This is a genomic window from Gammaproteobacteria bacterium (assembly GCA_013214945.1).
GTDB lineage: Bacteria > Pseudomonadota > Gammaproteobacteria > Enterobacterales > Psychrobiaceae > Psychrobium.
In genome coordinates this window covers 1-57671 of sequence record JABSRT010000013.1, presented here as the reverse complement: position 1 = coordinate 57671, position 57671 = coordinate 1, and the positions used below count along the sequence as shown (strand labels likewise).

The window sequence follows — 57671 nt, the reverse complement described above, 5'->3', positions numbered from 1 at the left end:
TTAATTTTATTGCGTTGCCCTTGTTGCAACGAGTTTACGCCAGTCGCGGCATTAGCGGGGCTAAAGATTTAGAGTACCAATTAAAAAACTTACTCAACCCGGCGACTCTAAAAGACAGTGGCAAAGCCGCTGATTTATTGTTTGAGGCGATCACTAATCAGCAAAAGATTATTATCGTTGGCGATTTTGATGCCGACGGTGCAACCTCAACCGCATTATCGTTATTAACCTTACGTCGTTTTGGCGCCGCTGATGTCGATTTTATTGTGCCAAATCGCTTTGACTTTGGTTATGGCTTGTCGGTGCCGATTGTTGATATTGCCCATCAGCAGGGCGCAAAACTTATTATGACGGTTGATAATGGCATTTCATCAATCGACGGAGTGGCGCGTGCTAAAGAACTTGGCATGACCGTGGTTGTTACCGACCATCACCTTGCTGGCTCGCAGCTACCGATTGCTGATGCGATTGTTAACCCGAACCAACCAGACTGTACCTTTGCCAGCAAGAACTTGGCCGGAGTTGGCGTGGCGTTTTATGTGATGCTGGCATTGCGCGCTAAAATGCGTCAGCAAAACTATTTTGAGCAAACAGGTTTGGCCGAGCCAAACATGGCCGAATATCTCGATATTGTGGCGCTTGGCACCGTGGCCGACGTTGTGCCGCTTGATAACAACAACCGTATTTTGGTTGACCAAGGTATTGCGCGCATTAAAGCCGGCCGTTGTCGTCCGGGCATTAAAGCGCTACTTGAAATTGCTAACCGTAATATCTCACGCTGTGTGGCCAGTGACATGGGCTTTGCAATTGGTCCTCGCTTAAACGCCGCTGGTCGGCTTGACGATATGTCGTTAGGCATTTTATGTTTAACCACCGACGACTTTGCTCAGGCCAAGCAGATAGCGATCGAGCTAGACGACTTTAATAAAGATCGCCGTGAAATTGAGGCGGGCATGCAGCAAGAAGCGTTAGACATTATCGCTAAACTGCCGTTTAGCGAAGCTGAGGGCGAAGTTCCTTTTGCGTTCGCGCTGTTTCATCCTGACTGGCACCAAGGGGTCAGTGGCATCGTAGCCTCACGCATTAAAGACAAATTCCACCGCCCAGTTATTGTGTTTGCTGACGCCGGTGATGGCGAGCTAAAAGGATCTGGTCGCTCAATTGAAGGGCTGCATTTACGCGATTTACTTGAGCGAGTTAATACGCTGGCACCTGGGCTTATCCTGAAATTTGGTGGCCACGCAATGGCTGCTGGCTTGTCGATTAAACAAGATGATTATAAGAAGTTTGCCGAATTATTTGAGCAATTGGCACAAGAAATACTGACCCCAGAGCAGCTCAGTGGCAAAATTCATTCTGATGGCGAACTTATTGCGAGCGAATTTAATCTTGAGGTTGCGCAGCAATTACGATCTGCGGGTCCGTGGGGCCAGGGGTTCCCTGAGCCGTGTTTCGATGGTAAGTTCCGCGTTATACAGCAACGCATCGTCGGCCAAAAGCACCTTAAATTAGTGCTCGAACCTGAAGGCTCAAAGGTTGTTATCGACGCCATTGCCTTTAATATTGACCCAATGGTATGGCCAAACCCGAATATTGAATGGGTTGAGGTCGCTTACCGACTTGATATTAATGAATTTCGTAACAAACAGTCGTTGCAGTTAATGGTTGAACATTTAATCCCGCTTTAGCGATAAAGTTGGATATGCCGCAGTAATAGCCTAATGCTGTGGTACACCACCATCATGTTGTGTGCATCCGCTTCATTTATCGATTGAACTTGGCCAGTAATAGCTGGCTTAATTTTCGAATAATTTCTGTATCGACCGCTATAAATCAGTGCGTTTTTTAGGTAGAATAGACGGCTTTTTATATTCCAACTGATGGTGTATTTTCAAATGTTCGAAGTTAATCCAGTTAAATACAAAGTCGACGATTTACGTCAACGTTCCGACGTGCTTCGGGGGTATCTTGACTACGACCAAAATAACGAAAGGTTAATCGAGGTTACTAAAGAACTTGAAGACTCAGCGGTATGGAACGAGCCGGAACGAGCGCAAGCCTTAGGTAAAGAGCGCGCTAATCTTGAAGCGATAGTTAATACCATCGACCGGATGGAAACTGGGCTTGAAGATGTCGAAGGTTTGGTTGAGCTGGCGGTTGAAGCCGACGATCAGGAAACGTTCGACGAAGCCGTCGTAGAGCTTGCAAGCTTAGAGCAACAGTTGGAAAAACTCGAATTTCGTCGTATGTTTAGTGGTGCTAATGATGTTAATAACTGCTACATGGATATTCAGTCTGGCTCTGGCGGTACCGAAGCGCAAGATTGGGCTAATATGGTCTTGCGGATGTATTTACGCTGGGGTGAAGCCAAAGGTTTCAAGGTCGAATTAATGGAAGTGTCTGCCGGTGAAGTTGCTGGCATTAAAGGCGCAACAATTAAGTTTAGTGGTGAATATGCCCACGGCTGGTTGCGTACTGAAAGTGGCGTTCACCGTTTGGTGCGAAAATCGCCGTTTGACTCAGGCTCGCGTCGTCACACCTCGTTTTGTTCAGCGTTTGTTTATCCTGAAATTGACGACGATATTGAAATAGAGATTAATCCGGCTGATTTACGAATTGATACCTACCGCGCGTCAGGCGCTGGTGGTCAGCACGTTAACAAGACCGATTCGGCGATCCGAATTACTCACTTGCCGACTAATACCGTGGTGCAGTGTCAGAGCGATCGCTCACAACACAAAAACCGCGCAGCAGCAATGAAGCAGTTAAAAGGCAAGTTATACGAGCTGGAAATTGATAAGCAAAATGAAGACAAACAACAGCTTGAAGACGGCAAAGCAGACATAGGTTGGGGCAGTCAAATTCGCTCTTACGTGCTTGACGCTTCAAGAATAAAAGATTTACGTACTGGAATAGAAAGTTCCAATACCGGTGCCGTATTAGACGGTGATTTAGACAAATTTATTGAAGCCAGCTTAAAAAGCGGCTTGTAAACAACGATCAACAGTGGAATAAACATGAGCGAACAAAATAGCCCAGCAAATGAAGAAGTGGTAGACGTAAACGAATTGGTTGCCCAGCGTCGTGCCAAATTAGACGCAATGCGTGAGAAAGGTCAGGCATTCCCTAACGATTTCCGTCGTAAAGACATTTCTGACGATCTGCACCTTGCCTATGGCGACAAAGACAAAGAAGAGCTCGAAGCGCTTAATGTTGAAGTTGCTATCGCAGGTCGCATGATGACGCGCCGTATTATGGGTAAAGCAGCGTTTGCGACTATTCAAGACATGGGTACGCGAATTCAGGTTTATGTTGCTCGTGACTTATTAGCTGAAGGCTTTTATAACACCGAATTTAAAAAGTGGGATTTGGGCGATATTATTGCTGCAACGGGTACCTTGTTTAAAACCAAAACAGGTGAATTATCGGTTCGTTGTAACGAAGTACGTTTGCTGACTAAAGCATTACGTCCGTTACCAGATAAATTCCACGGTTTGTCAGATCAAGAGACTTGTTATCGTCAGCGTTATTTAGATTTGATCGCCAACGAAAAATCACGTGAAGTATTTAAAATTCGCTCTAAAGTAGTTGCATTCATCCGTAACTATCTAACGCAAAAGAACTTCATGGAAGTTGAAACGCCAATGATGCAAGTGATCCCTGGTGGCGCAACGGCTCGTCCATTTAAGACGTTCCACAACGCATTAGACATGGACATGTACCTGCGTATCGCCCCAGAGCTTAACCTTAAGCGCTTGGTTGTTGGTGGTTTTGAAAACGTGTTTGAAATTAACCGTAGTTTCCGTAACGAAGGTCTTTCAACGCGTCATAACCCTGAATTCACTATGCTTGAGTTCTACTGGGGTTATGCTGATTTCAACATGTTGATGGATTTGACCGAAGACATGTTACGTGAACTTGCGCTTAGCGTTAAAGGCACCACAGAAATTACTTATCAAGGCAACTCGTTTGACTTTGGCAAGGCATTTGATCGTTTAACAGTGGTTGAGGCAATCTTAAAATATACGCCTGGTACTACGGTTGAGCAAGTGAATGACATGGAACAAGCAACTGCTATCGCTAAAGGCCTTGGCATTGATGTTAAAGACAACTGGGGCTTAGGAAAAATTCAAATCGAAATATTTGAAGAAACCGGCGAGCACCAGTTAATGCAGCCAACATTCATTACTGAATACCCAGCAGAAGTTTCACCGCTGGCGCGTCGTAATGATAACAACCCATTTATCACTGACCGTTTCGAGTTCTTCGTTGGTGGTCGTGAAATTGCTAACGGTTTCTCTGAATTAAACGATTCTGAAGATCAAGACCAGCGTTTCCTTGAGCAAGTTGCTCAAAAAGATGCAGGCGATGACGAAGCAATGTTCTACGACGCTGACTACATTACAGCGCTAGAATACGGCCTACCACCAACCGCTGGTGAAGGCATTGGTATTGACCGTTTAGTGATGTTATACACTGACTCTCCGTCAATCCGTGACGTATTATTGTTCCCACACATGCGTCCTGTTGCTGAATAATTTCAGCATGTATTTCAGGGTCAGTTGACCGGTTCAAAGCCTCGCATTCGCGGGGCTTTGTTGTTTCTGGGAGATGTAATTAATGGGGTTAGTATAAGTTCTTATATAATAATGAACATTATGCAGCATTCTGGTATGCGCTTAATTTATGGGCCAAACGTTGCATTTGCAACCACTCGCTTTTGGTAAAGCTATCACAAGAGACAACATGCGGAATATCACTGGCATCGATGACTTCTTGTTGAATATTAAATTGCTGTTGTTCGTCAGCCAGCTTAGTGCCTTCAAGCAACATCAACGGAAATGCTTTTATGATGGCGACATTTCGAGTTTGTAGGTAATCAATACTGGCACTGAAGCTGTCGAGCGTTTGTCCCGGTAAGCCGTAAATAAGGCTTACCTCAAATGGTTGCTGCCACTGCTGCAAAAGCTTGATAGCTTTGCCGACTTTGTTCATATTGTTCGCCCGTTCGATCGTTTTCGCTACATCTTTATCTATTGTCTGTAAGCCAAATTCTAAATGGACATTAAGCTTGGAACACAAGCGTAGAAACTCATCATTAATCTTTTCAAAACGGACTTGAAAAGACAGCAATGCCTGTAAATTAATTGAAATTGCATATTCTAAAATCTCGATATGATTGGGTTCGAGATTAAAGATAGGATCAAGTACATTAATTTTTTTGACGTTTTTACTTTTAAACAAATCCAGCTCTTGCTTGATTTTATCCATCGCTAACAAATGAACTTTTTTATGGGTTAAATCACGATGGGCGCAAAAATTACACTTAAAAACACAACCACGGCGCGTTTCCCAGTGGATCATCTCTTGATCTTGGCTCAGGCTAATTGTGTGATCCAAATAGGGTGAGGGCAGTGTCGCCATGTCGATGTCTTTTTTTATAAACCGGCTGGTAATTGCCAAATCATCTAAAATAGCTTCAGGCAATGCTGCTTCGGCATAGCCAGCGATATAGAAATCAGCGCTCGGATAAAGCTTGCGGCAACTGTCTTCATGAATTTGATAACCTCCCAAAATCACTTTGCCGCGAAAGCCCATTTGCTTGCACTTTTTGATCAACGGCTCAATTAAGCGCGAGCTCCAGACATAACAGGCCAACGCTAAGCGGTCGATATTGGCCAAGGGCAGTTTATCGTTAATCATCTTGGCGACGTCATCAACCTTAGGTTGTGATTGCGTGGCGAATTGCATTGAAATAGGCAAATGTTCAATGACAAATTCAGTGTTGTATTGTGGGTGATGGCGACAAGCAGAAATGAGACTTCCCGCGGCAAGGCCTGTCCCAGTTTTTCCACGCTGGGTAAAATCAAAAGTAACTAATAACGATTTTCTTATTTTTTTCATCGTAATAAATCCATTTAAAAACGACAACAAAATGATATGCAGGGTTAATCAATACGCTCAACGCTTTTTAACTGATAATTAGCGCAGATGAATTAATTCTTTAGAATCGAGCGGTCTAAGTTGCCTTTATTCGTTATTTTAATCAAGCACCCTTTCAAGCAATTTGGTTAAAAGTTAACTAAATAAAAACCAAATAAAGGGCAGGCATAACTAAATCGTTGATAAAAATAATTTCGAGAGGCTACCAAGCTGTTAAAAGTAGCTCGAATCAAATTCGCCCTAACGGATTTATCTTTAAGTTTTCGGCTTGAGTGGATTGATCGGAGTTTGGTTGGAATTTGGAAGTGCTGGTACCTGAAATATTATCATATGGGTGTTAAGCCCGAATCGACGATATCAAATGATACCGTCATTTTGAGAAGGGCTCAGCTTAGAATTGATAATCCATTGCGATGTGCATTGCACGGCCTTTAGCGCTAATGCGCTCGCCAACGGTAAGCTCACTACCTCCTGCGCGATTTAATCCGGCCAGGTGTGGCTGGTATTGCTTGTCTAATAAATTGGTCACACCAAAGGTAAGCGATAAGTCAGTATTGACATCATAACTAGCCTGCCAGTCAACAACGGCATAACCAGCACTGGTTTTTTCGTTATTTAATGATGACACCTTGTTTTGCTTATCAAAAGCATGGAGCGATAATTTACTTTGCCATTGTTCCGCTGAGTAGTTTAACGAAATTTGGCTGTTCAATGGGCTAATGCGATATAAATTATCGTTACTATCATCGTGCTTACCGCGAACGTAGTTAACCAAGCCACTTAATGAAAATGCCTCGTTGATTGGCGCGCGCCAGTTGACATCTAAGCCATAAATCGTAGCGTCTATATTGCTAAATTGTAACGGCGACGTATCGCCCATCATACTAGCAACCATTATCACTTTAGGGTTTTGTGCAGCGTCGACAGTCATGCCTTGGATGTAATCTTTAATCTTCTGGTAATAGATGTGGGGTTCAAAGCTAATACCGTTTGCCTGATAATGCGTACCAATATCAATTTGATAAGCCGTTTCTGGGTCTAGGTTAACATCACCAATGTAGGTCTTACCATCAGCTAAGCCACCTGTTGCTTGCATTGGCAGCCATAAATAGCGCTCTTGATAACTTGGAGCGCGTTGCTTAACGCCGACACCGGTAATTAAGGTCCAGTCTTGATTAATAATGTATTGGTTGTTGGCCACCAAATCAAAGGTGGTATCAGATACACTTTTATCTTGTTGATTAAAGGCAGTTTGCAATGCTAGCACTGGTGTACCCGGCATCGCCATTGAGCTAAACACATTAGCTGCATCGGCGTGATTAAACTTAATACGAGCGCCGAGGGTGTAAGTAACCGTTTCTGACTCTTGGCTATATTGGGTAAAGACAGAGTGGCGTGAATCTTTAACGTTATTGAAGTTAGTGATCTTAAACATAGGGTTATTCGGGTTGGTAATATCAGCATTGTGTTTAGCACTGACACCATCGATCCCAAATAACCATTGCTGATAGGCCACAGTAAGCTGGTAATCGAAAGTTTTGGCTTGTGCTGTGGTATAGCGGTGCATTGCCGACATTGGGTTAGTGCGTTGCTGGAAGTTATCCATGCCATGGCTGGCATCTTGATAGCCCATGGTCCAAGTTAGGAGGTAATCATCAGCTGTATACTCGCCGTCAATATTAATGCGGTCTGAGTCAATGTAATCAATGTCCATTGGCAACGCTGGGGTGCCGGTTTGATCTGTTTTAGCATAATGCCAAGACGTGGCCAGGGTTAAATTATCTTTGCCATAGCGTAGATCGATGCCTGCTTGAGTTTTGTCATATTGGGTTGATTTTACGGTACGGCTGTCCGCGTCTTGATAATCGTCTGCTTGTTGCTGATTGACATAAATTAGCGCTGCAAAGTTATTGCCGCTGGCCTCGATATTGCCACTTAGCGTTGTTGCATCGTTGTGCTCGTTGTAATTAGCGTGAGCCATACCGTGTATGGCTTGCTCTTCGCTAGGCTGCGCACGTTTTAGCTGCACATCGACCGCGCCACCAATGGTGTCTATGCCACTTGCAACAGGTGCTATACCACGATAAAGCGATAGAGACTCTATCATCACTGGGTTTAAATAGGTCAGTGGTGCGTCCATCGCATTTGGGCCGGCGCTGACAATTGGGTGACCACCAATGTTCTTGGCAACTCGGTTGCCAAACATGCCTCGGTATTGCGCAATCCCCGTAATCGGGCCATTTTTATTAACACTGGCACCCGGAATGGTATTAAGCCAATCGGCAACATCAGGTTCAATATAATTACCATCAGCAAACGAATTGTCGTTGACTATACGTGGTGCAGAAATGGTAATAACATCGATCGCATCTGATGACTGATTTGGGGTGTTGGCAAAAACTTGCGGCACAAACAACAGGCTTGATATTAAAGCGCTTAGTGGATTAACTTTCATGGTTGTAACTCTATCTGACTGAATGTGATGGTTATTTTGTATTTTAGTTGATGGCAATACAAACCGTTCTGCGCAAGTGCGGCAATATGTCGCAGCTAAAAAATTAAAATTGTCTGTTTAATTAAAAGACAATAAAACCTTTGATTTAACACATCAAACAACCGGTATAAAATCAGTAAACTATCAGAAACACTTTATTAGTCATTAGACTAATGACGCTGTTGCATTTATCGCCTGATGTTTTACTCTGTTTTTTCAGCATAATCGATTGAGAGAAGCAGGGATGATCGGCAGTTTTGATTTTGATTTAAGGTCGCTCGAGATATTTGTTCATACGGTGGAGGCAGGTAACATGACCACGGCCGCCGAGCGCATGGGCACGACCCAGCCGGCCATTTCGCAAGCCTTAACTAATTTAGAAAAATCATTGGAGCTTACACTGCTCGATCGCACGGTAAGGCCGCTTGAAGTGACCGCCGCCGGACGATTCTTATATGACAGCGCCCGTAACATCCTCGCGCAGGCTCGTAAAACGAACGGCGATATGCGCCAAGCAAATTACAATAAACTCAATCATGTCAACATCGCGATGGTCGACTCTTTAGTGACCGCCTTAGCGCCAGCGTTAATTAAAACAGTAGAGCAGCATGTCAGCGGCTGGTCGATTAGTACGGGTTTATCTCATTTGCATGCCAATGCGTTAATGTCGCGCCATGTTGATATGATTTTGTCCGACGACGCGCTGGAGCAGCATGATAATTTAAGTCGTTACCGCATTTTGCGTGAACCATTTGTGCTCGTGGTGCCTAAATCGCAATCTATTGAATTTAAAGATTTAGGTCAGCTGGTGGCGCAATTGGGCTTTATCCGTTACAGCAGCGATTCATTAATTGGTTTAACGGTAGAGCGTTACTTAAAGCGAGCGCAGATTGACCCTCCGATGTGTTTAAAACTCGATAATACCTTCGCTATTCTCTCGTCTGTGGCGGCTGGTCTAGGCTGGACCATCACAACGCCTCTGTGTTTATTTCAAAACGGCATTAGCAATAAAGACGTAACTTGTTTGCCCCTACCCGGCGATTCTTTGTTTAGAAACTTGGTGCTAGTGAGTCGCGATAACGGGCTGTGGCAATTACCAAAAATTATAGCGAACGATAGTCAGGCTATTTTGGCTGGGGAATTTACCAACTACATTAATCACCACTTAGCTTGGCTAAAAGAGCAAATTAAAATTGGTTAATGGTCTTTGTTTCTATTTTTTGATCCGAAAGTTCTGATTTTTAGAGCACTCTTATTTAGGTTACTAACTGATATTTAATGTTTTTTAGCTAGTATTAGTTTTACTTATACTAAGAGTGGGCAGCTAACTTATTCTATTTGAAACACTAACTTAGCCGTATTAGTATCGATTTGGGTTGCTAATTCGGTGACGATAAATTGACCGCGTCGCAACATTCTCATAATAATAATTTAGAGGGAGTTATGCATGTCAGATACAAATAGTGCCTCAACCGTTGGTTACGAAGAGGTCGCAGCAGATTATTTAGAAAACAGGCAGCTAAAAAAAGGGGTTGCCGGTTGGATATTATTAGCCAGTTTGGGGGTTTCCTATGTGATATCAGGTGACTTTGCCGGTTGGAATTTCGGGTTAGCCCAAGGGGGATTTGGTGGCATGTTGATTGCGACCATCGCCATGGCGTTAATGTATAGCTGCATGGTATTTGGCTTGGCTGAGTTGTCGGCGTCGTTACCAACCGCAGGTGGTGGTTACAGTTTTGCGCGTCGCGCGATGGGGCCATGGGGTGGGTTTTTAACGGGTACCGCGGTGTTGTTAGAATACTCGATTGCTCCGGCTGCAATCGCAGTATTTATTGGTGCTTATGTCAATGAAATATTTGGCTTTAATGGCCCAATGGTTTATGCCGCTTGTTATATTGTTTTTATTGGCATTCATTTATACGGGGCGGGTGAGGCGCTAAAAATAATGATGGTGATTACCGGTATTGCGGTGATTGCTTTATTGGTCTTCGCTTTGGGTTTAATTCCATATTTTGACGCCAATAACCTATTTGATATTGCGGTTAATGAAAGCGCGGTTGGCGCGAGTAAGTTTTTACCCGAGGGCTATATCGGAATTTGGAGTGCGATTCCTTTTGCAATTTGGTTGTTCCTTGCCGTGGAAGGGGTGCCGTTAGCCGCTGAAGAAACCACTAATCCGGGTAAAGACATGCCGCGTGGCATTATTACTGCAATGGCCATTTTATTAGTCTTTGCTGCCTTGGTCTTGTTTATCGCGCCGGGCGTGGCAGGTTCTGACATGATGAAAGATCATGGGGCACCGTTAGTTGGCGCGCTGCAAGTTGTTTATGGTGAAAACTCAGCCATTGCCACGTTCGTTAATATCGTTGGTCTGTTTGGTTTAGTCGCGAGCTTCTTTTCTATTATCTTTGCTTATTCTCGCCAAGTATTTGCCTTGTCACGTGCGGGTTATTTACCGCGTTTTCTATCGGTGACTGGCGATCGGAAAGTGCCAGTTATGGCGTTGATTGTGCCAGGTATTTTCGGGTTTTTACTGTCGTTAACCGGCGAAGGCGACTTAATGATTACGATGGCGGTATTTGGCGCCACGATTTCATACGCCTTAATGATGTTGTCGCACATTCTTTTACGCATTAAAGAGCCTAACTTAGAGCGCCCTTATCGTACGCCGGGTGGTGTCGTCACCACGGGCATAGCCTTTGTGTTAGCGATTATTGCGTTCATTAGTACCTTTGTTGTTAGTCTGGAAGCGGCCTTATGGTCTGGGGTGTTTTACGCTATTTTGGTCGCTTATTTTGCGCTATATAGTCGTCATCACTTGGTTGGCAAGGTACCAGAAGAAGAGTTTGCCGCTATTTCACAAGCCGAATCAGAGCTTAATTAAAGTTAATTGGCTGAGGCCCTCGGCCTTGGCCAATTGCGATAAGGAAAGATTATGATAGATCCAAGGACTGTTAAGACCGTGGCTGATGCCAAGCATATTATCGAGCAACGTGGCCTCACTCATATTAAGGTAGGTTTGTTCGACGTTGATGGTGTGATGCGTGGTAAGTACATGAGCAAAGAGAAGTTTTTCTCGTCGCTTGATAGTGGTTTTGCTTTTTGTGACGTCGTGTTGGGCTGGGACTCTAAAGATCAGTTATACGACAATGTTACCTATACCGGTTGGCATACTGGGTATCCTGATGCGCCGGTGCGAATTATTCCAAGCAGCTGCCGTTCGGTGCCATTTGAAGGCGATATGTTGCTATTCATTGCCGAGTTTAGTGATGGTGCTGAAGCTGTTTGTCCGCGAGCAGTATTACAAAAAACGCTGGCACGGGCTAAAAACCTAGGTTTTGATGTGACTGCCGCGTTTGAATATGAATTTTTCATGTTTAATGAAACGCCGGACTCGGTGCGTGAGAAGGGATTTAGAAATTTAAAGCCGATTACGCCTGACTTTTTTGGTTATTCGATGATCCGTAACTCGGTGCATGCCGATTTGTATCATCAATTACTTAAGCTGTCTGAGGATATGGACTTTCCTATCGAAGGTTTGCACACAGAAACCGGGCCGGGCGTGCTCGAAGCTGCACTAGCGCATGACAATGCTAGCGATGCAGCAGACAAGGCCGCGTTGTTTAAAACCTTTGTAAAAGTATGGGCCCAGCGCAATGACATGATGGCGACCTTTATGGCGAAGTGGTCAAAAGACTTGCCGGGTCAAAGTGGCCATATTCATATTTCGCTGTGCGATCTTGATGGGAAATCGGCATTTTACGATGGCAGCAAAGAATATAATATGAGCGATACTCAGCGCCATTTCTTGGCTGGACAGCAGCGATTTATGCCCGAGTTTTTAGCGATGGTCGCGCCAACGGTCAACAGTTACAGCCGGATGGTGCCAGGATTATGGGCACCGTTAGATGCCACTTGGGGCGTTGAAAATCGCACCACTGCGCTGCGGGTTATTCCGGGGTCTGAAAAATCGCAACGGGTTGAATACCGGATTGGTTCGGCCGATGCTAACCCTTATTTGGCCTTGTCGGCCGCGCTTGCTTCGGGCCTTTATGGTATCGAACATCAACTAGAGCCATTGCCTCAGGTTAAAGGCAATGCCTATGAGCAACCACAACCTACTGAAATTCATTTGCCTAGTAGCCTGTTTGAAGCCGCGATTATGTTTAAGCACTCAGAAGTTGCCAAAGAGCTATTTGGTCATGAATTTGTCGCCCATTTTGCCGCAACTCGTGAGTGGGAAGAGCGTGAATATCGTAAACACGTGACCGACTGGGAACTTGAACGCTACTTCGAAATTATTTAACTTAATTTGGCTATGTAGATGCTTGAGGTAACCAAGCTAAAGACGCTCAACTCGCCATGAACCCATCCATGGGGGCTTGGACTGGCATCCTGCTAGTAACATGGCTTACTTTAACCGGTTTACCTAGTTCTTTAATTGTAGCCTGAGTAATGCGCACAAGCATTTATTTCAATTTAATCAGATGAGTAATGATATGAGCCAAACACAGATCACCCGTTCACCGATTGATGATTCGATTTACGTTGAACGAACCTTAGCGAACCCGCAGCAAATAGAGCAGGCGCTGACGTTGGCAAAGCATGCACAGCGGCAGTGGCGCCAGTGTCCGATAGTAGAACGCCAAGCTATTTGCCACCGAATGGTTGAAGCCTTTATTGCTAACGAAGCTGAAATCGCCGAGCAACTGTGCTGGATGATGGGCCGTCCAATTCAATACGCTAAAGGTGAAGTGGCGGGCATGGTTGAGCGGGCACGTTATATGATTGATGCGGCCGAGCAAGCCTTGGCGCCTATAGAGTTAGAGCCAATGAGTGGCATTACCCGATATATCAAACGGGAGGCGCTTGGAGTCGCTTTTGTCGTGGCGCCTTGGAATTATCCGTATTTGACTGCTATTAACGCGATTATTCCGGCAATTATGGCGGGTAATGCGGTGGTGCTAAAACATTCGGCGCAAACGCCGTTGTGTGCTGAGCAGCTGGCCAGTGCGTTTGAGCAAGCTGGTTTGCCGCAGGGAATTTTTCAATATTTACATTTAAGCCACGCGGCTACCGAAAATATTATTAAAGACTCGCGAATAGATTATGTTGCCTTTACGGGCTCGGTTGCTGGTGGCGCAATGGTTGAACGCGCCAGCAGTGGCCGTTTTATTGGCGTTGGCCTTGAGCTTGGCGGCAAAGACCCTGCTTATGTCAGAGCCGATGCCGACATTAGTCATGCGGTTGAAACGACCATTGATGGGGCCTTTTTTAACTCGGGCCAGTCATGTTGCGGCATTGAGCGAATTTATGTGCACAGCGCGGTGTTTGATCAGTTTGTCGAGCAGGCGGTAGCGCTCGTTAAGCAATATAAGCTTGGTCGCTCTGATGATCCAACGACCACCTTAGGTCCTGTGGTTAAAACCGCGGCGGCTGATTTTGTGCGAGGACAAATTGACGAAGCAGTTAGTGCTGGCGCTATCGCGCATATCGATGCCGCTAATTTTCCTTTAGATCAGCCGGGCACGCCTTATTTGGCACCGCAGTTATTAACTAACGTTGATCACTCCATGCGGGTAATGACCCAAGAGAGCTTTGGCCCGGTGGTTGGCATTATGAAAGTGGCTGATGACAATGAAGCAATCGCATTAATGAATGATTCTGAATTTGGTTTAACTGCTTGTGTATTTACTAAAGATATTGAAGCTGGCATCACGATTGGTGAGCAAGTTGAGACTGGCACATTTTTCATTAATCGTTGTGACTACCTTGATCCTGCTCTGGCGTGGACTGGTGTTAAAAATTCAGGACGAGGTTGTACCTTGTCGAGCTTGGGTTATGAAGCCTTGACCCGTCCGAAGTCTTTTCATTTAAAGATTAACTTATAATAGGGAGCTGAGATGGACCTTAATAAATTTAACGCTAATTGGAATTATCCGACTAACATTCGTCACGGTATTGGCCGTGTTAAAGAACTTGCTGGCGCATGTCTGGAGCTGGGTATGAGCGCCCCATTGTTGGTTACCGATCCGGGATTGGCGCAATTGCCGATGGTCCAGCAAATTTTAGCTGACTGTCGAAAGGGTGGTTTGCGCTGTGATATCTTTGCCAAGATTAAAAGTAACCCAACGGGCGAAAATGTTACCGATGGGGTTGCGGCTTATTGGCGCGGCGAACACGATGGCGTAATTGCACTGGGTGGCGGCTCGGCACTTGACGCTGCCAAAGCGATTGCTTTAATGGTTGGTCAAGAATTGCCATTGTGGGACTTTGAAGATGTTGGTGATAACTGGACCCATGTTCGCACCGAAAGTATGGCACCGGTAGTGGCGATCCCTACCACTTCAGGCACCGGATCTGAAGTTGGGCGTGCCTCGGTGATCACTGATACTGAGCAGCAGATTAAACGCATCATATTCCACCCTAATATGTTGCCAGCAATCGTTATTTTAGATCCCCAATTAACGGTTGGTTTGCCAGCGCACATTACCGCGGCTACCGGCATGGACGCGTTGTCACATGCATTAGAGGCATACTGCGCGCCATATTTTCATCCGATGGCAGAAGGCATTGCGCTCGAGGCTATTCGTTTGGTCAAAAACTATTTACCACGCGCGACGGCCGATGGCACCGATTTAGAAGCTCGGGCTCAGGTCATGGTAGCGTCGACTATGGGGGCTACCGCATTTCAGCGCGGGTTAGGCGGCATGCATGCGCTAGCTCATCCATTGGGCGCGCTTTATGACTGTCACCACGGTTTGCTTAATGCAGTCTTGATGCCTTATGTTCTAAAAGCTAACCGCAGTGCCATTGAATCGCGCATTGAGCGTTTAGCGCGTTATTTAGAGCTGGAAGACAGCAGCTTTGATGGTTTTTTAAATTGGGTACTGACCATGCGTCAGCAGCTTGAAATCCCGCATACTTTGGCCGAGATTGGCATTGATAACGCGCAGATCGACAAAGTGGGTCAAATGGCTGAGTGCGACCCCTCAGCGGGTGGTAATCCTATGACATTTAGTGCCGAGCAATATACGGCGTTGTGTGTGGCGGCGATTAGTGGCGAGCTGTAAATTCAACTTGAACCGTACTTGAATAATGGCTGGTTTATGGATGGATCAGCCTAATACTAAGATCAAGAGAAAGGCTTCACCGAGCAAAGGAGTTATTATGATACTAGGCATTCTATTATGCGATCAGGTCCAGCCCGCCTTACGTAACGAGTTTGGCGATTATCCACAGATGTTTAGTGATATCTTGGGCCAGATTGAACCGCAAGTAGAAATACGTTATTTTTCAGCAATTGACCAACAGTTACCCAGTGACATTGATCAGTGCGATGCTTATATGACGAGCGGTAGTAAGTGTGGCGTAAACGATGACCAGGAATGGATCCGTGAGCTTGAAGATTTTATCCGGCGGCTTTACCAAGCTAATAAAGCATTGGTCGGTATTTGTTTTGGCCATCAACTGATTGCAAAGGCGTTAGGTGGTCAGGTTGAAAAATCAGCCAAAGGTTGGGGTATTGGCATTGCTGAAAGTCAGGTGCAGGTTCGTCCTGACTGGATGTCAGTAGCACCCAACAATGTCAATTTAATTGTTAGTCATCAAGACCAAATTGTTGAATTACCGCCAGCGACGACAGTGTTAATGAGCAGTGACTTTTGTCCATATAGCATGATTCTAGTGGGTCAGTGCTTTATCGGTATTCAGGGGCACCCAGAGTTCAGTCGTCAGTACTCATTGGCGCTGATGAATGCTCGACGTGATCGCATTCCTGCTGCGGTTATTGAAACCGGTGCAAGCTCGCTCAATGGTAAGGTAGATGATCTAGCCGTAATGAAATGGTTACTTAAGTTTTTAGGCCAAGTCTAAATGCTTAACCGCAAAAACAATCGCAAAAACAATCGCAAAAACAATCGCAAAAAATAATCATAAGAAAAAGCAGCAAGAAACACCGTAGGATAAAGCATATCCTGCGGTGCTAACCTGTAGTCAGGTTAATCTAACTCTAATTCAATCGTCGTACAGCCTTTAGTGCAACGGATGCTTGCGACCTTATTTTCGGCTGGTATTAATGCCAGAGGTTGTTGGCAATGTTGGCACAACACCTTATCACCGCGGCAGACTTTTTTGATCAAATTTCGTTGTTGTTGAAACGAGTTAGCAGCCTGTTTGTTCAAAGCTGAAAAATCTAATTTAGGCATAGGAAGCTACATTATTATTGATTATTACTAAAGCTAGTATCATACCTGTTTCTAATAGCGACAACCAGCCGTTACCCTTTGCGTTATCTACCAGTCATAGCGGCGATAAAGCCACTCTTTATGCTGTTAATTCAACCTAGCTTAGTTAGTTCTACTTAGTGGCTCGATCGCGGATGATAATTATTGCTGCTAAATTTTGAGTTTTATTAAATCATCGACTAGAGTTCTAAATCTTAGGCAGTCAAAGGGCTAGCGGGATGTTTCTTACAGCTTAATATGTTGTTTTTAATCTTGGTAGCCGACTAAATGTTGGCTTTATTGTCATAATTGATAGTAATGCGCAATATGTATTGGGCCAAGTTAGGTCTAAACTTTAGTGTAATAACTAGATAACTTCTTGTGCCAATGAAGCTTAATGCATTGGATTATTCGTTAAGGTGTTGATGATTGGCTGGAGAATTGAGTGATTGAACAAAAAAAAGAGTACAGGGAAATACTCAAACTTAGGCGAATGAAACGACTAATGTTATGCAAAATTTTGTTGTGCATTAGCATCGCCTTTTTATTGGTCTTTGGAGTGGTATCAATACAAAACAACTCTTATGTATTCGGTGGGCTGTTGTTGTCTTGCATGGCCGTTGGTTGTATTAGTTTGTATCTATTGCAACGAAAAAGAAATCTTAGACTCCCTATTTTACTACTCAATATTGAGTTGATTGTACTGGCCGTGGTGCTGCTGGTAACTGGTGGGATAGACAATACCGGGATGTTATGGCTTTATCCGTTGCTGGCATTTAATATTTTTGTTAATCGATTTTGGCCTGCCGCTTTGCTTTATGGCGGGTTCTTGGTGTTTAGCACTTTGCTGTTATTTACTCCGTTGTCAGGGTTGCTACTGACCAGTTACTCCTTGGTTGAATCTATTCGCTTTGAATGCACTTTATTAGCCCTTTATTTGGTTTGTCTGGCGACCTTAAAATCGGAAGAGAGTGCTTATGATAGCTTGCTGCAGATTTATAATGATGATGTGCAACATCTAGCATTTTTTGATTCGTTAACCGAGTTGCCAAATCGTCGCAGTTTTACGCTCAATTTGAGCACCGCCTTGCAGCAAGCACAAAAAAACAACCATAACTTAGCCCTTTTGTATATTGATCTCGATAACTTTAAGCAGGTCAATGACATCTATGGGCATGACGTTGGCGATAGATTATTGTTAGCTTTTGCGCGGCAATTAAAGGAGGTGGTGCGTGCTACTGATATCGACAATGCTGACACAATGCATGGCATTGCTCGAATTGGTGGTGATGAATTTGTGGTGATGTTAAATAATATTGAATCACCGGCTATTGCTAAGGTGGTTGGTCAGCGCATTCTTAATATCTTTGAGCGTGGAGTTGTGGTTGCCGGGACTAAAAAACCTGTTTATGCCAGCATTGGCATTGCGATTTATCCCAGTGATACCACATCGTCTGATGAGTTACTGCATCATGCAGATTTGGCGATGTGTGAGGCGAAAAACAAAGGGCGCAATCGACTGGAGTTTTATACTGAACAGATCAATCAACAGATCAAACATCGGCAATACATTGAAGACGCCTTAAAACTAGCGCTTGAGCAAGATTTGTTATCACTAGTATTTATGCCGATATTTAACAGTAGCAGCTTAGAGATCGCCGCGATTGAGGTGCTGGTTCGTTGTCAGAATCTTGCGGCTGAAAACATTGGCCCCGAGCAGTTTATTCCGATTGCTGAAAAGAGCGATTTAATTCAAAAAATTGATTTATGGGTGTTAGAAAATAGCTTTATTAATATTGCCAAGCTGCAACAACAAACTAGTTTTAAAGGCCGGTTTTCTATTAATATCTCGGGGGTAGAATTACTTAGCGAGTCATTCCCGCTTAAGGTTCAAGCATTATTAACACGCTATGATATTGCACCGTCGACGATTGAGTTGGAAATTACTGAAACAGCTTTGGTGTTAGATGATAAAAAGGGCATAGCGATGCTTAAGCAATTACGTGTGCTTGGACTGTCCTTGGCACTGGATGATTTTGGTACTGGATATACCGCGTTTAATCAGCTGCTGCATTATCCCGTTGATTGTCTCAAAATTGATCGTTCATTTGTTGCAGATCTCAGTTCCGAGCATCATGCGCGCAATAAAATGGTCGCTTTTATTAATAGTCTCGCTAATTTATATCAGCTGAGAGTTGTGGCAGAGGGCGTTGAAACGCAACAACAATTAGAGTATCTCCAGCAAATTAAATGTGAGTTAGTACAAGGCTGCTATTTGTCACAGCCCGTTAATTTTGAACAACTTGTTGAGTTATTAGGGAGCGAGCGCCATCATTCACTCGGTTAATCGGTGTTCATAAAATTGTGGCTATCGACTGTCTAATACTCGCTACTACCGTTCTGACACATTGCATGCGTGAATAATTGGGGCGAATGACTAAAGAAATAGCACGAGTGGGTTGTGGTGCCTTAAACGGGGTATAACACATGCCATCATTGTTAAAACGTTCTAGCGTTGACAGTGCTGGCAACATCGTAATGCCCATGCCACTTGCCACCATGTGACGTAAGGTTTCTAAACTGGTTGCTTCAAAGCTAGTATCTTCGTCGGCTCCGGCACTAAAACAATATTCCATGGTTTGACCTTTAAGACAGTGGCCATCTTCTAACGTCAGAATCTTTTGCTGATAAAGATCATCAAGCGTTAGGTTGCTCTTGTTAGCGAGGGAGTGTCCGACCGGAGATGCTAATAACAGCGGTTCGTCGAACAGTTCAAAGCTGTCGAATTTGGTCATGTGGTCTAAATAGGGCAGAATTAACAGATCTAATTTACCTTGGTCGAGCTGCTGTAATAAATTTTCTGTTTGATCTTCATGCAGAAAAAAATTAATTTTTGGTAATTGCTTAGTCAGATCTGCCATAACATGTGGCAACAAATAAGGGGCTAAGGTAGGAATAAGTCCGACATGCAAATCACCTGCGAATGGATCGAGCAAGGCCTTGGCCGCTAATTCGAACTCATTGGCCGCCTGTAACACATTTCTTGCTTCGATAACCAATTGCTCGCCTGCTGGAGTTAACATAACGTTGTGGCGATGACGTTCGATTAATTGCAGCCCGAGCTGCTGTTCTAGCTTGATTAATTGACCACTTAACGTCGGTTGACTGACAAAACAAGCGGCGGCAGCGCGGCCAAAATGTTTATGTTGTTCGATTGCCGTTAGGTAGTGCAGATCGCGCAAAGTAGTAGCCATGTCACTGTTCCTATCTAAATTTATGTTGTGCCGAGATGATTATGACGACCTAAGTCGCCATAATCTGATTAGCCTTTTAATGACTTACAGCCCTGCTTTAGCAAATGCAGCACTAACAATGGTTTGGGCTTCACTGATAATTAACGCGAGGTGTTGTTGATCGATAAAGCTCTCAGCATAAATTTTGTAAATGTCTTCAGTGCCTGAAGGTCGCGCGGCGAACCAACCATTTTCGGTAACCACTTTAATCCCGCCAATCGCGGCATTGTTGCCTGGGGCGTGGCTAAGAATGTGTAAGATTGGTTCATTAGCCAAGCTCTTTGAGCTAATGCTGTCACTGGTTAAGGCTGATAGCGCCTTTTTTTGCGCTAAGCTAGCAGGTGCATCAATTCGGCCATAACAAGGTTCGCCGAGTAATTTAGCGAGTTCAAGGTAGTGTTGTTGAGGATCTTTACCGGTCACGGCAATAATTTCTGCGGCTAATAACGCCATAATAAAGCCGTCTTTGTCGGTGGTCCAGCAGCTGCCATCGCGGGCTAAAAATGCCGCGCCGGCACTTTCTTCGCCACCAAAGGCGTAACTCGAATCATGCAGGCCATCGACAAACCATTTGAATCCTACTGGGACTTCAGCCAATGGACGATCGATGTGCTTAGCAACGCGATCGATAATCGAGCTTGAGACCAGAGTTTTGCCAATTTTTGCCTCTGCTGGCCATTGACGATGAGTCATTAGGTAATTAATCGCGACAGCTAGGTAGTGATTGGTATTCATTAAGCCACCGGTTGGTGTGACTATGCCGTGGCGATCAAAATCGGGATCGTTGCCAACAGCGATATCATATTGATCCTTCATCGCAATAAGCCCTGCCATTGCATAAGGTGACGAACAGTCCATCCGGATCTTGCCGTCTTTGTCTAATGGCATAAAGGCAAAACTCGCATCGACCACTTGATTAACGACTTCAAGTTCAAGGCCGTACTTTTTAGCGATTACTGGCCAGTAATCGATGCCAGAACCACCAAGTGGGTCAACGCCTATTTTAACCCCTGCGTTGGCGATAGCGGCCATATCTATTACTTGGTCAAGCTGACTTACGTATTGCTCGATAAAGTCTTGGTGGCTTAATAAATCACAAGCCATCGCTTGTTCAAGTGATACGCGTTGAATCTCGCCCTGATGATTGGCAATAATGTCGTTGGCTCGTTGTTCTATTTGCTGAGTTAGTTCATCTTGAGCGGGTCCGCCATGCGGTGGATTATATTTGATACCGCCATCACTAGGTGGATTGTGCGATGGCGTAATAATTAGGCCGTCAGCTTGTTCATTGTGAACTCTGTTATGACTGATGATCAGGCGCGAGATAACTGGGGTTGGGGTAAAACCTTGATCTTGCTGAATGATAACGGGCACGTTATTGGCAATCAAAACACAAATTGCGCTAGCAAAAGCGGGTTCAGACAAGGCATGAGTATCTTTACCTAAAAACAATGGACCAGTCACCCCCTCACGCAGACGAAGCTCGGCAATTGCCTGACAAATGGCTTCGATATGCAGTTGGTTAAAACTGGTGTTGTTGGCATTGCCACGGTGGCCTGAAGTGCCAAAACTAACCTGTTGTTCAATAATGCTAACATCGGGAGTCTTAGTGTAATAATCACTGACTAAACGGCTAATGTTAATTCTGTCTTGTGGTCTAGCTGGCTTGCCTGCGTGGTGATGAATGCTCATTCTGTTCCCTTTGATTGTCTTATACCAATCGCATTAAATATGTGATCATTTAATACAATTGGTATTATATATGGTCTTTAAATATGACTGCGCGCGCTAAATTATACGGGGTCGTCAAAATTTATCATGGTTAATTGTTAAATTTGGTCGATAAGTTGCTGAAATTGGTGATTGAATCAATTGTTGTTACGCGTTAACGTGACGCTCGATTGGATTGCAATTTCGTTATATTTTTTACACGAAAATGAGTTAACGTCATAATTGTGTCATAAAGATTGTCAATAATAGTAACTTTTATAATGGACTAACATTGAGTAAGTTAATATGAGTGCCAAGATTTTAATCGTCGAAGATGAAGCGGCTATTCGTGAAATGTTATGCTTTGTGCTAGATCAGCACGGCTTTAATGTCATTGAAGCAGCTGACTTTAATAGTGCGACCGAAAAATTAGTTGAACCTTATCCAGATCTAATTTTACTTGATTGGATGTTTCCTGGGGGCGGTGGTATTAGCCTAGCGAAGGAAGTTCGCCGTCAAGAGCATACCAAAGCTATTCCCATTATTATGTTGACGGCCCGCGGTGAAGAAGAAGATAAATTGCGAGGCCTAGACGTGGGGGCCGACGATTATATGACTAAGCCATTTTCGCCAAAAGAATTAATGGCTCGAATTAAAGCCGTGTTACGTCGCAGCAAACCAACCGCACTGGAAGAAGTCATTGATGCTAAAGGCTTGGCGCTTGATCCTGTCAGTCATCGCGTTACATTGCATGGACAGCCGCTTAGCATTGGCCCGACCGAATTTAAGTTATTACACTTTTTTATGGCGCATCCTGAGCGTGTATATAGCAGAGAGCAATTGCTTGATCATGTTTGGGGTACCAATGTTTATGTTGAAGATCGGACGGTCGATGTTCACATTCGGCGCCTGCGTAAGGCAATTGGTGGCCATGGTCACGAAGAATTTGTGCAAACAGTTCGCGGTTCGGGTTACCGCTTTTCAACTAAGGTATAGTCTTTAATGCCAGATCACCGCTTACTCAAGTCCATGTTGCTTAAATTGATTGCTTATTATTGGCTGTTAATGATTATTGGGCTTTATCTTGAACGAATAGTCGATACTTTATTTGTTGGATCCTTGGTTATTATTTTAATCAATCTTAAAGAGTTTATTACCTTAGTGCATTGGATCTGGCACTCGCCGCACAAACAAGAAGTAAAAAACAATTCCTACTGGGGATATATCTATCGCGGCATTGATAAGTCGATTAAGGCTAATCGCCAGCGCCGTAAACAGCTTATTTCGGCGCTGAGTCAGTTTCGTGAGGGGGCAGACGCCTTGCCCGATGGCATTGTGGTGTTTAACCAAGACAATGCTATTTTATGGTGTAATAGCGCGGCGCGTAAATTTTTAGGATTAAGTTGGCCCGGCGATCGCGGTCAGTTGCTCAATAACTTAATTCGGCATCAACAATTTAGGCAATATATTATTCGTGGTGATTTTAGCCAAAGGTTAGAATTACCATCGCCACACAATGATGCCGTATTGCTTGAGCATCGTGTGACGAGTTATGGCAGTGACTTGTTTGTATTAATGTCACGTGACGTAACGGTGTTAACTCAGCTGGAACAGATGCGGCGCAAGTTTGTCGCCGATGTATCGCATGAATTAAAAACCCCTTTAACCGTATTACACGGTTACTTAGAGTTAATTGATGACGAAGACAACATTGATCCCTTAATGTGGCGCAAGGCGACCACGGCAATGAAAACACAGGCGCATCGAATGCAATCGTTGGTTGAGCAGCTATTAGCCTTGTCTAAGATTGAAACCAGTCAGCAGCCAGACAACGAGAAAATTAAACTCAATGAACTGATGGCTTTGGTTAAAGATGATGCAATGGTCTTAATTGGCGAGCGGCCTGTTAGCATTGAATTTGAGCTTGATGACAACTTTACGATTGACGGTAATGAAGCGCAATTGCTTAGCGCCTGTACCAACTTGGTCAGCAATGCTATTCGTTATTCCCCTGACGGTTCTAATATCAAAGTCGCGTGGCGTCAGCAACACAATGGCATTGAATTTTCGGTGGCCGATGATGGTTTAGGTATTGCACCACATCATTTGACGAGGTTAACTGAGCGTTTTTATCGTGTTGACCAATCGCGCTCAAACCAAACAGGCGGTACGGGGTTGGGCTTGTCCATTGTTAAACATGTATTGGTTAATCACCAAAGCACGCTTGAAATCACCAGTGTCGAAGGGCAAGGTAGCCGTTTTAGTTTTGTTATCGATCAGCGATTAACTGCTAGTTAGCACGCGGCTTGGTACTGTTACTTAAAATTAAGGCCTCGCTGTTATTAACAGCGAGGCCTTAACTTTCTAGTAAAGCTGATGGTATTACAACTCGGCTATTTGGCGGCGAATATCGGCCATTTTTCCGTTCATTACTTTTTCTAAGTGCTCAATTTCACTCAGTAAAACCTTTTTCTTATCGTCAACAGATAATACTTCGTTAACCTGTGGTTCAAGCTTGTCTAATTGTTCTAGTTCGGCAATCGCTTGCAGAAAAAATTCTGATGATTTTGTCGTTGCTCGGTAAGGAACCAAACTACCTTCGGTGCGCACGCTAGTATGGGTACGTTTGAACTTAAACTTTTTGCTTTTAGCTACCCACTCACCTTGATGGCGACGAAGATATATTTTTAACACATCGACATCATTTTCGTTACGAGTGGAAAAACTCTTAATCTCTTCGAGGTTATCAAACCCCATTTCTTTTAGTACAGCAAACTCTTTGGTGGGCATTTAGCTCACTCCCTCATGAAATACAACTGCTCAGGCGTGAAACTGAACAATCAAACAAAACAACAATAAACCAACATATGTAACAAGCGGCGGAATAATAGGCGTCTGAACTGAGTTAAGCAAGCGTAAAATACCATTGTGATGCAATCCTTTTTAAGCAGATAAAATCAATGCGGTACAGCGCTATATTTAACGCGATTTATTAGATTAAAGGGAAATTAGTCGTATGTTAAACACGGTTCGAAATCTTGATCGAACTAATTAAGACATGGTTGGCGTTATGGCATTAGTTGTTTTAACACTTAATTGTGTTCGACATAAAAGCTTCACATTTTAGTCACTGAACTGTCATCTTGTTAATCCAAACTCATTGGCGTCAACAAAATAACTGAATATAAATGTGGAGTACACAATGAAATTATCAAATTTAGTCACTGCATTAGGCTTGACTGTAGCAGTATTGGTTTCAAGCAATACCATGGCACTTGAACAATCGATTCCAGAATACAAAAAAGCGCAGGGCATCTCAGGTAATTTATCATCTGTAGGTTCAGATACTTTAGCCAACATGATGACCTTTTGGGCCGAAGAATTTAAGCGTAATTACCCAAATGTTAACATTCAAATACAGGCGGCGGGTTCTTCTACTGCGCCACCGGCACTCACCGAAGGCACGTCACAGTTTGGGCCAATGAGCCGTAAAATGAAAGGACGCGAAATCGAAGCATTCGAAAAGCACTATGGTTACAAGCCAACGGCCATTCGAGTAGCTATTGATGCGCTAGCTGTGTTCGTTCACAAAGATAATCCAATTAAAGGGCTAACCATTAAAGAAGTCGATGGTATCTTCTCGGTCACTCATAAATGTGGCGGCGAAGCCAAGAAACGTTGGGGCGACTTAGGGCTTGATGGCAGCTGGGCCGGCAAAGACATTCAACTTTACGGGCGTAACTCTGTGTCTGGTACTTATGGTTACTTCAAGAAAAAAGCCTTATGTAAGGGTGATTTTAATACTCGAGTTAATGAACAGCCCGGTTCTGCGTCAGTAGTACAGTCGGTTGCCGCATCGACTAATGCGTTAGGTTATTCAGGTATTGGTTACAAAACGTCGAGCGTTAAAGCGGTGCCATTGTCTAAGAAAGGCGGCGCGTATATCGCGGCAACTATGGACAATGCGCTAAATGGTAGTTACCCATTGTCTCGTTACTTATACGTTTATGTTAATAAGCACCCAAACAAGCCATTGTCACCAATGCAGCGCGAATTTGTAAAAATGGTCTTATCAAAAGATGGCCAGAGCATTGTTGAGAAAGACGGTTACATCGCATTACCAGCGAAAATTGTCACTAAAGAATTAAACAAACTTGGCATCACCATGTAATCTTTAGCAGGTAAAAACCTTTAAAGGCATCCGTTTAGCGGGTGCCTTTTTTGTTTCTGGCGACAAAAACCTCCTGACATGATTAATCGAAACAGCTGTCGTTAAACCGTAATATTAGTGTCACTAATTTGTCATGTTGGCTAAATACAATGCATTCATATTAACTAGTGTTAGACAATATTATGAGCCAAGCAGTGATCCTTAAGCGACCCGTTACTAATCCTCTTGCCGCAAGCAGTAAAATTCGGCAGTTAAAAGACCGTCTAGTTCATGTCAGCATTACCGCTGGTGGGTTAATGGTGTTAATGACCTTGTTAATGATTTTTGGTTATTTACTTTATGTGGTTGAGCCGGTGTTCCGCTCGGTAACCATTACCGAGCATCACAGCCAACCAGCGACCCAAGAGATGCTGGCATTTGGCAGTGATGAGCTTAATGAGGTTGGTTACTATTATGACCGCCAAGGCCAACTAAATTATTATTCTCTGGTTGACCCGACCATTGACTACTCATCAATTGTTTTACCCTTAAAATCGCCTCAAAAAATTAGCAGCGTGGCGCGGCCAGTCGATTCTGACATTGTTGCCTTGGGTTTAAATGATGGCAGTGTGCTTATTTCGCAGCCGCACTTCTTATTAAGCTTTAACAACGACAATCGCACTATCACTCCTGCTATTCGTTATGACTATGGTCAAGAGCCGCTGTTGATAGACAGTCAGCGTCAGCCCTTAATACAAACAGCCTTTGCCGTTAACGAAGAACAATTGACGTTAGTGGCATTAACCCAAGATAACCGGGTGGTATTGTCACGACAAACAGCCAGTGAAAACTTCATGACCGAAGAAGTTGAATGGCAGGGGCAGTCTCAACAATTAAGTCAGGTGCCCGTTCATATCGACCAGCTGTTTTTAACCCCAAGCCAACAGCTATTATTTATTCTTAGCGGCAACAATTTACACATCTACGACTTATCACTAGAAGAGGTAGGCGCAGCGCGTGAAGTGGTGCAAGTAAATAGCCCCAATGGCGATGTTAGCGCTGTTGGTATTTTGTCGGGTGGTAGCTCGATATTAATTGGTAATTCAGACGGGGTAATTAGCCAGTGGTTTGAAACTCGCGGCGATGATGGTCGTCAACTAAGTCATATTCGTGATTTTAAGATTGAAGGTGCCGTGGCTGCCATTGTGGCAGAACCTTTTCGAAAAACTTTTGCAGTGACCAGTCAGGGCGGGCAATTAAGCTTATTTCATACCACCAGTGAAGCGACCTTGTTAACGGAGAAATTAGCGACAGCGGTAAAGGATATGCGTTTTTCGCCGCGCAATAACGCGTTAATTGTTCGTCATCAGAATAAACTCAAGTTTTATCAAGTTGACAACCAGCATCCAGAAGTGACTTGGAGCGGATTATGGCAAGAGGTTTGGTATGAAGGGTATAGCGAACCAGATTATGTGTGGCAATCTACTTCGGCCAGCGATGACTTTGAGCCTAAATTGTCTTTGGTGCCAATTTCATTTGGCACGATAAAAGCCGCATTTTACGCGATGTTATTCGCGATGCCGTTAGCGGTAGCTGGGGCAATTTATACGGCATATTTTATGCCTGCGGGTTTACGCAAGGTCGTCAAACCCACAGTGGAAACAATGGAAGCACTGCCAACGGTGATTTTGGGGTTTTTAGCTGGCTTGTGGTTAGCGCCTATTGTTGAGACTCGGTTGCCATTTGTAATCATGCTAGTGGTATTTTTACCGCTGGTCATTGTGCTGTTTTCATTCATTCATTACCGCTTGCCTGTCGCGCTTAAGCGCATTGTTAATGAGCAGTTTAGTAGCTTGCTGTTAATTCCTATTGTGTTGCTGGTGGGCTGGGGCTGTTATCAGTTAAGTCCGCTGGTTGAAGAATATTTTATGCAAGGCAATGCCCGGCAGTTTATTAGTAATGAACTGGGCATTAACTTTGACCAACGTAACGCGCTGGTGGTTGGCATCGCGATGGGGTTTGCGGTTATCCCGACCATCTTTTCTATTACCGAAGACGCAATATTTAGTGTGCCGGGTCATTTAAGTAATGGCTCATTAGCGCTCGGGGCCACTCGCTGGCAAACCTTGGTTGGGGTGGTGTTGTTAACGGCCAGTCCTGGCATATTTTCAGCGGTGATGATGGGCTTGGGTCGTGCTGTTGGCGAAACAATGATTGTGCTGATGGCAACGGGTAATACCCCGATTATGGATTGGAACATTTTTGAAGGCATGCGAACGCTGTCGGCCAATATTGCGGTAGAAATGCCGGAATCAGAAGTGGGGTCCACTCACTATCGAGTGTTGTTTTTAGCGGCGTTAGTGTTGTTTGTCTTTACGTTTATTTTCAATACTATCGCCGAGTTAGTTCGGCAAAATCTTCGTGAAAAATACGGTTCACTTTAACAATGAATTTATTCGGCTTAAACATCGGCTCAGGGGTTATATAAATGGGTAATTGGTATAAAAGTGGTTCACCGTGGATTTGGTTAACATCGGGTGCCGTTAGCATCAGTTTAATCGCGGTATTAGGGCTGTTGGCATTAATTGCATGGCGTGGACTGACCTATTTTTGGCCCTCGCAAATATGGCAGTTTGAGGTGCAGCATCCTGATGGCACCCAACAGCGGGTCATTGGTGAAATATATGAGCGTGACATGATCCCAGCGCTGCAATTGCAGGAGTCGGGCGTTGCAGTTGCCGCAGGGGTTGAAGAAGTTGAATCGTTATTGGTTAAAACCGGCAATCGAGAATTTGTTGAACTAGATTTTCGGTGGTTATTAACCAGTACTATTATTAGTCAAAGCATCCCCAAGCAACTGGCGGTCTTTGAACGCAATAAAAATGGTAACTTTTACGGTTATGTTGAAAGTGTCACGGTTGACGGGGTTAAGTACGACACCAGCCCACAAGAAACAGAGCTGCAACTGGACATTGCTTTAGAGCGAGTTGAAACCTTGGCGGAAACGATTGACCAGTTACAACAATCGGACATTGGCAGCATCAACTATCAATTAGAATCATTGCGGTTAGAACAGCGCCGTTATGAGCTCAATGATGGGTTGACACCAGACGTTGCCAATAAAATTCAGCGCCAGCAACAGCAGTTGAGTGACCAATATCAAATTTTAGCCACCCAATTATTTGCGATGCGAGACCAAATGAATCGTGATGTGGTGATAGTACGTGATATGCGCGGAGAGTCAGTGCCAATTAAGCTGAGTTATGTGCTAGCCGTTCACTATCCAAATAATATGAGTGTTATCGAAAAAACCGGCTATTGGTTCAGTGCTATCGCTGGCTTTGTTAGTGACGATCCGCGTGAGGCTAATACGGAAGGCGGTGTTTTCCCTGCGATATTTGGCACCATATTTATGGTGATGTTAATGGCTGTTATTGTGACTCCATTTGGGGTCGTGGCTGCGATATATTTACATGAATACGCGAAAAAAGGCCCAATCACTAAGTTTATTCGGATAGCGGTAATTAATCTCGCTGGCGTGCCTTCGGTAGTCTACGGGGTCTTTGGTTTAGGCTTTTTTGTTTACGTACTTGGCGGCAGCATTGATGCGCTACTGTACCCCGAAGCGGCACCAGCGCCAGTGTTTGGTACCCCAGGTGTATTATGGTCGGCTTTAACGCTGGCGATTTTAACCTTGCCGGTGGTGATAGTCTCAACGGAAGAAGGTTTATCGCGGATCCCGATATCGTTACGACAAGGCAGTTTGGCTCTGGGTGCGACTAAGGCGGAAACCTTATGGAAGATCATTATTCCGATGGCCAGCCCAGCGATTATGACCGGCTTAATTTTAGCCGTGGCCCGTGCCGCCGGTGAAGTTGCGCCGCTGATGCTGGTGGGGGTGGTCAAAATGGCACCGACATTACCGCTGGATGGTAACTTTCCATTTTTTCATGTTGATCGAAAGTTTATGCACTTGGGCTTTCACATTTATGATGTTGGTTTTCAAAGTCCTAATGTTGAAGCGGCACGACCTTTGGTCTTTGCTACTTCATTTTTACTTGTCACTGTTATTATTGGTTTAAACATCAGTGCGATTGGTATTCGTAATTACTTACGCGAAAAGTATCGTTCACTGGAAGGGTAGTTGACCCGTTAATTGGAAAAATAAATGATTAATCTAGATAAGCTTACTAAGGGTCAAGCGCCCGTTGATTTAGCGAATTTACCTCAGCAACAAAGGGCATTCACTATTAATAATCTGGACCTGTTCTATGCCGATAAACAGGCCTTGAATAATGTGTCAATGGCTATTCCTAAAGGGCAGGTAACGGCGTTTATTGGGCCGTCTGGTTGTGGTAAATCAACCTTGTTACGTTGTCTTAATCGAATGAATGATTTGGTTGATAGTTGTCGAATCGATGGCGAAATATTATTAGACCAGCAAGATATTTATGCAAAATCGGTTGATGTCGCCACCTTGCGTCGCCATGTCGGCATGGTTTTTCAGCGCCCGAATCCATTTCCTAAATCAATTTATGAAAATGTAGTTTATGGCTTGCGCTTGCAAGGGGTTAAGGATCGTCGGGTGTTAGACGAAGCCGTTGAGACGTCATTAAAGGGCGCGGCATTATGGGCAGAAGTTAAAGACCGCTTGCATGACAATGCGTTTGGTTTGTCTGGCGGCCAGCAGCAACGTTTGGTCATTGCCCGGGCTATTGCGATTGAGCCGAAAGTGTTATTGCTTGATGAGCCAACCTCGGCTTTAGATCCTATTTCAACCTTGGTGGTCGAAGAGCTAATTTGCCAATTAAAAGAAAAGTTTACCGTGGTGATCGTCACCCACAATATGCAGCAAGCAGCCCGTGTGTCAGACAATACGGCGTTTATGTATATGGGTGAATTAATTGAGTATAGCGATACCAATACTTTGTTTACCACACCTGCTAAAAAACAAACAGAAGACTACATTACCGGTCGATACGGTTAAGGGATAACCATGGATAAGCATAACTTACAGCGTCATATCTCTGGTCAGTTTAATGCTGAATTAGAAAATATTCGCAATCAGGTATTAGCGATGGGCGGCTTAGTTGAGCAACAACTTAGCGATGCCATTAGCGCCATTCATCATCTCGATATGACCTTGGCCCGGCAAATTATAAAAAATGATCAGAAAGTTAATGCCTACGAAGTAGCGATTGACGAGGAAAGCATTGGCATTATCGCGCGCAGGCAGCCAGCGGCCGGAGATTTGCGATTAATTTTTGCTATCTCAAAAACCGTGGCCGATCTGGAACGCATTGGTGATAACGCCAAGAAATTAGCGGCCGTGGTATTAGATAAAGTCGATCACCAGCAGCAGCCGTTGCTCATTAGCTTAGAAAACCTAGGCCGTCAGTGTATTTCGATGCTGCATGAAGTGCTTGACGCATTTGCTCGGATGGATGCCGATTTAGCATTTGAGGTCCATGGTCAGGATCAAAACATTGATCGTCAGTACGAAACCGTGATGCGAGAACTGATGACTTACATGATGGCTGATCCGCGCTCAATTCCAGCCGTAATGGAAGTGATGTGGGCTGCTCGGGCATTAGAACGCGTTGGTGATCGGAGCCAAAACATTGCTGAATATGTGATTTATTTTGTGAAAGGTTTGGATGTTCGTCATCTTGATCAGGAGCAGTTGCAACAAATTATGAAAAAATAGTGACTTAATGTGGTGTAAACAGCTGCAATATTTTATAAACTCAAATGACATTTTTTGTCAGGTTAGGAGTATATTTTGCAGCAGGTTTCATTAAATAATCAGTTGATTACCCCAAGTAAGGTTGTTTGTATTGGCCGTAATTATGTTGAACATATTGCCGAACTTGGCAACCAGACCCCAGCGCAAATGGTGGTTTTTATTAAGCCCAATTGCGCGGTTTCAGCAACATTAGCCTCCTCTCATCAAGAGCCATTACATTATGAAGCCGAGTTATGTTTTGTTTACCAGCAAGGTAAATTTAGCGCGGTTGGCTTTGGATTAGATCTCACCAAGCGTGGCCTGCAAAGCACATTAAAAAACCAAGGTTTACCTTGGGAGCGGGCTAAAGCTTTTACTGGTGCCGCGGTTTTTAGTGAGTTTGTGTCAATTGATACTATCGAAGACTCGCTGAGCTTAACCTTAGAGATTGATGGTAATGTCATTCAGGCGGGTGGGATCAGCCAAATGATCTATCAGCCAGCAACTATCCTCGCTGATCTGCAAACATTTTTAACCCTTGAAGACGGTGATATTGTCATGACCGGCACTCCCAAAGGCGTTGGAGTGATTAATGCCGGCAGCCGTTTTCGTGGTCAGGTCTTTCAACATGGTGAAGTGCTGGTTACGGGTCAATGGCTTGCAGGCGATTAAGATATAATACCTTGCTGGCGTAACAAGCTGATTTCTTCGGCAGAGTAACCTAACTGCTGTGACAGAATTTGCTTGTTATGCTGACCTAACGCTGGTGCCGCACTGTGATATTGCAATGGCGTTTGCGACAGGTTAATCGGTGATGCAACGGTTGGAATTTCCTCGCCTTGCTCATTGGTAAGCTGGCGCACCATGTTGCGGTGTTTTATTTGCGGATGATTAAAGACCTGTTCAAGTGTATTAACGGGGCCGCAGGGCACGGCGACTTGTTCTAGCAACTTAACCCAATATTCAGTGCTGTGAGCTGCGATTATCTTGGCCAATAGTGGGATTAAGTCAGTGCGATGCTTGACCCGAGCGGCGTTAGTTTTAAAGCGGGGATCTTGTGCTAAGGTTTGGCGCTGAGCTACCTGACACAATCGTTCAAACTGAAGGTCATTGCCAACAGCTAAAATTAAACTGCCATCAACGGTCGCAAAGGTTTGATAGGGCACAATATTAGGATGGCCATTACCTAAACGAGCGGGATTTTCCCCGGTGGTGAGGTAATTCATGCCTTGATTAGCCAGCGCCGCAATTTGGACGTCGAGCAATGCAATATCAATGTGTTGACCTTGCCCCGTTTTACCACGAGCAAGTAACGTCGCCAAAATAGCATTGCAGCTGTAGAGTCCGGTCATAATGTCGACTAAGGCCACGCCGACTTTCATCGGTTCACCATCACATTGACCGGTTAGACTCATTAAGCCGCCTTCACCTTGAATCATCGCGTCATAACCTGCTTTGTGGGCGCAGGGGCCATCTTGGCCAAAGCCAGTGATTGAGCAATAAACCAGTTTAGGGTTAATTTGCTGCAAGCTGTGGTAATCGAGGCCGTATTTCTTTAAGCCGCCGACCTTATAATTTTCAATCAACACATCGGCATTTTTAATCAGCGATTTTATAATTTTTTGGCCTTGAGTTGTGCTGATATCAAGCGCCAGTGATTGCTTGTTGCGATTGGCACAATGAAAATAGGCGGCTTGTGGCGGCTGCTTGGTGCTCGCACTTTCTATAAAGGGCGGGCCCCACAAGCGAGTATCGTCGCCAGTGCTCGGGCGTTCAATTTTGATTACTTGTGCGCCGAAATCTGCCAACATTTGCGACGCCCAAGGCCCCGCTAAAATTCGGCTTAAATCGACCACTTTAATGCCATCCAGTGCACCCGTCATATCAGTATCACTCGTTGTTAGCAGAATGCTGGAATGCCGGTGATGGCACGACCAAGAATTAAGGCGTGAATATCGTGGGTGCCCTCATAGGTATTAACGGCCTCTAGATTCATAACGTGGCGTATCACGCCAAACTCATCACTAATGCCATTGCCACCGTGCATATCGCGAGATACCCGGGCAATGTCGAGAGATTTGCCACAGTTATTGCGTTTAAGCATTGAGATAAGTTCAACCGGGCAGCTACCGGCGTCCATTAGGCGGCCCATTTGCAAACAACCTTGCAAGCCAAGGCTTATTTCTGTTTGCATGTCTGCGAGTTTCTTTTGGATCAGCTGATTAGCTGCCAGTGGACGGTTAAACTGTTTACGATCAAGGGTATAATTTCTGGCTGCATTGAAACAGAACTCGGCCGCGCCTAATGAGCCCCAAGCAATGCCGTAACGCGCTTTGTTCAGGCAGCCGAATGGCCCCGCTAGTCCTTTGATATCAGGAAAGATGTTTTCTGCTGGTACCAGCACATTGTCCATCACGATTTCACCGGTAATCGAGGCGCGTAATGAAAATTTACCAGAAATTTTAGGTGCTGATAAACCAGTCATGCCTTTTTCTAAAATGAAACCTCTGATCACGCCGTCAAGCTTGGCCCACACCACAAAAACATCGGCAATCGGGGAATTTGTTATCCACATTTTGGTGCCCGTTAATGTGTAACCGCCATCAACCTTAGTCGCGCGAGTGAGCATTGACGATGGATCGCTGCCCGAATCGGGTTCGGTTAAACCAAAACAGCCAATCCACTGACCAGACGCTAATTTAGGTAAATATTTGAGTCGCTGCGCTTGGGTGCCATAGCTATAAATAGGGTGCATTACCAACGATGACTGTACGCTCATCGCGCTGCGGTAACCGCTGTCAACCCGCTCTACTTCACGGGCAATCAACCCATAGCTGACATAATTGATGTCACTGCCGCCGTATTCACTTGGCAACGTCGCGCCGAGCAACCCTAAATCGCCAAGTTCGCGCATGATGGCTGGGTCAAAAACCTCATTACGGTTGGCTTCGAGTACCCTTGGCAATAATTTTTGTTGGCAATAGGCATGGGCACTATCGCGGATCATTCGCTCTTCTTCGGTCAGCTGCTGATCTAAAAACATGGGGTCTTGCCAATTGAAGGGGGTTAGGGACTGACTCATTAGACTGCTCCGTATCAAGTGATGACTCATGGCCAATCGCTCTATAGAGTTGGATTGGTCTGTCGTTTGTATTTTGATCTGTTTTTATACTTTACCCCTCTTCGTATAATAAATATAATATATTGAATTTATACTTTGGATATAATTATTTTATGAACCTCAAGCGTCTCGATTATTTTTGCCAATTGGCCAAGGTCGGTAATTTCACCCGTGCTGCGCAGCAAATTGGCATTGCTCAGCCTGCGCTTAGCATTGCGATTCGAAAACTAGAACAAGAGTTGGGGCTGAAGTTAATTAACCGGGCTGAAAAAAATGATTTATTAACCTCTGAAGGTAAAGTGCTGCTTAAATCGGCAACTAAACTATTAGCGCAGGCCGAACAAGTTAAGCTTGAGCTGCAAGAGCTAAAAGACTTGAGCAAGGGCACGGTGCGAGTTGGTATTTCAACCATGATGGGTTCGTATTATTTATCTGAGGCTATTGTCGCATTTAAACAACAATATCCTCATATTGTGGTGCAGTTGGTTGACCAAGGCACTGCGGCGCTTGAAATGATGCTGTCTAATGGCGAGCTTGATTTGGCATTGCTGCGTGATGTCAACGTCGGAACTCATCTGCGTTATGTCAGCATCATCGAAGAGCAAATGGTGGCAGGAGTCGCTGCTAATCATCCATTCGCTAAGGAATCGACAATTACTTTGGCCCAATTTTGTCGTGAGCCGTTGGTATTATTTCACGAGGGATATTTTTTGCGAGAGGCGGTTAGTGAATATTCAAAAAAACAACGTATTTCGCTTGATCTTCGGATGGAAACTAACCTCATTAAACTGCAACGGGATTTAGTTAGAAATGGGATTGGGATTACGACCTGTTTGCCTAAAATTTTCGAGCATGATAATCAATTATCAGCGGTGCCCTTTAATCCTCCTATTGTGTTAAAACTGGGCTTGGCCTGGAAGAAAAATCACTATGTATCGATGGCCAGTAATGCATTTATTGAATTTCTTAAACAACGAGTTGCAATGACGACTCAATAGATTTAACCGAGTTCACTTCGCGTTAATTGCTGTAACCCAGTTAAAAGCGGTGGCAAACATGGTCTGGTCAACGGGTTGTCTGCGATATCACTGAGTACTAAGCGACCTTTGTCATCGACTAAAAATAATGCCGGCTCAGCAAATGGATGGTTGGTTTCTTGCAAATCTTTAGGCACTGAGACATGGAGGTTTAATTGATACATATGCTCAATCGATAAGCCAAATGCTAACGGATATGACACACTAAGTTGTGGCAAATGCTGTTGTAATTGTTCGCTGTTATCGGCTGATGCAGCAATAAGATCGATGTCGATAGCGGCGAACTGATCTTTATACTGATTTAGTTGGTTTAAATAGTCGGTACAGCTTGGACTATGGTGGCCGCGATAAATAATAATTAGTTGCCACGCCAAACCATGGCCTGGTTTGCCAAGAGCAACCTGCTGACCGTTAATTGTTGATAACATGACCAGAGGGAACTGTTCTTCAGTCCTTGGTTTGAGTCTATTCATACGCTATCCATATTTAAATGCTATCCATTGAGACTCAAGTATAGATTTCATTGATTTTTTTGCATGAATATAGAGCGAAAAAGCAGTTTTATTTGTTAACCAATTACAATGATTGAAAAAAAACTGTTTGTTGATGCGATAAATTCAACAAACAGCAGCTCAGAGCATTATTTAGGAGGCATTCTGATAGCGGCGTCTAATCGCACGGTTTCACCATTAAAATAACTATTTTCGATCATGTGCACGACAAGACGACCAAATTCGCTAGGCAGGCCCATGCGTTTAGGAAACTGAATTTTTTCGACCAAGGATTCTTGAACATTTTCAGGCATGGCCAGTAACATTGGCGTGCCCATAATGCCAGGTGCAATGGTATTAACCCGAATACCATTGCGCGCAAGATCTCGCGCCATCGGTAGTGTCATACCGACCACACCACTTTTGCTGGCGGCATAAGCACATTGACCCATTTGTCCGTCATAGGCGGCAACTGATGCGGTGTTGATAATAATACCGCGTTCATTGGCTTCTCCAGTGGCTACATTTCTGGCCATGCACTGGGCAGCGATGCGAGCGACATTAAATGTGCCGACTAGATTGATTGTTACCGCTTTGCTGAAATCGCTTAAAGGTTGCGCCTGACCATCGCGATCTAAGACCTTTTTTGCCGGGGCAATGCCTGCACAGTTTATGCAGATATCTACTTGGCCAAATTTTTCGACCACGTGCTCAAAAGCCGCTGCAACAGAACTGTCACTGGTGACATCTGTTTGCACAAAAAGACAGTTGTCGTGGCCAAACTCGGTAACGACTTGCGCTGCTGCTTGCTGGTTCAGATCAAAAATGGCGACCTTGGCACCGGCTTTAATCAGTTGCTCTAAGGTCGCTAGACCTAAACCTGAAGCGCCACCAGTGATTACGGCGACTTTGTTTTGTAGATCCATTATTTGCTCCTGTTAATCTTTTAATAAGTCACGAGCAATGATTACTCGTTGTATTTCGCTGGTGCCTTCATAAATCGTCGTTATACGGACATCACGTACCAAACGTTCAATCGGATACTCTTTGCTATAACCCGCGCCACCAAGTAATTGCAATGCGGTATAACAAGCGTCGTTGGCTTTTTCAGATGCAAAGACCTTGGCCATTGAAGCACTTGTCGCAAAGGGTTGGCCTTGATCTTTATAGGCGGCTGCTTGCATTAACAATAAACGCGCCGCTTCTAATTCAGTATAGCGGTCAGCGAGCATCCATTGTAATCCTTGAAAATTCGCCAGTGATTGGCCAAATTGGTGGCGCTGTTTAATGTAAGCTTTGGCATAATCCATGGCCGCTAAACCGATCCCAAGTGCGAGCGAACCAATGCCGATACGGCCACCGGCCAGTTCGGTGACGGCTATTTTAAAACCTTGGTTTAATTCCCCTAACAGTGCTGAAGCGGGCACCTTACATTGATCAAAAACAACCTCGTTAGTTGCCGAAGCTTTTTGGCCCATTTTGTCTTCTGCGGGGGAAATGGTGATGCCAGCAGTATCTGCATCAACCAAAAAGCAACTAATGCCTTTGCCGCGAGGCGCCTCTGGATCGGTTACCGCCCAAACCACGAACACACCGGCGTATTCAGCTGAAGTTATAAATAGCTTGCTGCCACTGATGATAAAGTTATCGCCGCTTTTTATCGCTTGGGTAGTCATGGCCGATGGATCTGATCCAGCGTTAGACTCAGTCAGACAAAAGCCGCCAGCGTAAAATTCACCGCTGCATATTTTAGGTAAATAATGGTCTTTTTGATCGCGATTACCAACCGCTTGAATCACTTCTGCGACCATGTTGGTGACCGATGTGGTTACGGCTGTTGCGGCGCACCCTCGGGCTAATTGAGTGATCGCCAAGCTAAATGCTGCGCTGCCAGCGCCAATCCCACCATATTGTTCATCAATATTAATGCCCATAAAGCCAAGTTCTGCCAGCTGCTTTATTTGGGATAAAAATTGCGCTTGATCGCCTTTGTGATCAAGGTTTTGGGCATTGGGCTGTAATTGGTTAATTGAAAACTGGCGGGCAGTTTCTTCAATCATGAGTTCTTCTTCGCTAAATGAAAGCTGCATACAGGCACTCGTTTAAATTTAAATAACGATTAATTCTCGGTCAAAGTGATGGATATTAACAGGACATTAAAGATTGATGATGTCACTATATCGCTCACGTTTAAATTTGTTTGTTGGTAAGTTATAATGGCAACTATAGGAAAACACTATATTGAGGCGGCTTGTTATGCAGCGAAAGAACGTGGAGTTGACACTAATACGCTCATAATGATGGCTGGTTTTGCGCCAAGTGTTAGCAAAAATAAAGATCAGCGGATCAGTGATATTTCGATGGTTCGTTTATTAAATTCACTAAAATTAGCAACGAACGACGGATTTTTAGGTTTCTCAGATGGCCAGGTACCAGTTAATTTTTTTGAGCTGCTGTTGCAAAGTCTGGGATATTGTCAGAACGTTGAGCAGTCATTGTCAACCCTAAAAACAGGTCTGGCACTGGCCCAGTGTCAGTTGTTAATAAGTTATCAAGCCGATGAAGTAAAGCTTAAGTTAGTGCATCAATATCTAGATCCTGAGCATTTTTTATTAGAATATTTACTGGTGTTTATCCATCGGATTTTAAGTTGGTTAACGGGGCGAGTTATTCCGATTTTCCGAGCTGAAATCAATTATCGACCAACGGGATACTTACCAGAATTTGAATTTCTGTTCCGTTGCCCTGTCGTGTTCGACACTATCGACAATGCATTAGTCTTTAAGCGGCAATGGTTAGCTTTATCGATTGTGCGCCAGCGTGATGAGTTAGCACAAGTTATCGCTGAATTTCCCATGGTTGTATTACGTTACCCAGGAGATGAATTGCAATTAAGCCGGCTGTTATATCAACAGATTGTTAAGGTGTTTTTTGAAGCTACGCGTATATTGACCGCTTCAGAGGCTGCCTTAAGATTAGCAATGAGCCCAGCAACTCTACGACGGCAACTGGCGTCACAGTCGACTAGCTTTAGCCAAATTAAGGCTGAATTTTGTAAAGAGCAGGCGTTGCGCTTGCTCGTCCAAGATCAAAGCATCGAGCAAATAGCCTACTGTTTAGGCTATAGCGAATCTCGCGCTTTTTCGCGGGCATTTAAGCAGTGGACGGGCTTAACCCCGTCACAATACCGCGTCTTAAAAACTAATACCGATTAACGATGTCGTTAATCGGAGTTGGCTTTGAGTTGTTCAACTCGGGCTTTTAGTTTTTGTCCGGCTCTAAATGTCACGACGCGTCGAGCGGTAATTGGAATATCTTCACCAGTTTTTGGATTACGGCCGGGTCGTTCGGCCTTATCCCGTAAATCGAAGTTGCCAAAGCCCGATAACTTGATCTGTTCACCTTGCTCAAGCGAGCCACGTAATTCTTCAAAAAACAGTTCAACCATTTCTTTGGCTTCTTTTTTACTATAGTTTAGCTTTTCAAATAAGTGTTCAGCCATTTCGGCTTTTGTAAGGGCCATAAACAAATCTCTTTATTGTGATAAGAATGAGTAAGTTGTGATTTAACGGCTTTAAATACCACTGTGTGTACTTTATGGTGCTACCTGCTCGTATTATGAGAGCGATACTGCCACTTACTACTAAATGTAATGTGCTCACTTAAACAGCAGTTATAAAGTTAGTTTATGTCAACCAACTGATTTTCGCCAATTTTTTAACCGATTTTACTAAAATTAATATTGGATTTAGTAAAAAATGGGCTAATAGCCGCTTGGGCAGGGAATGTTGACGCAATTATTAAGCTTATTTGATTAAAATTACTGGCGGTGTCAAAAGAGCAAAATAGCAGGGTTTTACCTCGTGTATTACAGGTAAAATTGAAATGTATGGCTTGTTTGTGGTGCTTATGGATCAATTTAGCGTTAAAATATGAGCTTGTTCACAGCTAAAACTGGTTATTTCTTGACACATGGCGGCTATGAGCATAAAATTTCGCGTCCCTATTTTTTGGGGATAGATTTTTCACCTATACGCTCGGGGAACCGAGTGAGAATTTAACTAACTAGGAGCTATAATGGCAACAGTTAATCAACTTGTGCGCAAAGCTCGCGTAAAAAAGGTATCTAAGACTAACGTACCTGCTTTAGAAGCGTGTCCACAACGTCGTGGTGTATGTACTCGTGTATATACTACTACACCTAAAAAACCTAACTCAGCACTACGTAAAGTTGCTCGTGTTCGTTTAACTAACGGCTTCGAAGTAACTTCATACATCGGTGGTGAAGGTCACAACTTACAAGAGCACAGCGTTATCTTAATCCGCGGTGGTCGTGTTAAAGATTTACCTGGTGTTCGTTACCACACAGTTCGCGGAACATTAGATTGTTCTGGCGTATCTGATCGTCGCCAAGGTCGCTCAAAGTACGGTGCTAAAAAGCCTAAGGCTTAATAGTTCTCCGACAGTAAGGCCAAGCAAACGAAACATAAGTATTAACCTGTTTTGGGGTAACCTGAACACATTGGAGAAATAAGATGCCAAGAAGACGCGTCGTAGGTCAACGAAAAATCCTTCCAGATCCTAAATTTAAATCAGAGATCCTGGCAAAATTCGTAAACATCGTAATGGTTGACGGTAAGAAGTCTACTGCTGAAAAAATCGTATACGTTGCTCTAGACGTCGCTGCTGAGAAATCAGGCAAAGGCCACGTTGAATTATTCGAAGAAGCACTGGCAAACATTTGCCCTACGGTAGAAGTTAAATCTCGCCGTGTTGGTGGTTCTACGTACCAAGTGCCATGTGAAGTACGTCCAGTACGTCGTAATGCACTAGCAATGCGTTGGTTAGTTGAATTCTCGCGTAAGCGTGGTGAAAAATCTATGGCCCAACGTCTAGCCGGTGAATTAGTTGACGCTCTTGATAACAAGGGTGCTTCAGTTAAGAAGCGTGAAGATGTACACCGTATGGCAGAAGCAAACAAAGCGTTTGCTCACTACCGCTGGTAGAAATTATTTAAACGCCTTAATTTTTACAATTAAGGTTTTGTTCACTCTACTTGGGCATGGTTCAAATAGAGTGGATATTGCGAAAAGGATACATTCATCGTGGCACGTACTACCCCAATAGAGTTATACCGAAATATCGGTATTGTTGCTCACGTTGATGCAGGTAAAACAACAACTACCGAGCGCGTTTTGTTTTACACGGGTCTTTCTCATAAGATCGGTGAAGTACATGATGGCGCGGCTACCATGGACTGGATGGAGCAGGAGCAGGAGCGTGGTATTACTATCACCTCAGCTGCAACTACAACGTTCTGGTCTGGTATGGACAAGCAGTATAAAGAGCATCGAATCAATATTATTGATACTCCTGGGCACGTTGACTTCACCATTGAAGTTGAACGTTCACTGCGAGTGCTCGATGGTGCTGTAGTTGTATTTTGTGGTTCATCAGGCGTAGAGCCTCAGTCAGAAACCGTATGGCGACAGGCTGATAAGTACGAAGTACCGCGTATGGTATTTGTAAATAAGATGGACCGTGCTGGTGCCGACTTTGATGTAGTAATCGACCAAATCCGTAATCGTTTAGGTGCCAATTGTGTGCCGATTCAAATGAATATTGGTGCGGAAGAGAACTTCGAAGGCGTAATCGATCTTCTGAAAATGAAGGCGATTAACTGGAATGAAGAAGATCAAGGTAATACCTTTAGTTATTACGAAATCCCTGCCGATCTGTTAGATCGTGCCGAGGAGATGCGTGAAGAAATGGTTGAAGCTGCGGCTGAAGCCAATGATGAACTAATGGAAAAGTATCTTGAAGATGGCGAGCTTTCTGAATCAGAAATTAAAGCCGGTCTTCGTCAGCGCACATTAGCAAACGAAATTGTACTCGCGACTTGTGGTTCAGCATTTAAAAATAAGGGCGTTCAAGCGGTATTAGACGCAGTTGTCGACTATTTACCCGCCCCTACTGAAGTTAAGCCTATTATTGGTCTTGATGAAGATGACAATGAAATCACTCGTCCTGCAGACGATAATGCGCCTTTCGCAGCATTAGCATTTAAGATTGCTACCGACCCATTCGTGGGTACGTTAACTTTCATCCGCGTATATTCAGGAGTCGTAACGACTGGCGCTCACGTCTTTAATTCTGTTAAGCAGAAACGTGAACGACTAGGCCGTATCGTGCAAATGCACGCTAACGATCGAAATGAGATTAAAGAAGTCCGCGCTGGTGATATCGCCGCGCTAATTGGTCTTAAAGATGTTACTACAGGCGATACATTATGTGATTTAGACCACAAGGTGGTTTTAGAGCGCATGGAGTTTCCTGAACCTGTTATTGCGATTGCGGTTGAACCAAGAACGCAAGCTGACCAAGAAAAAATGGGTGTCGCGCTAGGTAAACTAGCGGCAGAAGATCCATCATTCAAAGTTGAATCTGATCCGGAAACGGGCCAGACCATCATCTCAGGAATGGGTGAGCTGCATCTTGATATTATCGTTGATCGCATGAAGCGCGAATTTAGCGTCGATTGTAATGTTGGTAAACCTCAAGTGGCTTACCGTGAAACTATCAAAAGCTCAGTTGAAGCGGAAGGTAAGTTTGTGCGTCAGTCTGGCGGTCGTGGTCAGTATGGTCATGTTCGCTTAAGACTTGAGCCTCAGGAAATTGGTTTTGGCTACGAATTCGTTAATGAAATTGTAGGTGGATCGGTTCCTAAGGAGTATATCAATGCAGTTGATAAAGGTTGTGCAGAAGCAATGAACTCTGGCGTGCTCGCTGGGTTCCCAATGCTTGATGTTAAAGTAACCTTATTCGATGGCTCGTACCATGATGTTGACTCAAATGAAATGGCGTTTAAAGTTGCCGGCTCAATGGGCTTTAGAAATGGTTGTCACGATGCTGATCCGATATTACTTGAACCTATGATGAAGGTTGAAGTTACCACTCCAGAAAACTGGATGGGTGATGTTGTAGGTGACTTAAACCGTCGCCGCGGCATGATAGACGGAATGGAAGATGGCGTAGCTGGTATCAAGCTAGTTTTCGCAAAGGTTCCTTTATCAGAAATGTTCGGTTATGCTACCGCTCTACGTTCTGCTACACAGGGCCGAGCTTCGTACTCAATGGAATTCCTAGAGTACAGTGAAGCGCCAAAGAATATTGCAGACGCAGTAATCTCAGGCAAACGTTAATCAATTAAATTGACCCCTACCTTAAAGGTAGTGGTCTTAACACATAAAGAAGGTAATTCTCGTGTCTAAAGAAAAATTTGAACGTCTCAAAACCCACGTCAACGTTGGTACTATCGGTCACGTCGATCACGGTAAGACAACTCTTACTGCTGCAATCACTAAAGTTCTAGCTGAAACTTACGGCGGCGACGTTAAAGCATTCGATCAAATCGATAATGCTCCTGAAGAAAAAGCACGTGGCATAACTATCTCTACTTCTCACGTAGAATATGATACTCCTGCACGTCACTACGCACACGTAGATTGTCCTGGTCACGCCGATTATGTTAAGAACATGATCACTGGTGCTGCACAGATGGACGGCGCGATCCTAGTTGTTGCTGCAACTGACGGCCCTATGCCACAAACTCGTGAGCACATCTTGCTTTCACGTCAGGTTGGCGTTCCTTTCATCATCGTATTCATGAACAAATGTGACATGGTTGATGACGAAGAACTTCTTGAGCTAGTAGAAATGGAAGTTCGTGAACTTCTTTCTGAATATGAATTCCCAGGTGATGACCTTCCTGTAATTCAGGGTTCTGCACTTAAAGCGCTTGAAGGCGATGCAGAATGGATCCCTAAGATCCTTGAACTAGCTGATGCTCTTGATACTTACATTCCAGAGCCAGAGCGTGACATCGATAAGCCATTCCTTCTTCCTATCGAAGATGTTTTCTCAATCTCAGGCCGTGGTACTGTTGTAACTGGTCGTGTTGAGCGTGGTATCGTTAAAGTTGGTGAGTCAGTAGAAATCGTTGGTATCAAAGAAACTGCTACTTCAACTTGTACTGGTGTTGAAATGTTCCGTAAACTGCTTGACGAAGGTCGTGCTGGTGAGAACGTTGGTGTTCTTCTACGTGGTATCAAGCGTGAAGAAATCGAACGTGGTCAGGTTCTAGCTGCTCCAGCTTCAATCAACCCACACACTACTTTCGAATCAGAAGTATACGTACTAAGCAAAGATGAAGGCGGACGTCACACTCCATTCTTCAAAGGTTACCGTCCACAGTTCTACTTCCGTACAACTGACGTAACTGGTGCTGTAGAGCTTCCTGAAGGCGTTGAAATGGTAATGCCTGGTGATAACCTTAAGTTTGTTGTTGAGCTAATTTGCCCAATCGCAATGGACGAAGGTCTACGCTTTGCAATCCGTGAAGGCGGTCGTACCGTTGGCGCTGGTGTTGTAGCTAAAATCATCAAGTAATTTTAACTTTATAGTTAAAATTGATGGTTGAAAAAAGGTCGCGCGAGCGGCCTTTTTTATTGCCTGTAGAAAAGTAAGTTGTCGACTATTTGCAATAAATAGCTTGAAGTTAGACGGGTACGTTACCGCTGGTGTTGTAGGCACCTTGTTAGGTAAAGTCATCAAGTAATAATAACATTATCGTTAAAATTGATGGTTGAAAAAAGGTCGCGCGAGCGGCCTTTTTTAATGCCTGTAAAAAGTAAATTGTCGATTTTTCACTATAGATAGTTTGACGTTACGCGGGTAGGTTACCGCTGGTGTTGTAGGCACTTTGTTAGGTAAAGTCATCAAGTAATTTTAACTTTATAGTTAAAATTGATGGTTGAAAAAAGGTCGCGCAAGCGGCCTTTTTTAATGCCTATAGAAAAGTAACAACAAAAGTAAGTTGTCGACTTTTTAGTATAGATATGGATAGCTTGTAGTTAGGCGGTCATGCCGTTACCGCTGGTGTTGTAAGCACCTTGTTAAGTAAAGTCATCAAGTAATTTTAACGTTATAGTTAAAATTGATGGTTGAAAAAAAGGTCGCGTAAGCGGCCTTTTTTATGTTCAGGACTAAATGGATTTAGGAGGTAGAACTAATAGAACTAAGCATTGCAGGTTTCCTGCTCCTGCAAAACCTAAGTACCTACATCCTTGTGGGCAATGACAAAGAGCGATGATTACCTATAAAAAAGTAACAAAAAAAGTTAATTGCCGATTTTCTGTCATTGACCTCATCACGATGGTCTAACTATTTGCTGCTATTGCCAATTTCAGCAGGGGGTATGTTACTTATTATTTTTTGTTTTTTTATAACACCACCATTGTGTGACCTCGCTCAGCAAATTTCCGTTCAAGTTAGCCATATCAGCTATTATTTAGACTAATGCTACCGTACAATCCCGACTTTTGCATGTGAACTAAAACAACAGTTCGACAAATGGAATTATTGTGGCGTGTGGTATAAATAATTATAAGCTGTAAGAGGTAAAGCATGTCTATCAAAAATAAGTTGATCTTAAGTACTTTGTTTTTAGTCGCGAGTTTGTTTGTATTATTGGTATTAAAGGAAGTAACCGCTAATTCAATTGGTGGATTAACCAAAGGAATTGAGCTAACTGCTCTAATCGAGAAAGGAATTTTAGAGGTTAGGCGTGAAGAAAAAGACTTCTTGGCCAGAAAAGAATTAATATTCCGTGACAAGCATCAACAGCACAGTACAGAAACAATTGAACACATAGAGCGTTTGAAATTGATTTTTGACCAATACGAGATTGAGTCAACCGTCTTGACTGAACTTAAGCGCGCTATAGCACAATATAGTCAAAGTTTTAGTGTATTGGTGGTTAAGCAGCAATTAATTGGTTTGGACGCTACAGGCGGTCTTAATGGCCAATTACATCGTGCTGCGAATGTTGTTAAGGAAGAGCTAGACTACTTACCGGCAGAGTTTCTAATTAGTTTATCGCAACTGCGACATGATGAAAAAGATTTCATCTTACGCCGCGATGCTAAATATATCGAAGCTTTCAAAGCGCATTACAAAAAACTAGAGTTTAATTTATCGATTAGTTCACCGACAGCAGCTATTCTGCTAACAAAATATCACGATACTTTTCTTGCGCTAACGTCGGCTTATCAAGCAATGGGGTTGACCCCGAAACTTGGGCTGCTTGGTCAAATGCATCGTTCGGTAGATAGCGCAGAAACCTTATTAATACAGGTCGTTGATGATACTCGAGCGCAACTTGCTACTACGACAGAAACAACAAATACGCTATTTTATGTGTTGTTTAGTTTTATCGTCGTATTAGTTATTGCGGTATTGTATGTCGTGGGCAGTGGAATTTTACGGCCGATTCATGCTTTACGTGATTTGATGACTGAAATAGGCGCCACTAATAATTTAACCTTACGAGCAAATGAGCAGGGTCGAGACGAGATCGCCGAAATGGCTCAGCAGTTTAACGCAATGGTTAAACAGTTTTCAGTGATTATCTCTGGAGTGAATTACTCGGTCAGCACGTTAAATGGCGCGACCGATAAGCTGTCAAAGAACATCACTGAGAGCCACCAAAACGTCGAAAAGCAATTAGTCGAAACAGATATGGTGGTGATAGCTGTCGCTCAAATGGTCGAAACTATTGATGAAATAGCGCGTAATACGACTGATGCCGCCAGTAAAGCGATTGCAACCAACGAGAGTGCTTTAGTGGGGCAAGAAGGGGTTAATGAAACGATTGAGCAAATCAAATTATTATCTGACAACTTGCAGATATCCGAGCAGCAAGTGACAGAGCTGGTTGCTGATAGCCAAAACATTGGATCCGTACTGGATGTTATTCGTAATATCGCTGAGCAAACAAACTTACTAGCATTAAATGCAGCCATTGAAGCAGCGCGTGCTGGTGACCAAGGTCGTGGTTTTGCGGTCGTTGCGGATGAAGTGAGAACTTTAGCTAGCCGAACGCAAGAGTCGACCAAAGAGATTGAGGTTATTATCGCACAATTGCAAAGTAGGATTAAAAATATGGAAGGATTAATGGCTGAATGCCGCCATCAGGGGCACTATAGTTCTGAAAAAGCGGCAGCAGCAGGCACTATGCTTAGCGAGATAACCAATAACATCACCACGATTACTGATATGACTAACTCTATTGCTGCAGCCATTGAAGAGCAAAGCATGGTCGCAATCGAAGTGAATCAGCATGTCGGGTCTATCCGCGACCTTGCGGATAAAACGGCGGCTTCATCCGATCAAAACGCTAGCATGAGTGATGAACTGTCTCAGCAAGCGACGTCGCTAGATCAAACTGTCGCACAATTCCGCGTCAGCTAATTATTATTAAATACCAGCACATGGAGGTGCTGTTAGCCGCAATGGACTGATTTGTAACAAGCGAATCTGTTTCAGAATTACATTAGCATAACTAATATAAATGACAATTAATAAAGCTGTTTGGCTGAGCTTGACCTACTCAGTTAACGTTAAGCACCTTAGAACATTTAAATCTAAGTATATACTCTAAAGTGGTCACAATATTCAAGGAGGAATATGATGCCTATTAAGTACAAACTTATGTTCAGTACTGCATTGCTAGGATTTAATGGTATTAGTAAATGCCTATACCGGTAATGCGATTAACGATATTTCTCAAGCGATTGTGCTGACTTCGAAAATTGAAAACGGTATTTTAGAACTGCGGCGAGATGAGAAGGATTTTATTGCTCGCAAGCTGCCAAAGTATGTCGAAAAATACAACAAACACAGCAGTTCCCTCCAGCAAACAATTGTTAACTTGCGTGATATTTTTAAATAAAATGGGATGGAGACTAAAGATCTTGACCAGTTAAAAATAGCGATAACACAATATAACCAACACTTCTTATCCTTAGTCGAGCAACAAAAAATTATCGGCTATCATGCTAAAGAGGGCTTATACGGCGAGTTACGTGATGCCGCTCATGATATTGAGGACATGCTCAAAAAATCAAATTCAAATTCAAATTTATTAGTCGGGTTATTGCAACTGCGCCGTGATGAAAATGATTTTATGTTGCGAGTCGATGGTAAATATATTACCAAATTCGATCAGCACTTTAAGGAAATGAACGCTAAATTTTTATCCATGAATAGCCCCCCTCCTGAGCAACTAACCCAATATCGCGAAAAGTTCATCAATTTAACCCAAGCTTATCAGGCCATGGGAATGACGCCAGACACTGGCATCATGGGTGAGATGCGCAGCAGTATTCACAGTACCCAAGCAAATGGTCACTAGCACTAAATTGCAACTCGACAGTACCAAAAGTTACATGTCAGCTTTACTTTACGTATTCTTTTGCTTGGTTTTTACGGTCGCTATTTTTGGTTCAGTTTTAATTAGTCGCAGTATTTTACGACCGGTTAATGCCTTACGTAATGTCATGGTCGCGATTGGTTCGACCAAGGACTTAACGTTGCGTGCAAACGAGCAAGGGCAAGATGAGTTAGCGCAAATGTCTCACCACTTTAATGCGATGGTTAATCAATTTGAGGGGATAATTAGTGAAGTTAATCGCTCGGTTGTGGAATTAAATAACGCCACCGAACAATTATCTAATAATATTACTGACAGTCATCAAGGGGTCGAAACACAACTCATCGAGTCGGACTCTGTTGCGACCGCAGTGACCCAAATGGTCGCGACTATTGATGGTATTAGCATTAATACTGGCGATGCAAAAAATAAGGCGGAGGCGACTAGCCAAAGTGCCCAAATGGGACAGCTAGGAGTGAGTGATACCATTAGTCAAATCGATTTATTGTCTGCTAATTTGAGCCGTTCAGAGACAGAGGTGGCCAAATTAGTGATTGATAGCCAGAACATAGGTTCGGTGCTCGATGTTATTCGCAGTATTGCAGAACAAGCTAATTTGTTGGCACTTAATGCCGCCATTGAAGCGGCGCGGGCCGGTGAGCAAGGGCGAGGCTTTGCTGTGGTGGCCGATGAAGTACGAACTTTAGCGAGCCGAACGCAAGATTCGACCAGTGAAATTGAAACCATTATTACTCAGTTGCAGGCACGGACTCAAAATATGGTTGGTCTGATTGCAGACTGTTTGAGCCAAGGTCAGCAAAGCTCACAAAAAGCCGGAGCTGCAGGGAAAATGCTGACAGAGATAACCAATAATGTCACCCAAATTACGGATATGACATCAACGATTGCCAATGCAATTACAGAGCAAGGTGTAGGGGTCGCAGCGGTCAATAATCATATTGTTTCAATTCGAGAGGTTGCCAGTAAGGCATCTGGTTCTTCTCGGAAAAACAGTAAAATGAGCGAAAATTTATTGCTGCAGGCGCAGGCTTTACATCAATCCGTTAAATTGTTTAAGGTCTCGGCTGTCGGCGGATAGTTATTAGCAATAAAAAAGCGGTAACGACTCTCATCGTTACCGCTTTTTTTATTGCGTTATCTAATTGCTATTATCATCTGTTTTAACCACTAACAATGATCAGTTAACTAGCGGAGCTGTCTCACTACCGGCTTGTTGCAGCTCACTATATTCAAGCTTCTTATGTTGCTTGCCCATCGCTTCTGCAATTTCTGGCGAGGTGTAATTTTCGTCGTGCTTGGCTAGCACTTCTGATGCTTTAACCCGTTGCGGTGATATCAGCGAGCCATTGGCGACTATCGCTTGGCCTTCTCGGAACAAGTCTGGCAGCAAACCTTCGTATTCCACGGTAATTTCGTCTACATTGTCGTAAATAATAAATGACACTTTCAAGTTGTCACTATTACGTATTACAGAACCTTGTTTAACCATGCCACCAACGCGAAGTCGTTGACCAATTTGTGGTTTTATACCGCTATCATCTTTACCTTTAATTATTTCGTGCGGGGTATAAAACAAATCAATATTTTGACTCAGGGCGTATAACATCAGCCCAATCACTGACGCAACACCAACAAAGATGATACTGATTATAGTTAAACGTTGCTTACGTCTTGGATTCATTATGCTGATTTCCTTCTCTATATTTTTTCAATTTCTGATCTCGTACTTGTTTTGAGCGGATGTCATTAATTAAACTTTTACGTTTTCGGACACTGATGACAACCAAACTGAGCAGTAAAATAAACGCAGTTCCATAGGATAACCACACGTAAAATGCGTAGCCACCCATCGCAAAAAAATCGTTTAATGATTCAAAATGCATTAACTTGCCTCCTTAGCAACCAGTTCTTTAACCCAAGGACGCATCGAGTTACGGGCAATGACTTCGTTTCTAAAACGTACTAGCGTAATTGCGGCAATCATCAGGGCGAAACCTAGCAGGTTAACTAATAAAGGCCATAACATTTCGTTGCTCATTGACGGTTTATCGAGTTTCGAAATAGTGGCACCTTGATGCAGGGTGTTCCACCATTCGACCGAGTATTTAATAATAGGAATGTTGATCACGCCCACTAAGGTTAAAATGCCGGCGGCGCGTCCTGCCAGCACTTTGTCCTCAAATGAGTTATGCAGTGCGATAACCCCCAAGTATAAAAACAATAAAATAAGCTGTGAGGTCAGACGGGCATCCCAAATCCACCAAGTGCCCCACATTGGTTTTCCCCAAGCGGCTCCGGTGATGAGCGCAATAGCCGTTAGTACCGCGCCAACCGGGGCGATAGCTGCAGCCGCGGCATCGGCCAATTTTATTTGCCATACCATGCCAACCAACGCCGCTGTGGCCATCGCCATGTAAGTACTCATCGACAATGTTGCCGCTGGCACATGGATAAAGATGATCCGGTAGCTATCGCCTTGTTGGTAATCTGCCGGTGCAAAGACCAGCCCCCACACCGTGCCAATCAGTAAAGTAATAATACTTGATCCGACAAACCATGGCAGTAACTTGCTGGCGAGCTCGTAACTACGTTCTGGTTTGGCGTATGGGTGTAACCATTTCCACATAACAATACTCATTTATAAATTTAGGTTTAATTGGTACTAACTCTTAAGGCCGCGCCAATAGCAAAGGGCGTTAAAGTTAACGAGCCACTCAATAGTGCAGCTATGATAGCAAGATGTCCGCTGTAAGGCATACCCAGTGCAGCTGCTTCTATTGCGCTGGTTGCAAAAATTAATACCGGAATGTATAACGGCAATACCAGCAAGCTCAACAATACTCCGCCTTTTTTTATGCCTACAGTTAGCGCAACACCAATGCCACCGATCAGGCTTAATATAGGTGTGCCTAAGGCTAGGGTCGCGATTAATGCGCTATAGGCTGTTTCTTCAAGATGAAGCAATAATGCCAGTAGCGGGGCAATTAAAATAATGGGTAGCCCGGTCAGCAACCAATGCGCAAATACCTTGGCCAGCACCATAACAAATAACGGCTGTGGACTCAGCAGCATTTGTTCTAGCGAGCCGTCATTGTAATCATTTTTAAATAAACGCTCTAGTGACAATAACGCAGACAACAAGGCCGCGACCCAGATAACGCCAGGGGCAATTCGGGTTAATGTTGCCGTTTCAGAGCCAATGCCCAGTGGAAACAAGGTAATAACGATAACAAAGAATATTAATGGGTTAAAAACGTCCCCTTTATTACGCACCGCAACTTGAAGGTCACGTTTTAGTACGATAAGAAAGGTCTGCCAGTAGCTTAGAGGTTGATTCATAAAAGAGTTCGCTGATGGCTCGTTAGTAAAAGTTATAATCTAGGGTGAGTCGCTGCAGTCGCTGCGCACCTAATTTTATGTCTTGATGGCTGGTTAACACAATTGCGCCGCCGTTATCGATATGTTTGATAAAAAGCGCTTCGAGTTCGCTGACACCAGCTTTGTCGATAGCGGTAAAGGGTTCGTCTAAGATCCAAATTTTAGCCTGACTTTGCCATAATCTCGCTAAGGCGATACGACGGTTTTGACCTGCTGATAAGTGCGAGGCCAGTGCATCTTCAAAACCGGTTAATTTGACGTTGGCAAGTGCTTGTTCGAGATCGTGGCATTGCTCGCCATGTAATTTTAGATTGAAGTCGAGATTTTCTTCGGCACTCAGTTCACCTTTAACCCCAGCTAAGTGGCCAATAAACATCAATTGTTCGTAGTAGCTGTCTCGGCACTTGCTGATCGACTCACCATTAAACGCGACGTCACCGTCGTATGGTCGCGACAGCCCGGCCAAAATTCGCAATAAGCTTGTTTTTCCCGCGCCATTGGGACCTTCTATTTGGATAAAGTCACCGGCACAAAGGTCGAAACTTAACTCGTCAAACAAGACACGTTCTTCGCGAATACAGGTCAATTTGTTGGCGGATAATAGCACTTGGCTCATTGTTACTTACAGGCCTTTATTTATACATGCAATGGGTTCGAGCGCCAATATAGCATAATGACGAATATTTGTGGCGAGCATTTAACGCAATATTGATGCAGGTCATTAGGGAGCGGTTAAGCACGATAAACATCTGTAACCTACTAATATTGTTTATCGTGCTTAGAGCAAAGCCCCAAACTAACTGCGTCAAATTTAATCAACGCATCAACGCATCAACGCATCAACGCATCAGCGGCAAGTTCTATTTAACGACGGTATCAATAGTTAGCAAGTAAGGCTGCTCACTATTAAGAGCTGCATGGTCAATAAAGCCCTGAAGATCGCCTGGTTTTATGCCCGCACTACCGGTTTTAGAGATAACCGCGAATAATTTAACCTGTTGATGATCGCTAATCTTTGCTGCCGGGGTCATTGCTAATGAGTCATCTAACACGATATCAGTAGGCAACTCGCCCGCGGTTAATTTGATTGCAGCCAGCGGCATCCGCGCGCCGTCAACGGGAATAGCATAGATAAAGACTGTTTGCTGGTCATCGTATTGGCCCTTTAGTTCATCGCTTATGCTGACGTTAACTTTTAGGCTGGCGGTGGGTGCGGCTTTTGGCAATTGTGGTAACGTTTCGCCGGTTAAGCTTAAGCGTTCTTTTGCTTGGGCTATCGCGTTAGTTAATGCGTTACGATCAATGCCTGGACGATTGGTGTTTAAAATCCGCTGCCAATAGATTGCCGCGTCAGCATATTTTGCATTAGAGAAGCTGTCCATGCCTAACAAAACTAAGGTTGCAGTATCTTCAGGATCTAAAGTTAATGCGCGCTGGGTCAGAGCGATGATCGCAGGTGTCATCTTGCCTTCATTTTTGTAATAAAGCGCCTGAGCCTGTGGACCGATAAACTCTGCGTGTTCACCTTCTAATTCTATTAATAGATTGAAAGCATTGACGGATTTATCAAATTGGCCAGCGGAAACATAAGCATGTGCTAACCGATATAATAACTGAGAGTTGGTTGGGTCTTGAGCAACCTGCTGTTCAATTTGTTGCAAGGTTAAAGGTTGCTGTTGTTCTGGAGTCATATTTGAGTGTGCAGAATCAACGGCCGCTTGAGTCGGCGGTGTTAAACGGTCGAGCGCGCCAAGCTTTAGGTACAGAGTGGTGCTTAAAGCAACAGTCAAAATACTTGCAAGAACGGGCCACGCCATAGTACGTTTGCCAACTTTTAATTGCTGTTCTTGTGTTGCCTCATCTTGAATTAATTTTCGACCGAGTTCGGTGCTTAAAGTTTCAAACTCAGCTTGACTGATCAATTGATCATCCAATTGTTGCTCAAGTTTGAGTCGTGATTGTCGGTAGCTTAATTTGTTCGCTTGCGAGCGACTGTTGACTGATGTTATTTGAAGTTTGGTATTGCGGAAATATGGCCACCAGATGATAACAAGCGCAATAGCAAGTAAGGCGGCGATGGCTATCCAAAAATTTGTTGTCATCATTGACGTTTTACCTCGAGTTTAATTAAATCATTTTTACTACCCGTTAGATAAGCTTTATGCAAAAAGTTCCCTAACTAAACCGGTATGATTGCGGGCGTTAGTTAGAATAAAACTGTGATAAGGCGGCTAATAAGTGGAGCAAATACAGTGGCAGGGATTGTACGTTAAATTATCATCTGTTGTAGAGCTATCGAATCATTTTTTGCGCTGGCGCAATTATCGCAGCTCAAAGGTTAAATATTATTATTGGGTTGCGTGATCCGTATCAATATCTTCAAGATGGGATTGTGGACAATAGCCCGTCGTAGCAGCTTGAAAGATTAATGGTCGAGCTAGCCGAATAATTCTCAGTATTGAAAGTTGACATTATGCGGTATCATAGCCCTGATTTTTGGAAATTGTTTTTTTCAATTATTTTATTTATCGGTGCAACTATTAACCAGACTTTTAGCTCTACTAGACTGAGATGATTAAGCACCCTAGATTGTTCTTAAAAAATCGTAGCCAGTAAGCAAGCTTTAGTAGTAAATATTAGAAATTTTTGAGGTAATAAAATGATCCCTGAACTTGGTAACTTTTCGCTGATAGTTGGACTCGCGTTCGCTATTTGCTTAAGTGTTATTCCTTTAGTTGGTGTGAGCGGAAATAATTTAACGCTAGTTAGATACGCTCGACCATTAACTTTTGGGATGTTTTTATTTACGCTCATCAGTTATCTATTTTTAACATCGAGTTTTGTCAGCGATGACTTTTCGGTGTTATATGTTGCTCAACACTCCAATAGTCATTTGCCTATTCAATATAAATTTGCCGCGGTATTTGGCGGACATGAAGGCTCGTTATTGCTGTGGGTATTAATGCTAACGTCGTGGGCTGGAACGCTGGCTGTTTCAAGTCGGAAGTTAGACGAAGCCTTTGTCGCTCGCGTTTTGGCGGTGTTAGGCATGATTATCGTCGGCTTTATGCTATTTACCTTGCTTACTTCAAACCCGTTTGAACGCTTATTGCCTAATTTCCCTGCAGAAGGGCGCGATCTTAATCCGCTGTTACAAGACATTGGCTTAATTGTTCATCCGCCGATGCTGTACTTAGGTTGGAGCGGTTTTTCAGTCGCCTTTGCTTTTGCAATTGCGGCACTATTAACTGGCCGAATGGATGCGGCATGGGCACGCTGGACTCGTCCTTGGACACTCGCAGCTTGGTCATTCCTTTCGATTGGCATTACGCTTGGCAGTTGGTGGGCATATTATGAACTTGGCTGGGGCGGTTGGTGGTTTTGGGATCCGGTAGAAAATGCTTCATTTATGCCATGGATTGTCGGTACCGCTCTTATTCACGCCTTGTCAGTAACAGAGCAACGCGGTGCATTTAGAAACTGGACTATCTTATTAGCGATATCTGCATTTTCATTAAGCTTGCTCGGTACTTTCTTGGTGCGCTCCGGTGTGATTAATTCGGTCCATTCATTTGCGTCGGATCCTGGTCGTGGCATGTTTATTTTGATGCTACTTGCTACCGCTGTCATCGGCTCATTAACCTTGTTTGCGTTTAAAGCGAGTCAGTTAAAGAGTACATCTAAGTTTGAGTTGTATTCAAAAGAAACATTTATTTTGGCGGGCAATATCGCGTTGGTTGTTGCTACGGCGACAGTATTGCTTGGCACCTTATTTCCTTTATTACTCGATGCGCTTAACATGGGTAAAATATCAGTAGGACCTCCTTACTTTAATGCTGTGTTTAACCCAATCGTTGCATTAATGGCCATGATGATGGGTGTTGCGCCAATTATTCGTTGGAAGAAAAATAAAGCGGGTACCTTCCGTCAAGAGCTGGGGTTAGTCGCACTCGCAAGTATCGTATTCGGCATTGCTTTTCCGTTTGTTTATGGCGGTGAATTTATTACTTGGGTTGCTGTTGGGATGGGCTTAGCCTTTTGGTTAATTACCGCAACGATAAAAAATGCTAAAACAACCGTCACTAATGCCGAGGGGAAAATTGATTTCTCTCGACCTAATCAAAGTTATTGGGGCATGGTGGTGTCCCACTTTGGTATCGCAGTTGCTATTATCGGTGCCACTATGGTGTCATTTTATGAAACGCAACTTGATATTCGAATGGATGTCGGTTCAAAAGTTGAACTTAGCGGTTATGAGTTTGTTTTTGGTGGCATCAAAGATGTCGCTGGTCCGAACTACACCGCTAAGCAAGGTCAATTTAAGGTGTTTGTAGAAGGTAAGCAAATTGCATTATTACAACCTGAACGTCGAATTTATCGCGTTCAAACCATGGGCATGACAGAAGCTGGCATTGACAGCACACTAACCCGCGACCTATTCGTCGCATTAGGTGACCCGTTAGATAATGATGCATGGGCCGTTCGAGTTTACGTTAAACCTTTTATTAACCTATTATGGATGGCTGGGGCATTAGTCGCTTTGGGTGGCTTTATTTGTATTGGCGATCGACGCTACCGAGTCAAGAAAACAGCCGATAATAAACAACAGCCAATAGAAACTGTTGCTGCTGGTGTATAAGGATTAAAGATGAAACGTTTTATATTATTTGTACCGTTAATTTTATTTTTGGTCTTGGGCGCTTTTTTATATAAAGGGCTATTTCTTAATCCCAAAGCAATGCCATCGGCGTTAGAGGGTAAACCTGTACCTGCATTTAAGCTGTTAACAGTGACCAAGGGAGATCGTGTTGTTACTCAAGCCGATTTGTTAGGAGATTATTATTTACTAAATGTCTGGGCTACATGGTGTCCGTCTTGCAAAGCTGAGCACCCATACTTATTAGATATCGCGCGTAGTGGCATCCCTATTTACGGTATTAATTACAAAGATGACTTAAGCGCCGCAGCTAAATGGCTTAGTGACTATCAAGATCCTTATCGTTTTAGTGTGTTTGACGTAGAAGGAAATCTGGGGCTAAATCTTGGAGTATACGGTGCGCCGGAAACATTCTTGGTTGACCATAAAGGGATTATACGTCTTCGTTATGCTGGAGTGATTGATAATAATTCGTGGGGCAAAAAGTTTGTGCCACTGATTAATACTATAAAGTCGGAGATGACTAGGGATAGTTCGTCATGAGATTATTAGTCACCATGCTATTTAGTTTATTGATAGTGCTTAGTAGTAGTGCGCAAGCTGGGTCAGTTGAAACCTATCAATTTTCAAAATCAGAATATGAAGTACGTTTTCACGATCTCAATAAAATTCTACGCTGTCCAAAGTGTCAAAATCAGAACTTAGCCGATTCAAATTCGATGATCTCACAAGATTTACGCCGTGAAGTGTATCGCTTAATGGAGGAGGGGCGCAGTGATGATCAGATCATGGAATTTATGGTGATGCGATATGGCGATTTTGTACTGTATAAGCCAAGATTTGACGGTGTCACGTATTTCTTATGGTTAGGGCCGATTGGTTTTGGTGTATTAGGTCTACTTATATTAGTAGTAGTGGTCTTTCGTCAGCGCAAGAGTCGTAATGCTATTGTTAGTGCAGATGAAAGTAACGGTGAGCACTTAAGCGTTGAAGAAAAGGAAAAATTAGATCGGATCTTAAAACGCGACAGCGACTAGTCACATAACTAGCTATATAAGTAGAGAAAGGGGCAACTAAGGTTGTAATGCGTGTCAGTTAAGAGCTGATGCGCATTTTTTTGGTTTCTTTTCAGCGTAACGTTTTGGTCTTGATTTC

The 57671-nt window shown here is 43.8% G+C and carries 49 protein-coding genes (1 of these 49 running past the window's edge); 31 read left to right on the top strand and 18 right to left on the bottom strand.

The genetic code is table 11. The features are described 5' to 3' along the window. The 3 genes from recJ to lysS all read left to right on the top strand — a co-directional run. Positions 1–1688, top strand: the 3' portion of a protein-coding gene (gene recJ, locus HRU23_11600) for a single-stranded-DNA-specific exonuclease RecJ (protein ID NRA54780.1). 46 nt of this gene lie to the left of the window's left edge; the window shows 1688 of its 1734 coding nt (coding positions 47–1734); the start codon falls outside the window, past its left edge; it ends in the stop codon at positions 1686–1688. Positions 1689–1895: 207 nt separating this feature from the next. After that, positions 1896–2993: a peptide chain release factor 2 gene (gene prfB, locus HRU23_11595; GenBank protein ID NRA54779.1), complete on the top strand. Its 1098-nt coding sequence runs from the start codon at positions 1896–1898 to the stop codon at positions 2991–2993. A gap of 24 nt (positions 2994–3017) precedes the next feature. After that, positions 3018–4538: a lysine--tRNA ligase gene (gene lysS, locus HRU23_11590; GenBank protein NRA54778.1), complete on the top strand. Its 1521-nt coding sequence runs from the start codon at positions 3018–3020 to the stop codon at positions 4536–4538. 118 nt (positions 4539–4656) lie between these two features. On the opposite strand, the gene HRU23_11585 is transcribed toward lysS, so the two are convergent. Together HRU23_11585 and HRU23_11580 are read right to left on the bottom strand one after the other, a co-directional pair. Further along, positions 4657–5904, bottom strand: coding sequence for a radical SAM protein (locus HRU23_11585; GenBank protein NRA54777.1), 1248 nt, complete (start codon positions 5902–5904; stop codon positions 4657–4659). Between the two features lie 430 nt (positions 5905–6334). Then, positions 6335–8398, bottom strand: coding sequence for a TonB-dependent receptor (locus tag HRU23_11580; GenBank protein NRA54776.1), 2064 nt, complete (start codon positions 8396–8398; stop codon positions 6335–6337). A 283-nt stretch (positions 8399–8681) separates the two neighbouring features. On the opposite strand from HRU23_11580, the gene HRU23_11575 reads away from it, so the two are divergent. From HRU23_11575 to HRU23_11550, 6 genes are all read left to right on the top strand, one after another. Further along, a complete protein-coding gene (locus tag HRU23_11575) occupies positions 8682–9638 on the top strand; it encodes a LysR family transcriptional regulator (protein NRA54775.1) in 957 nt (318 codons plus the stop codon). Between the two features lie 246 nt (positions 9639–9884). Beyond that, entirely contained in the window at positions 9885–11321 is a 1437-nt protein-coding gene (eat, locus tag HRU23_11570) for an ethanolamine permease (protein NRA54774.1), read from the top strand. A gap of 51 nt (positions 11322–11372) precedes the next feature. Then, on the top strand, positions 11373–12743 hold the full coding sequence (locus HRU23_11565) for a glutamine synthetase (GenBank protein ID NRA54773.1): 1371 nt from the start codon (positions 11373–11375) through the stop codon (positions 12741–12743). Positions 12744–12936: 193 nt separating this feature from the next. Continuing rightward, positions 12937–14328 (top strand): aldehyde dehydrogenase family protein, encoded by a 1392-nt coding sequence (locus HRU23_11560; GenBank protein NRA54772.1) that lies wholly within the window; start codon positions 12937–12939, stop codon positions 14326–14328. A 12-nt stretch (positions 14329–14340) separates the two neighbouring features. Further along, a complete protein-coding gene (locus HRU23_11555) occupies positions 14341–15510 on the top strand; it encodes an iron-containing alcohol dehydrogenase (GenBank protein NRA54771.1) in 1170 nt (389 codons plus the stop codon). 97 nt (positions 15511–15607) lie between these two features. Continuing rightward, positions 15608–16312 (top strand): GMP synthase, encoded by a 705-nt coding sequence (locus tag HRU23_11550; GenBank protein NRA54770.1) that lies wholly within the window; start codon positions 15608–15610, stop codon positions 16310–16312. A gap of 125 nt (positions 16313–16437) precedes the next feature. Here the strand turns inward: HRU23_11550 and HRU23_11545 are convergent, their stop codons facing one another. Continuing rightward, on the bottom strand, positions 16438–16644 hold the full coding sequence (locus tag HRU23_11545) for a hypothetical protein (GenBank protein NRA54769.1): 207 nt from the start codon (positions 16642–16644) through the stop codon (positions 16438–16440). A gap of 523 nt (positions 16645–17167) precedes the next feature. Here HRU23_11545 and HRU23_11540 point away from each other — a divergent pair. Then, a complete protein-coding gene (locus HRU23_11540; GenBank protein NRA54768.1) occupies positions 17168–19009 on the top strand; it encodes an EAL domain-containing protein in 1842 nt (613 codons plus the stop codon). Positions 19010–19016: 7 nt separating this feature from the next. Here the strand turns inward: HRU23_11540 and oxyR are convergent, their stop codons facing one another. After that, positions 19017–19916, bottom strand: a complete 900-nt coding sequence (gene oxyR / locus HRU23_11535) for a DNA-binding transcriptional regulator OxyR (protein ID NRA54767.1) — start codon at positions 19914–19916, stop codon at positions 19017–19019. An 84-nt stretch (positions 19917–20000) separates the two neighbouring features. Next, a complete protein-coding gene (locus tag HRU23_11530; protein NRA54766.1) occupies positions 20001–21647 on the bottom strand; it encodes an alpha-D-glucose phosphate-specific phosphoglucomutase in 1647 nt (548 codons plus the stop codon). Between the two features lie 324 nt (positions 21648–21971). On the opposite strand from HRU23_11530, the gene phoB reads away from it, so the two are divergent. After that, positions 21972–22661, top strand: coding sequence for a phosphate regulon transcriptional regulator PhoB (gene phoB, locus HRU23_11525; protein NRA54765.1), 690 nt, complete (start codon positions 21972–21974; stop codon positions 22659–22661). 6 nt (positions 22662–22667) lie between these two features. Next, positions 22668–23963: a phosphate regulon sensor histidine kinase PhoR gene (gene phoR / locus HRU23_11520; GenBank protein ID NRA54764.1), complete on the top strand. Its 1296-nt coding sequence runs from the start codon at positions 22668–22670 to the stop codon at positions 23961–23963. Positions 23964–24047: 84 nt separating this feature from the next. Here phoR and HRU23_11515 read toward each other — a convergent pair whose 3' ends face one another. Next, positions 24048–24455 carry a DUF3461 family protein gene (locus tag HRU23_11515; GenBank protein NRA54763.1) on the bottom strand — a complete coding sequence of 136 codons (408 nt, stop codon included), beginning with the start codon at positions 24453–24455 and terminating at the stop codon, positions 24048–24050. A 412-nt stretch (positions 24456–24867) separates the two neighbouring features. Between HRU23_11515 and pstS the strand changes: the two genes are divergently transcribed. From pstS to HRU23_11485, 6 genes are all read left to right on the top strand, one after another. Beyond that, positions 24868–25836, top strand: coding sequence for a phosphate ABC transporter substrate-binding protein PstS family protein (gene pstS / locus HRU23_11510; GenBank protein ID NRA54762.1), 969 nt, complete (start codon positions 24868–24870; stop codon positions 25834–25836). Positions 25837–26018: 182 nt separating this feature from the next. Continuing rightward, on the top strand, positions 26019–28259 hold the full coding sequence (locus tag HRU23_11505) for an ABC transporter permease subunit (GenBank protein ID NRA54761.1): 2241 nt from the start codon (positions 26019–26021) through the stop codon (positions 28257–28259). A 44-nt stretch (positions 28260–28303) separates the two neighbouring features. Continuing rightward, a complete protein-coding gene (gene pstA, locus HRU23_11500) occupies positions 28304–29959 on the top strand; it encodes a phosphate ABC transporter permease PstA (GenBank protein NRA54760.1) in 1656 nt (551 codons plus the stop codon). A gap of 24 nt (positions 29960–29983) precedes the next feature. Further along, a complete protein-coding gene (pstB, locus tag HRU23_11495; GenBank protein NRA54759.1) occupies positions 29984–30802 on the top strand; it encodes a phosphate ABC transporter ATP-binding protein in 819 nt (272 codons plus the stop codon). 9 nt (positions 30803–30811) lie between these two features. Beyond that, a complete protein-coding gene (gene phoU / locus HRU23_11490; GenBank protein ID NRA54758.1) occupies positions 30812–31522 on the top strand; it encodes a phosphate signaling complex protein PhoU in 711 nt (236 codons plus the stop codon). A 75-nt stretch (positions 31523–31597) separates the two neighbouring features. Further along, positions 31598–32212, top strand: a complete 615-nt coding sequence (locus HRU23_11485) for a fumarylacetoacetate hydrolase family protein (GenBank protein NRA54757.1) — start codon at positions 31598–31600, stop codon at positions 32210–32212. Here HRU23_11485 and HRU23_11480 read toward each other — a convergent pair. After that, positions 32209–33423, bottom strand: coding sequence for a CoA transferase (locus tag HRU23_11480; GenBank protein ID NRA54756.1), 1215 nt, complete (start codon positions 33421–33423; stop codon positions 32209–32211). The genes HRU23_11485 and HRU23_11480 overlap by 4 nt on opposite strands. 17 nt (positions 33424–33440) lie before the next feature. Next, positions 33441–34622 (bottom strand): acyl-CoA dehydrogenase, encoded by a 1182-nt coding sequence (locus HRU23_11475; protein ID NRA54755.1) that lies wholly within the window; start codon positions 34620–34622, stop codon positions 33441–33443. Between the two features lie 152 nt (positions 34623–34774). On the opposite strand from HRU23_11475, the gene HRU23_11470 reads away from it, so the two are divergent. Further along, positions 34775–35659, top strand: coding sequence for a LysR family transcriptional regulator (locus tag HRU23_11470; GenBank protein ID NRA54754.1), 885 nt, complete (start codon positions 34775–34777; stop codon positions 35657–35659). Positions 35660–35661: 2 nt separating this feature from the next. On the opposite strand, the gene HRU23_11465 is transcribed toward HRU23_11470, so the two are convergent. The 3 genes from HRU23_11465 to HRU23_11455 all read right to left on the bottom strand — a co-directional run bounded on the left by HRU23_11465 (position 35662) and on the right by HRU23_11455 (position 38279). Continuing rightward, complete coding sequence (locus HRU23_11465) at positions 35662–36171, bottom strand: redoxin family protein (GenBank protein ID NRA54753.1); 510 nt, start codon at positions 36169–36171, stop codon at positions 35662–35664. 167 nt (positions 36172–36338) lie between these two features. Then, the gene (locus HRU23_11460; GenBank protein ID NRA54752.1) at positions 36339–37115 is read right to left on the bottom strand and encodes a 3-hydroxyacyl-CoA dehydrogenase; all 777 of its coding nucleotides are present in this window, start codon (positions 37113–37115) and stop codon (positions 36339–36341) included. Positions 37116–37127: 12 nt separating this feature from the next. Further along, the gene (locus HRU23_11455; protein NRA54751.1) at positions 37128–38279 is read right to left on the bottom strand and encodes an acyl-CoA dehydrogenase family protein; all 1152 of its coding nucleotides are present in this window, start codon (positions 38277–38279) and stop codon (positions 37128–37130) included. 126 nt (positions 38280–38405) lie between these two features. Between HRU23_11455 and HRU23_11450 the strand changes: the two genes are divergently transcribed. Then, on the top strand, positions 38406–39404 hold the full coding sequence (locus tag HRU23_11450; protein NRA54750.1) for an AraC family transcriptional regulator ligand-binding domain-containing protein: 999 nt from the start codon (positions 38406–38408) through the stop codon (positions 39402–39404). Positions 39405–39412: 8 nt separating this feature from the next. Here HRU23_11450 and HRU23_11445 read toward each other — a convergent pair whose 3' ends face one another. Then, entirely contained in the window at positions 39413–39712 is a 300-nt protein-coding gene (locus HRU23_11445; GenBank protein ID NRA54749.1) for an integration host factor subunit alpha, read from the bottom strand. 554 nt (positions 39713–40266) lie between these two features. On the opposite strand from HRU23_11445, the gene rpsL reads away from it, so the two are divergent. The 8 genes from rpsL (at position 40267) to HRU23_11405 (ending at position 49559) form a co-directional block, all read left to right on the top strand. Continuing rightward, entirely contained in the window at positions 40267–40641 is a 375-nt protein-coding gene (gene rpsL, locus HRU23_11440; GenBank protein ID NRA54748.1) for a 30S ribosomal protein S12, read from the top strand. Between the two features lie 83 nt (positions 40642–40724). Then, positions 40725–41195, top strand: coding sequence for a 30S ribosomal protein S7 (gene rpsG / locus HRU23_11435; protein ID NRA54747.1), 471 nt, complete (start codon positions 40725–40727; stop codon positions 41193–41195). 99 nt (positions 41196–41294) lie between these two features. Further along, the gene (gene fusA, locus HRU23_11430; GenBank protein NRA54746.1) at positions 41295–43391 is read left to right on the top strand and encodes an elongation factor G; all 2097 of its coding nucleotides are present in this window, start codon (positions 41295–41297) and stop codon (positions 43389–43391) included. Positions 43392–43452: 61 nt separating this feature from the next. Then, positions 43453–44637 (top strand): elongation factor Tu, encoded by a 1185-nt coding sequence (gene tuf, locus HRU23_11425; protein ID NRA54745.1) that lies wholly within the window; start codon positions 43453–43455, stop codon positions 44635–44637. A gap of 1017 nt (positions 44638–45654) precedes the next feature. Further along, the gene (locus tag HRU23_11420; protein ID NRA54744.1) at positions 45655–47499 is read left to right on the top strand and encodes a methyl-accepting chemotaxis protein; all 1845 of its coding nucleotides are present in this window, start codon (positions 45655–45657) and stop codon (positions 47497–47499) included. A gap of 268 nt (positions 47500–47767) precedes the next feature. Beyond that, positions 47768–47980 (top strand): hypothetical protein, encoded by a 213-nt coding sequence (locus HRU23_11415; protein NRA54743.1) that lies wholly within the window; start codon positions 47768–47770, stop codon positions 47978–47980. 6 nt (positions 47981–47986) lie between these two features. Next, on the top strand, positions 47987–48442 hold the full coding sequence (locus tag HRU23_11410; GenBank protein ID NRA54742.1) for a hypothetical protein: 456 nt from the start codon (positions 47987–47989) through the stop codon (positions 48440–48442). Continuing rightward, positions 48432–49559 carry a methyl-accepting chemotaxis protein gene (locus tag HRU23_11405; protein NRA54741.1) on the top strand — a complete coding sequence of 376 codons (1128 nt, stop codon included), beginning with the start codon at positions 48432–48434 and terminating at the stop codon, positions 49557–49559. Before HRU23_11410 ends, HRU23_11405 begins: the two co-directional genes overlap by 11 nt. Before the next feature lie 99 nt (positions 49560–49658). On the opposite strand, the gene ccmE is transcribed toward HRU23_11405, so the two are convergent. From ccmE to ccmI, 6 genes are all read right to left on the bottom strand, one after another. Beyond that, positions 49659–50162: a cytochrome c maturation protein CcmE gene (gene ccmE / locus HRU23_11400; protein ID NRA54740.1), complete on the bottom strand. Its 504-nt coding sequence runs from the start codon at positions 50160–50162 to the stop codon at positions 49659–49661. Then, on the bottom strand, positions 50146–50364 hold the full coding sequence (ccmD, locus tag HRU23_11395; GenBank protein ID NRA54739.1) for a heme exporter protein CcmD: 219 nt from the start codon (positions 50362–50364) through the stop codon (positions 50146–50148). Before ccmD ends, ccmE begins: the two co-directional genes overlap by 17 nt. After that, positions 50364–51107: a heme ABC transporter permease gene (locus tag HRU23_11390; protein NRA54738.1), complete on the bottom strand. Its 744-nt coding sequence runs from the start codon at positions 51105–51107 to the stop codon at positions 50364–50366. Before HRU23_11390 ends, ccmD begins: the two co-directional genes overlap by 1 nt. A 26-nt stretch (positions 51108–51133) precedes the next feature. After that, a complete protein-coding gene (gene ccmB, locus HRU23_11385; protein ID NRA54737.1) occupies positions 51134–51820 on the bottom strand; it encodes a heme exporter protein CcmB in 687 nt (228 codons plus the stop codon). Positions 51821–51842: 22 nt separating this feature from the next. Continuing rightward, positions 51843–52475 (bottom strand): cytochrome c biogenesis heme-transporting ATPase CcmA, encoded by a 633-nt coding sequence (ccmA, locus tag HRU23_11380; GenBank protein ID NRA54736.1) that lies wholly within the window; start codon positions 52473–52475, stop codon positions 51843–51845. 244 nt (positions 52476–52719) lie between these two features. Beyond that, positions 52720–53964: a c-type cytochrome biogenesis protein CcmI gene (gene ccmI, locus HRU23_11375; protein NRA54735.1), complete on the bottom strand. Its 1245-nt coding sequence runs from the start codon at positions 53962–53964 to the stop codon at positions 52720–52722. A 554-nt stretch (positions 53965–54518) separates the two neighbouring features. On the opposite strand from ccmI, the gene HRU23_11370 reads away from it, so the two are divergent. The 3 genes from HRU23_11370 to HRU23_11360 are packed head-to-tail and all read left to right on the top strand — an operon-like array spanning position 54519 to position 57553. After that, entirely contained in the window at positions 54519–56498 is a 1980-nt protein-coding gene (locus HRU23_11370) for a heme lyase CcmF/NrfE family subunit (protein NRA54734.1), read from the top strand. Between the two features lie 9 nt (positions 56499–56507). Further along, entirely contained in the window at positions 56508–57059 is a 552-nt protein-coding gene (locus HRU23_11365; GenBank protein NRA54733.1) for a DsbE family thiol:disulfide interchange protein, read from the top strand. Between the two features lie 14 nt (positions 57060–57073). After that, a complete protein-coding gene (locus tag HRU23_11360; GenBank protein NRA54732.1) occupies positions 57074–57553 on the top strand; it encodes a cytochrome c-type biogenesis protein CcmH in 480 nt (159 codons plus the stop codon). Positions 57554–57671: the final 118 nt, after the last annotated feature.

Excerpts from the sequence above, each read along its gene's own strand:
- prfB (NRA54779.1), top strand. The coding sequence starts at position 1,896 with ATGTTCGAAGTTAATCCAGTTAAATACAAAGTCGACGATTTACGTCAA.
- lysS (NRA54778.1), top strand. The coding sequence starts at position 3,018 with ATGAGCGAACAAAATAGCCCAGCAAATGAAGAAGTGGTAGACGTAAAC.
- HRU23_11585 (NRA54777.1), bottom strand. The coding sequence starts at position 5,904 with ATGAAAAAAATAAGAAAATCGTTATTAGTTACTTTTGATTTTACCCAG.
- HRU23_11580 (NRA54776.1), bottom strand. The coding sequence starts at position 8,398 with ATGAAAGTTAATCCACTAAGCGCTTTAATATCAAGCCTGTTGTTTGTG.
- HRU23_11575 (NRA54775.1), top strand. The coding sequence starts at position 8,682 with ATGATCGGCAGTTTTGATTTTGATTTAAGGTCGCTCGAGATATTTGTT.
- eat (NRA54774.1), top strand. The coding sequence starts at position 9,885 with ATGTCAGATACAAATAGTGCCTCAACCGTTGGTTACGAAGAGGTCGCA.
- HRU23_11565 (NRA54773.1), top strand. The coding sequence starts at position 11,373 with ATGATAGATCCAAGGACTGTTAAGACCGTGGCTGATGCCAAGCATATT.
- HRU23_11560 (NRA54772.1), top strand. The coding sequence starts at position 12,937 with ATGAGCCAAACACAGATCACCCGTTCACCGATTGATGATTCGATTTAC.
- HRU23_11555 (NRA54771.1), top strand. The coding sequence starts at position 14,341 with ATGGACCTTAATAAATTTAACGCTAATTGGAATTATCCGACTAACATT.
- HRU23_11550 (NRA54770.1), top strand. The coding sequence starts at position 15,608 with ATGATACTAGGCATTCTATTATGCGATCAGGTCCAGCCCGCCTTACGT.
- HRU23_11545 (NRA54769.1), bottom strand. The coding sequence starts at position 16,644 with ATGCCTAAATTAGATTTTTCAGCTTTGAACAAACAGGCTGCTAACTCG.
- HRU23_11540 (NRA54768.1), top strand. The coding sequence starts at position 17,168 with ATGTTATGCAAAATTTTGTTGTGCATTAGCATCGCCTTTTTATTGGTC.
- oxyR (NRA54767.1), bottom strand. The coding sequence starts at position 19,916 with ATGGCTACTACTTTGCGCGATCTGCACTACCTAACGGCAATCGAACAA.
- HRU23_11530 (NRA54766.1), bottom strand. The coding sequence starts at position 21,647 with ATGAGCATTCATCACCACGCAGGCAAGCCAGCTAGACCACAAGACAGA.
- phoB (NRA54765.1), top strand. The coding sequence starts at position 21,972 with ATGAGTGCCAAGATTTTAATCGTCGAAGATGAAGCGGCTATTCGTGAA.
- phoR (NRA54764.1), top strand. The coding sequence starts at position 22,668 with ATGCCAGATCACCGCTTACTCAAGTCCATGTTGCTTAAATTGATTGCT.
- HRU23_11515 (NRA54763.1), bottom strand. The coding sequence starts at position 24,455 with ATGCCCACCAAAGAGTTTGCTGTACTAAAAGAAATGGGGTTTGATAAC.
- pstS (NRA54762.1), top strand. The coding sequence starts at position 24,868 with ATGAAATTATCAAATTTAGTCACTGCATTAGGCTTGACTGTAGCAGTA.
- HRU23_11505 (NRA54761.1), top strand. The coding sequence starts at position 26,019 with ATGAGCCAAGCAGTGATCCTTAAGCGACCCGTTACTAATCCTCTTGCC.
- pstA (NRA54760.1), top strand. The coding sequence starts at position 28,304 with ATGGGTAATTGGTATAAAAGTGGTTCACCGTGGATTTGGTTAACATCG.
- pstB (NRA54759.1), top strand. The coding sequence starts at position 29,984 with ATGATTAATCTAGATAAGCTTACTAAGGGTCAAGCGCCCGTTGATTTA.
- phoU (NRA54758.1), top strand. The coding sequence starts at position 30,812 with ATGGATAAGCATAACTTACAGCGTCATATCTCTGGTCAGTTTAATGCT.
- HRU23_11480 (NRA54756.1), bottom strand. The coding sequence starts at position 33,423 with ATGACGGGTGCACTGGATGGCATTAAAGTGGTCGATTTAAGCCGAATT.
- HRU23_11475 (NRA54755.1), bottom strand. The coding sequence starts at position 34,622 with ATGAGTCAGTCCCTAACCCCCTTCAATTGGCAAGACCCCATGTTTTTA.
- HRU23_11470 (NRA54754.1), top strand. The coding sequence starts at position 34,775 with ATGAACCTCAAGCGTCTCGATTATTTTTGCCAATTGGCCAAGGTCGGT.
- HRU23_11465 (NRA54753.1), bottom strand. The coding sequence starts at position 36,171 with ATGAATAGACTCAAACCAAGGACTGAAGAACAGTTCCCTCTGGTCATG.
- HRU23_11460 (NRA54752.1), bottom strand. The coding sequence starts at position 37,115 with ATGGATCTACAAAACAAAGTCGCCGTAATCACTGGTGGCGCTTCAGGT.
- HRU23_11455 (NRA54751.1), bottom strand. The coding sequence starts at position 38,279 with ATGCAGCTTTCATTTAGCGAAGAAGAACTCATGATTGAAGAAACTGCC.
- HRU23_11450 (NRA54750.1), top strand. The coding sequence starts at position 38,406 with ATGGCAACTATAGGAAAACACTATATTGAGGCGGCTTGTTATGCAGCG.
- HRU23_11445 (NRA54749.1), bottom strand. The coding sequence starts at position 39,712 with ATGGCCCTTACAAAAGCCGAAATGGCTGAACACTTATTTGAAAAGCTA.
- rpsL (NRA54748.1), top strand. The coding sequence starts at position 40,267 with ATGGCAACAGTTAATCAACTTGTGCGCAAAGCTCGCGTAAAAAAGGTA.
- rpsG (NRA54747.1), top strand. The coding sequence starts at position 40,725 with ATGCCAAGAAGACGCGTCGTAGGTCAACGAAAAATCCTTCCAGATCCT.
- HRU23_11420 (NRA54744.1), top strand. The coding sequence starts at position 45,655 with ATGTCTATCAAAAATAAGTTGATCTTAAGTACTTTGTTTTTAGTCGCG.
- HRU23_11415 (NRA54743.1), top strand. The coding sequence starts at position 47,768 with ATGGTATTAGTAAATGCCTATACCGGTAATGCGATTAACGATATTTCT.
- HRU23_11410 (NRA54742.1), top strand. The coding sequence starts at position 47,987 with ATGGAGACTAAAGATCTTGACCAGTTAAAAATAGCGATAACACAATAT.
- HRU23_11405 (NRA54741.1), top strand. The coding sequence starts at position 48,432 with ATGGTCACTAGCACTAAATTGCAACTCGACAGTACCAAAAGTTACATG.
- ccmE (NRA54740.1), bottom strand. The coding sequence starts at position 50,162 with ATGAATCCAAGACGTAAGCAACGTTTAACTATAATCAGTATCATCTTT.
- ccmD (NRA54739.1), bottom strand. The coding sequence starts at position 50,364 with ATGCATTTTGAATCATTAAACGATTTTTTTGCGATGGGTGGCTACGCA.
- HRU23_11390 (NRA54738.1), bottom strand. The coding sequence starts at position 51,107 with ATGTGGAAATGGTTACACCCATACGCCAAACCAGAACGTAGTTACGAG.
- ccmB (NRA54737.1), bottom strand. The coding sequence starts at position 51,820 with ATGAATCAACCTCTAAGCTACTGGCAGACCTTTCTTATCGTACTAAAA.
- ccmA (NRA54736.1), bottom strand. The coding sequence starts at position 52,475 with ATGAGCCAAGTGCTATTATCCGCCAACAAATTGACCTGTATTCGCGAA.
- ccmI (NRA54735.1), bottom strand. The coding sequence starts at position 53,964 with ATGATGACAACAAATTTTTGGATAGCCATCGCCGCCTTACTTGCTATT.
- HRU23_11370 (NRA54734.1), top strand. The coding sequence starts at position 54,519 with ATGATCCCTGAACTTGGTAACTTTTCGCTGATAGTTGGACTCGCGTTC.
- HRU23_11365 (NRA54733.1), top strand. The coding sequence starts at position 56,508 with ATGAAACGTTTTATATTATTTGTACCGTTAATTTTATTTTTGGTCTTG.
- HRU23_11360 (NRA54732.1), top strand. The coding sequence starts at position 57,074 with ATGCTATTTAGTTTATTGATAGTGCTTAGTAGTAGTGCGCAAGCTGGG.